Genomic DNA, 57,671 nt, shown 5'->3' on the forward strand with positions numbered 1-57,671 from the left:
TTCTGAAACGATCCGAAACATTCCGTGGAAATCGTGAAACTCGCCGTCACAGATCGCATTTCTCGCGGCCTACCGGATAGAGGCCGCTTGGATCAAGAACCAAAGGACAAACTGGACCTGAACCGCCTCAGAGCACGACTCGGAGAAAAACCGCGTACGAAGGCGGGGCAGATCCGGCAAGCATGGCCGGATATCAAGGCGCTGTTCGACGCTGGGCACAGCCTCAAGGACATCTGGATCTGGCTGAACGAGATCGGAGTCGAGATTGGGTACGCCCGGTTGTCGCATTACACGGGACAGTTGAGGAGACGTGACCAGGCCGCCACCCTTGGTGACAATGTCACGGCGAGCCAGGAAGCCGGGCATGTCAGGGACAGCCATTTGCCGGCTTCTTACGAGGTTTCGTCCGGTAGAATTCCGACAGAGAGCGACCGGCCGCCATCTCCAACCGATCCGCTCGCGAACATTCGCGAACGAGAGAGCCGGCATCCCGGGTTTCAATACAATCCCGACCCTGACATTAAAAAGCTGATCTGACTGGAAGGAGCGCTATGGCGAAAGCCACCACCGCAAATGGAGCAAACGGAGTCGAGCCCTTCGGCGCGATTCATCTCACACTGCAGGGCAAGGGCGGCGTTGGAAAGAGCCTCGTGGCCTCGATTCTCGCGCAGTACCTGAGAGACAAGGGCAGCGAAGTCCGCTGCATCGATACCGATCCGGTGAATCGGACGTTCGCGCAGTACGGAGCGCTGGCCGCGGACCGGTTGAACCTGCGCGATGAGCACAACCGGATCGAGCAACGGGCGTTCGATTCCCTGATGGAGCGTTTCCTCACCGAGGAGACGGCTACCTTCGTGGTGGACAATGGGGCCTCGACGTTCCTGCCGCTGTGGCATTACCTGCTGGAGAACAGCGCACTTGACTACCTGCGCCAGAGCGGGCGCCGAGTCTATGTACACACCGTGATCACCGGTGGCCAGGCGCTGCTCGATACCCTCAACGGTTTTCACGAACTTGCGCAGACGACTGAGGAGCGAAACCTCGTTGTCTGGGTCAACGAGTACTTTGGACGCGTGGAGGCCGAAGGCAAGAAGTTCTCTGAGATGGCAGCGTATCGTGACAACGCCGAAAAGGTTTGTGGCGCTGTCGTCATTTCCAAGCGGAATCAGGACACCTTCGGCCGAGACGTCGAGGAGATGATCGCCGGCAAGTTGACGTTCCAGGAGGCGATCAGCACCGCGAAACTCCCGATCATGGCGAAGCAGCGCCTGAAGATCGTTCAACGGGATCTCTTTGAGCAGCTCGATCGGGTGCCGTTCTGACATGACGACTCCACCGGCATCGATTGATTTGAAGCGCCTGGCGGCAGAGGTGTCGGTGCAGCATGGAATCCGTATCGACCCGGACGACCCGATGATGGCTGTGGTCACCCTGAATCGACTGGTCTTTGAGCAGGCGGTTGCCCAGGTATTGGACAGTATGCAGATGGCGGTTCGGGATTTCGAGGCGGCGGCTGAGAAGGTCGAGGTGCGCGCTGGCGGTGTTTTGGCCCAAGAGATCCGGTACTACGTCACCACCCTCCGAAAAGAGGGCTTAAGCGAGGTCGGGCAATCACAGCGGAATTCGGACGGTTTGCCATCGCTTGGCGATGCTGGACCGACCTCGCCCTGGTCATCCTGGAAATGGTTCGTTGCCGGATTGTCCGTCGCCTTTCTACTCGTTAGCCTGGGTATCTGGGTGGGTGGGCAACTGGCTCGGTCGGCGCAGATCAGGTGATAATGGCAGTATGCGAGCGTTCCTGTTGTGGTTCGCAGTGCTGGGCCCGAAGGCAAGATTGGCCTTCATCGCAGTCTGTGCCGTGCTGCTTTACGCGGCGACCCGCTAGCCGCGCTACGGTCGACCTTCGGGACGATACAGCATCGGTGATGACAGCTGGACCTGCCAGCGCATCTCTATTTCCTAGCCTTGATCTGATCCGCTAGTGTCCGGATGGCCAACGACCGAGACGGAGGCGAGAACCTACGCCCGTACGAACAACAAAACCCACCACGAGGGTGATGATCCGATGGTCCTCTGTTCAAGCACACAACTCAGTCATCCCATTTCTTCTTGGCGTCGCAATCCGGCTAACGGGAGGGTACGCGTCTATTGGTGATTCACCTACTGCGTTATGAGTCCTGCTGCTCCGGTCTTCGCTTCAACGTATCGCGTTGACAAGAGCTTCAGGAGATTCCTGCCGTTCTCGCATTCTTGGAGTTCGGCAAGGGAGATGCACACGATAACGCGTGGTGGTGTCTTGAACGCGTGCATGTGAATCTGGGTCTTGACTTTCCCTCTAGGAGCACCACTGGAAGAGATCAAAATGCCGACTTCGGCACTGTGCAGTTCGAGCACTGAATTGAGTTTTCCCACCCAGTTGGCGTTGATGCCGGTCTTGACTAACTTGCATTCGCAAAGAAAGTGCGGGCCCCACTGGCGAATGGCCGGAGAGGCTTGAATACTCAGCCCTACCTGCACAAGGAGATCGATCTCGTTCGTCGTGGTCGCTACGTTCCCCGAAACCGTGAATGCGGGCACGTACTTGAAGACTCTGCGCACGAGCCCTTCGAAAGCGCGGCCTTTGATTCTACTTTGTTTTCCCTGCCACTCCGCTGCTGTCACCCCTGTTGGTCGTTGACGCGTCTCAATTCTGTTTATCCTGACGAGCCATTTCGTCACGGTGTTTGGTGGCAATGGCGGGCACAGGTACTGATAGAGCATGTCCTCGTTCACATTATTATTTAGTGCGAAATCAAGCCACTGTTCCAAAGTGAATGGGGGTGAGCTGCTCCCGCCAGCGACTGGTAACATCATTACTTTGCTCGCTGGAATGCCACTTCAATATTCGATGGAACCCGGAGATCGATGGCATTCCCATACTCATCAGTGACGATTGGCGGGAAATCAAGCAGGCTGGTACGCCAGGTGTTCGCGAACTCCATCAGGAGGTGGTCAGTGTTAACGCGGAAGCAGGGCTGGTACTCTCCTTTTGTAACCGCCGAAGTAAGGACCTTTAGTGCTTCGGTTTGCGAGACACCGTGGTGTTGCGCGATGAGCGGTACGCGCACGACACCGTCAATGGGGGTCATAGCTAGCTCTTTTCGTAACCCATCAACGTCTGGGCCGGCGGTCATATTTCCGTATTGCGTGAGTTTTTTGAGGACGGCATCGACCACACTCGTCGACGGTCCGGCCTCTCGCCAGATGAACAACAATTCTGGGGCCCCCTGGAAGAGTGCGACCCTCGTGAGGATCTGCAGGCTCTTCCATCCCAGGAGGATGTCTGATGCGCCGGAGCGACGCAGGAGGCCCCTGATTTGTGTTTCGGTGACGGGGATATCGCCTTCTGACGTCAGGAACTCTGCAAGGGCGGTGGTGAGTTTGTTTTCCTCGCCGGCATCAAATCCGAATCGTCCACCTTTCTTTGGGCGCACGTTCCGCTTGATGTCTCTTACTTCGTCGGGCTCTGCTTCGAGTAGAGCATCGATTGCTGGCTTGGCATTGAACGGCCGGCCTGTGATCGTGAGTTTCTTCTTGAGGAACGTTGCGGCCTCAGCTGCGATTTCAGCGTAGGGTGTTCGTTCCTCGTGCTGCATTCCTTCGGTGTAGGTGAAGCCGGGGAATCCTATTGTGAGGAGTCGTTCATCGGTCCGGAACGTGATGATGACAGGGTGCCGTCGGCGATGCGTTTCCAGCCTTTTTTCCGTAGGCGAGACGCTGACCCAGCCGGACATTTCCACTTGGTGCACGAGTTTGAGGTACACCCTCTTCAAGAGTTCGTCGGTCACGCATGCTTGGGGGGCCAACTCGTGCAGGTCCGGCTCTACTTCGCGGATGCTATTCAGGAGTTGCGGAAACGCTTCCTTGATTCGTGCGCTGATGGTGTCGTATGTGAATTGGGCGTCGAGCGAGTAGACGAAGAGGTGTTTGTAAGGCGTGACTGTTTCGATGCGGTGTGCGAACAGTGAGAGTGTGGGGTCGGTTGATCGCTCGTTGAGTAGGGTGAAGAGCGCTTCTTTGCTCAGCCGTTGCGCCGGAATTTCCACGCCGCCTCGCGAGTTCATCGCGAACGCGAGGTCCCGCAGTTGGGTGGAAGAGAACGACTTTAGAACTTCCGTGATGACGTTCATCGTTCTCTTTTGCTCGCGCTCCGGTACATCGTGCGTACGAATCCGAATGTCAGTCTAGCAGATCGTACGCATCTAAGCATGTGCCTGAGTGTGCTTCCCGTGGTCTGTTTCTTGAACCAATGAATCTACCGTTGCTCCGTGACTCTGAGGGCCATCCTCACTAATACGCAGAGGTCGAGAATCGCATTTTGGCTTAGGGCTGGTCGGAGTTCCTTTGAGGGGGTGGGTCAATTTGAAGCCTATGGAAGCCAGTTGAGCCCGGAGGCGTCGGACGGCAGCAGAACGATCTAGAGCGCACGATTTCGGACTGAAATGGCCTGTGCGCCCCGCGCCATTGCGCTTAGGGGCAACGTGAGTATTCACCACCCTTCTCAATGAGAGCGATGGAGGCGCCCGAGCAGTGCCGGGGCAAGACGGCGTGCGACTTGCCAGTCAACTGCGAATCAGGGGTGACAGCGGCGCCATGCACAATTATGCGACCACAAGTCCAAGTGAATTGCTTCCGAGCAGTCGACGTATCGCTCAAAGTGGCGATGCTTGCCAGAACTGCTGTTTCTTGTCATGCAGAAAGCATCGAATGGCGCCATCGGATGATGCCTCGCGTTCCGTCCGAAGTCATGGCGCATTGTAGGCCGTCAAGCGAGAATGACATTATGGGAGAAATCGTAGGGACTACGAAGACGCGTGCCGAAATCGTCTTCGAGGGATACCTTTCCGAACGCGGGTTGACGTTTGAGCACGAGGCTGTACCCGGCAGGAGAAAGCCGGATTACCTCATCCACGGCCCCTCGGGCGACTGCATCGTCGAGGTGAAGCAGATCGAAGACCCAGACCCGCATCCTTCCGGCGGGTTTAGCGCTGCCCGTTCGGTCCGCGCCAAGATCAGAAGTGCTCGCCGCCAGTTCGGCGAATACAAGCATTTTGCCTGCAGCTTGGCCATCTACAGTGAATCCATCTTCGGTCCTAACGATCCCGTCATCATACTCTCTGGGGCGTTCGGCCCCGGCTATCAGCAGGCCGGGCGCGACTACAGCAAGATCGACCCGAACCCATCGTTTTACCGATTCTGCACGAAATCGGAGTTGCCACCGGACAAGAGCTTTCTGGCCAACGCTATGCTCTCGCCAGTGGCCAATACGACTTTCAGCGCGCTCATCATGCTCACGTACTATCAGTTGAGCGAGTTGCACCTGGAGGTATGGAGAAGGCTGTATGCGATGCAAGAGGCGGGGAGGCCGGTTGACACGCATGGGCAATTTCGGTTGTTGAATGAACTGGCGCCGATCCTACAGGGGTCAGTCCGGTTTCCGAGTACAGTGCGGGCTATCGTCGTCGAAAACCGGCACGCGCGCATTCCTTTTCCGAAAGATCTCTTTCGCGGACCGTTTGACCAACGGTGGGGCTGGTCTCATGGCTGGTGCGGCCCCACGTGGCTAGGAGCAACGCTGGAAGCGCTTTACGAAGACGGAGTGCCTTTCCACATGCTTTAGGGCATCCGCTCACGCTGCGATGGTGGGCCTACAGACCCTTCCCCTCGGCGGCACCGCAAACGCCGGTTCCGGCCACAGTCTGAGTTGCCGACGATTCGCTCGGGGCTAAACCGAATTGAACTCGACACCGTCAGCTCTTCATGCGCGAAATCAGCACCCAGAAACCCAGGAGAACACAGAGGCCAACTCGAGGTATTCTTCCTCCATTAACGACCCGAAAGTGTGTCGCGAATCGCCCGACCTAGGTCGTCCTTAAACTTCACGTCTGCTCCCATGGTATTGGAGTATAGGATTGTACGAACGTGCCTTACATCAAACGCAAGGTCGTCTGTGGATTGTGCGATAACTATCCACTTCTTCTTCCACGCATCCGCCAATCCCGCCTCATAGTAGACGTTGGGGTTCTTTCCCGTGAAGTCGACGACAACGAGGTCTGCCGTCGCGATGTCTGCCCGAATGTCGTCGATGATTGGTCTCGCGATGGTGCGCTGGTCCCCGCGAACACACTGAAGCCCCGCATTCTCAATGGTTTCCTGGATTGTACGATACACGTATTCGAGCTCCGAAGCAAACGGCATCACGACAAAACAGAGGGGTTTCGTTATGTCCAGTTGAACGCGCTCAAACCGCGCACTGCTATTGTGGGTCCTCAACCCAAACTGTCCAGATAGGTACGAGTCATCTACCGTAGATAGGACTTGGATGTTACCGTCAAACAGACGCAATTGGCTTCCAATGGCTTCGAACCGAAGTCTATAGTTCCGATTGGGTTGAAGAGAGACGGTGCCACCTGCCCAGTCGATTAATTCCCAGTCTCCAGGCTTCATTTTGGCAATGAAGTATTTCTTGCGGTACCCGCCAATGCCCGCGGCGTAGCCCTCTGCGCTGCCAGGGCCGAGCCGAACTAGGAGGGAAGCGTGATACCGAATGCCTTGCTCCGTTTCTTTTCCGCTGAGCAACGTGACCTCTGATTCGATCGCACCATCCTTGGCCCAATCCTCAAAGACCATGAGCTGTGAATTTTGACCTTCTCGCATCGCCGGCGATTCGTAGCCACCGTCACCCAACACAGACCATTCATCGAACCTGCTGACGAAGCTTTTCGGCTTGTTGGCCATCGACAGGAGTATACCGCGCGATCATTCAGGTCGGTTCATCAATTCGCGGAGGAGTGACGCGCTACTCGGAAGGTAGGCAAGCGTCGCGATCGACAGCATGAGGCGCCGTTGACGAGTGATGCGACGGGCCGACACCCGTCGTCACCTACGCGACATGTGAGATTGGTGCTCCGGAAGCCGGCACCGCCTGAACTCCAGGAACAGTCATCATAACGTTCGCCCATCCATCACCCTGAGTGCCTTTGCGAGGGTCCGCTCGACATATTGAGTCTGACGCTTATCATCGCCTTTGTGGGAAAGATCCCGGCTCCTTAATGTTGAAGTTATCCGTCCGGTGTCCAACCCATGGGCGAGCGCGTAGATCGCAAACGCGAGGTCTTCCCGAGTGGCGTCCCCTCCATACCGCGGGTTTGACCGGAAGTCCTCGATGCTCTTGATCTGGCGTTGGATTTCCTTAGGCGCCATGGCTGCGCGTTCGTGTTCGCGTTCCCGCGAGCGTAAGTCGATCTCGTGCTGGACGTAGATGGCCTCGAGAAAGCGGCTTCCCTGCGGGTACGGACCACCCGATGCCTCAACGAGCTGTACATACGGGAACAGCCCGGCCTCGTTGAGATACTTGGGCTTCCGGTTCGTCAGTCCCGCCAGTCGCCCAAAATGCCGCCAGTCGGCAGCGCCCCTGTCGCCGCCGAACTCCTCGGCCAGCCTGCGCGCGACTAACGTACTGACTTCCCGAGGCAAGGGCCTGGGATGCTTCAACCAGGCCTGGAAGTTCCCCGGCGAAGTCTCCACGACGACCGCCGGGGAGAACCCCGTCAACTTCATCCGTTTGAGGGATTCCGCCGTGAGATCATCCACCAGGCTCAAGTCGTGTTCACCCTTGGGCCGCACATAGATGTTGCGGCCGTCGGCGTTCTGCAGCCGGAGCCAGGGAATCGAGCGCAGCAGAGTGTCCCGGTCCCAAGTCCGGGGAATCATCACTGCCTGGCCTTCCTCCTGCGCAGAGGGCTTGAAGAGCCCGACTTCGAAGACCTGAGCCCCCATCGCAGCAATCTGGCGTTGAACAGCCTGCGAAGTTCTGTCCATGGATTCGCCTCCACACGGTCAGGCCAGGTCGGCCCCTATCCTGCACGTCATGCACTCGCGCAATCGTGACATCGAGCAGGTCGCGGCAACACTACTCCCAGAGTGAAAACAAATGGAAACCTTCTGAAACAAAAGGGCTTCCGCCCGCAGTAGGCCCTATCCATCTGAAACCTCCTGGCAACATTCAGCGGAATTTGTGAAATTCCTTGTCCCGAGGCGATGCTCCCGCGGCTTACTGTATGGATGCCCTTCCTTCTGAGGTCCCTCACCCGCCCTTCCAGAGCGATCTCGATTCTGATGCTCGTCGCGAGTAGCGCGGCAGCTCAAGAAGCCCAAGACCTGCTACGCAAGGCCGATGCATTCGCCAATCAGGGGAACTGGTTCAAGGCCGCTCCGCTTTTCGCCGAATCGGAAGCCGCATTCCGCCGGGTCGGCGACACCAGAAATGCTCTCTACGCGAAGTTCGGCCGCCTCCACCGCGATGTCGAATCCGGAGCCTATCGGGCGGTTCATGACGAAGTCTCCAACGACCTCGCCAACCCTGTGGTTAGCCTAGACCCGTTACTCAAGATCCGGGCGCTGGCGCTCTTGGGCAACATCGATCTGAACATTGACACCAGAGCCGGCATCGAGGACTGGCACGAGGTTCTCGACATCGCCACTTCAATCTCCGATGCGAAGTGGCAAAACCGCGCTCGCGGGGAACTCGGCTTGCTTGCCGGCGTGAATGGCGACCTCGGCGCCGCAGCGCTGGCGCTGCAGCAATGCATTGCGAAGGCCGAGTCGCTGGGCGATGTGGCAGGACAGCTCCATTTTTCCATCTGGCTTGCGAACGGGATGGCTCTGAGCGGGCGAGCTGACGGGGCCATGCGCATTCTCGACCGCGCCACTGCCCTGGCGGAAAAGTCCTGGCACGACATTCCACTGGATCTGTATACCGCCAGGGTTCGCGCGCTGACCTCATTACCTGATGACCAGCTTCCAAAAGGGCGGGAAGCGGCTCGAGCCATCCTGAGAACGGCTCTCGACAAAGCACGATCTAGTGGCATTGTTGTCGCCGAAGGAACTTTACTGATCCAGGCCGGACAACTTGAGCTGGATGCCGGCAATACCGCTGAGGCGGAGGCGTCGCTGAGTCGAGCTTTGGAGATCTCTCAGAAGGCCAACCTGCCGCGTGAGGAGGCAGACGCTCTCATGAAGCTGTCAGTGCTCCATCGCAGAATGAAGCAGCCAACGAAGGCTCTGGTCTCCATCGATCGTGCCATAAGGGTCCTGCAACGAGTTGAAGAAGCATACGACTTGCCCCGATTTGTCGCAGAGAAGGCTGCCGTTGAAATTGACCTCGGCAACGTTCAACAAGCGGACGCCCTGTACGACCGTGCCTCCAGCCTGATTGAAGGCCTGCTGGTCAATGCTCCGAGTTCACTGGTCAAGAGCTCCATGATCGGGTCCCTGAGTGAGATCTATGTGGCTCACTTCCGCCTGGCCTGGAACCGCCTCCACGATGCGGCGAAGGCGTTTCAGATCATCGAGAACGTGCGGGGCCGCTCGCTGTACGACTCGATTCGGTACGCGCGTCTCACGAAGCCGACAGACCGCAAGTCGCCCGAAGAACTCCCCATCGTTCACCTTCAGAGATCGCTCCTCCATCAGGAGCTAACCGCACAGCAGACGCGCCGGGTCTTGGCGCAGTTGGACACTGCCTACGACCGCCTGATGCCGCTGGAGTATGGACGCGCTCGGAAGGAGATGACGATTCTGCGCCGGGCACCCGTCTCGGTCGCCGCATTGAGCCGAATCCTAGGTCCAAACGAGACCCTTGTCGAGTACGTCTTCGACAAGCAGGCTTGCTATGCCCTGCAGATCACACAGAGCGGATTGAAGATCCACACATTGCCCGGCCGCACTGAGATTGGCAAGGCCGCAAAAGCGCTGATGATGGCCATCCGTGGCCAGTCTGACCACAAAGTGAGCGCGGCGGCGCTCTACCAGATGATCTTGAAGCCGCTGGCCCTTCAGGGGGCATCCTCCGTTGTGGTCATTCCAGATGGATCCCTGCACCTGGTTCCGATGGGCGCGCTCGTGGACGAGCAGGGCGCCTATGTTGAATCGCGCATGACCGTTTCGGCAGCTCCGTCAGCAACCATTTATTACATGCTCCGAACGACTGGAGCGCAATCGCTGGCCACGAGACCCTTCCTGGGTGTCGCGTTCAGCCCCTCTGCGACCGGCCAATCTACCTCCGCGAGACGAGAGTTGGCGGACCTACGGGCCGGAAGCTTACGGCCACTTCAATTTGGACGTGAGGAGATCGGTGAGGCCGCCAAAGCGATGGGGGCGGGTAGCGTGACGCTGGATGGCGCTGCCGCCTCCGAATCGGCCTTGAAGTCTCAGCCACTGGGTGAATTCAAAGTTCTTCACCTGGCGGCTCACGGGGTAAGTAGCGAATCGGAGCCTGACCGGGCGGCGCTGGTCCTCTCGCCGGGGAGTGAATCGGAGGATGGTCTGTGGCAAGCTCGAGAGATCCGCAAGACCCGGCTGAAGGCCGACGTCGTGGTGCTTTCCGCCTGCGAAACCGGGAGCGGGCGCCTCCAGGGTCAGGAAGGTGTGATGAACCTGGCCCGGGCTTTTCTGACGGCCGGGGCACGAAGCACGGTTGCCAGCCTCTGGTCCGTCGATGATCGTTCGACGGCCACCTTGATGGAGTACTTCTATACACATCTGGCCGGAGGCGCAACGGTGGCGGCGGCCCTGAGACAGGCGAAACTCGACTTCATAGATAACTACGGAGAAAAGGCAAAGCCATACCTATGGGCTGGCTTTGAAGTAATCGGAGATGGCACGAGAAAACTCAAACGGTAGACCGACCGGGCTTACCTTCAACCAGCGGGCACAGATCTTCGATCGCACGGCGGCGAGGGTCACAAAGGAGTATTTCGATCCCAACTTCAACGGGACAAAATGGCCGGACCTGGCGCGCGAGAGCAGGCAGCAGATCCTCGCTCTTGAGGATGCAGACGCATTCGAGCACGCCATGCACGATTTGGTCCGGCGTCTCGGCACCAGCCATACGGGTTTCTTCCATGAATCGGTGAAGCGGGTACCTGCCCGTCTGGCGATCGGTGCCACGTTTCACCGCACAGAGACGGCCGCCGGCACCCTTTGGATCGCGCAGGATGTCCACGAGGGCGGCCCAGCGCATGCCGCAGGGCTGAAGCCTGGCGATGTGGTACGCACCATTGATGGCGTCGCTCCTCCATCAAACGAGCCGCCCATGTTCGCGATGGGTCGTGACGTGGACCTTGCCCTCGATCGAGGTTCGGAACATTTGGCTCTCCGGATCTCGATCCCCACACCGCGCTCCAAGAAGCAGCCCACAGCGACTTTGAAGGCGGTGACGTGGTCCATTGTCGAAGGTAATGTCGGATACCTGAAGGTCCCGATCCTTCCGGGTGCTCTCGGCCTCGACGTTGCCCGCGAGATTGATGTTGCTATGCGTGAACTTGCGTCCTGCGACAAGTTCGTCCTTGACCTGCGCGGGCACGTTGGCGGCGGGTTGGGTGTACTTCGCTTGATGAGCCACCTCACGCCGGATCGGATTCCCATCGGCTACACCGTTACCCGTAAGCGGGCAGAGCGAGGCTACGACAAAGCATCGCTTCCGGTACTCGATCGGCTGCCAACGGATCTGCCGAACCCCCTGGCGATTGCCAGAATGGCGTTCAAGTACGCCGGCCGCGACACGTCGGTCGCGCTGGTGTCAGAAGGGCTTGGGCCGAAGAGGTGGCATGGGCGTGCTGCAATCCTGGTGAACGAACACACAATCAGTGCCGGCGAGATGGTCGCCGCCTTCGCCTCGGAGAACCGCCTCGCGGCGATCGTGGGCGTAGAGACCGCCGGCAGGCTTATTCCCGGGTCCAGCTCCAAGGTCGGTGCCGGATACATGCTGGTCATGCCTAAAGCGGAGTATCGCACCTGGGGTGGGCTGCGGTTCGAAGGGCGTGGGGTTCAGCCGAGCGTGCGATTCGTTTGGCCTGCTGGTCCGGATTTGACGGATCTCTCAGGCCAGCTATCCGGGGCCCTGAGTGCATTGCGCGGCCGATAGAAAGAGATGATGCCCGCCTACACCTCTCGGTGCACCCATCTCGCCGCAAGATAATGGCAATGCGTCACCTGGCATGTCACCTCTCCATTTCCGGATGACGGCTACTCCGCGAACTTGCCAGCTGATCCCCCGATACTCCAAGTGTGGACCGCTGCACGCATAACGTGGTGCTTCGTTGATTGAGGAACCATCGGCAGTCACGCGATGGCTGGCCGGCACTTTCCAGAGAACGCGGCATCCTATGCCTAGATATGTTAATCGCGGTTACAATTATGTAGCAGCCGTTCGTCTACTCCAGACAAGGTGCTGACAGGATAACTATCCCAAGTCGTCCGTCAACAGCCGGCATTCTGGATCAATTGCCAATACGGCCAGTACTATAGATGCCGCCGCAGAATTCAGTCTCGGTTCCGGACGAGTTGGAACGCTTCGCTAGTGTGTTCAAGGACGAAGCTGACCTGCGGCAGTGCCTACGGAAGCTTCTCACGAAAATGGGGCGCGAGGAGGTGCGAATCACCCACGGCACCTTGGAGAAGGGCAAAGACATAGTTTTCTATGCTCGCGGCGGCATGAATGAGCGTGCTCCCTACGCGTGCGTTGTTAAAAAGGACCGCATTACTGGATCCGTCTCTGCGAGAACATCGGCGAAGGCGGTCCTGCAGCAGGCCGAGCAGGCATTCGACGAGCCGTACACGAATCCAAGCAATGGACAGCGCGAACAGATCAAAGGCGTGTACATCATCAGCCCGTACGACACGCCCGTTTCCGCCTCCGAGTCTGTGGGTGATCGTTTGGCGCGCCAAGGTCGCACGATCGAGTTCGTCTGCGGAACACGGCTTATGGAATTGTTCGCCGAACACTGGAAAGATTTCTTGTTGTTCGATTCGGGCGTACTAGCGTCCTATTTGAGTGCCATGCGTGCCGGCCTGTCGAAAGACACGGCGCTCATCGATGTGATCCTTGGTCGCAACCTACCGGCGGAGCTGCCGGGGAGCTTTCAACAGATGTACGTGCCGCAGAGCTTTTCGGCGGAGGTGCGGTGCTGCTCTCTAGATGACACATTGCGTCAGGATCTGTCGCTTCCCTCCGGTTTGATTCGGTTGGCTGATATTCGTGCCATCGAGCAGCGCGTTCGAAAGCTGCTGCGTGTGGTGGACTACCTTGAAGCCTGCCCCGGAATCGCGTTGCGAACTGAAACCGGTGGCAGTACCAAAGTGGCACTTGCAAGCTATATCGATGCGCTGCATCACGACTGGAGCACCGCATGCAAAGCAGCTGCGGCTGCCGCTTTGAAGGACTTCGAGACGCTAACCGCCGAGGACAGAAAGAGAAGCGCCAGTGCAGAAAACCGCCGCCGTGAACCGCCACGCGCTGCCCCGAAGCTGCCAACCGAGCGTACGATAGCTACCACGGTTGAGCTCAGCCTCGCCGCAAAGTCATGGCTGTCTCGGGCAGAAGAAGTTAAAGCGCTCATCGTTCAAGCTCTCGAGGAAGATTGCCTTCGCATCCGAACCGACTGGCGCGCGAAATCGGATCTCGAATGGCTGTTCAGTTCGGAATTTAGGGCGCATTGCCGACTACTCGATCTCGAGGACACCGTGCCGGACTCCGTCCGACGCGATCAAACAGCAGTTAAACACAGGCTTAGTTTTGGCGCTGATTTCCTGGACGGCGCTCCTCGCCTAGTGCTGTTGACTGGACCCGCCGGATTTGGCAAAACCTCGTTTTGCCGCTGGCAATCACTGGCCTGCGCCGAGTCAATGCTTGACGGAACCGGTCGAGTTCTTCCCGTCTATGTCCCCCTCTCGCGTTTCGCATACGGCGCACCCGCCAATGCAGACGAAGCATTCTTCCAAGCACCGGAACTTCGGCAGTTACTCCACTCTTCTAAGCACGACACTACAATACGTCTGTACCTTGACGGATTGGACGAGATGCCAGACCACGGTCGGCAACAGCAAATTGTTAATTTCGCGCGTACCGCCGTTGACCGCCTTCCCAATCTGCAGGTGATCTTCACGGCGCGTGACCACGTCGTGGGACCATGGTTGAACGATGTTGTGCGCCTAAGCGTAAACGAGCTAGACAGCTCCCAGCAGCGCTCGCTCGTGTGCAAATGGCTCGAGTCGGGCGAGGCGACGGACCGGTTTTTCGAACAGCTGTCCCACTACCCCACGTTGCAGCCGCTCATGGGAATCCCCCTGCTCGCAATGCTGATCGGCGCTGTTTACAAACGTCAGCAGTGTCTGCCGGAAACACGCACGCGCCTTTACACCCTGTTCGTGGAACTGAGGTGCGGCGGATGGGACGCGATCAAGGGCGTCCACCGGGGCGGGAAGTTCGGGCAGCATGATAAACGCACTGTTCTAGTTCGACTGGCGGGAATGAACCACCTAGCCCGCCGCCGCGATGCAGCCTTCGACCAGTTCCGCGGCGCGATCCGCTGCAGCCTTGCCGGTCTCGAAGAGTTTTGGGACGAACTGCTAGATGAACTGATCCAGGATGGGCTTGTCGTCAGCACCGGCGGTGGAATACGGTTCAGCCATTTATCGTTTCAGGAGTTTCTCGCGTCCGAGCATCTCAACGAGCCCACAGGCGAGCGCCTGAAAGTGCCACTCAAGGAGTTTCTTCAGGGCGATGACTGGTGGCGCGAAGTTATCGCATTCTACATCACGCGATTCGGTACGCCGAGCGACACGGAAGGGTGGCTGGTGCGTCGCGCGCGAGAAGTCTCAAAAACATCGAACGCCCTGTGGGTGCATAGGGGTGCTTTGGATGAACGCATCGGTTGGCTTCGGTCGTGTCTGCGGGAAGCGTTTCCCACGTTCCGCTCGCAATATCCGGAGGACGGCATCATCGAACAGATCGCCCTCCATCGCTCCAAAACTGGTACACACATCTCTCGCTCACGGCGCAGATTGTCTGGTTTGAATTTAAACGAAGATGGTTGAAGTACTTGAGTGTTCGACCTTACCATAGACAGAGCCCACTAGGTTTGTGGCCCAAAGCTGCGTTGTGCACGCACCTCGTTCAGCGCCGGAACATCTAGTTGGTAGGGTGGAGACGAATGGACGGCAATCATTCCGCCCGGATCTCCACAGGGTAATAGTTCCAATCCCAAGGCACCTGCCGCACGTACATTTCGTACTTCCCCGGAGCGAGCCTCGCCAGATCCAGCCGGACAGTGAAAGCTGTAGTGCCATTACGAATCGCAGCATCCGACGAAGCCAACACGACGGGCACTCTATCCCGGCGCAACTGGAACTCGTACGCACCCGCCTTGCTCCCAACCGGAAGCTGAATCGTCAACTCAACTGTCTTACGCGCGATGACAATTGGCTTACGTTCGCTGGCCTCGCCGGACCGCAGCATTGACGGAATATCTACCGTCTGCCTGACAAGCGCGAGTTCGGCATTCTGGGGGCGCTGGGAGAACAACCAACCCTGACGTGTGGCAAACAGGACAACCAGCCCGAGGATGGCGATGCTGGCCACTGCCGCAATCCACTGCACCCGTGTTCGCCGCGCCATCGCCCGGCGACGGAATTCCGAATTCTCAGCAAGGAATTCCCGATAGCACTCGGAGCAATGGGTGACATGGTGCCAGTGCGGATCATCCTCAACGGTGAGTTCCAACGGCCGCACGGCGAGCTCCTTTAGGACGGAATCGCCAGGACAGCCCTTCCGTTCGGGGTTGGGATAGTCTCTGACGATTGAATCCTGAAGCTGCTTCTTGAGTCGGTCGAACTTGGCTTCGGGCGACTGGTCAGGAGGCATCAGTCCAAAACATTATGGCACTGATTGCGCGTGGCTTACACGTCCTCTGGAACGCTCCTAATGCCACGTAATGCCCGCCGCGTACGCAGCCTTCCGCATCCCGCGATAGAACTGCTTGGTGATCGTATTGCGCTTCTGACCAAACATGGTCGCCAGCTCACTGCCTGAGGCATTTCTGAGCATGAGTGGGAGCAGTTCTTTCACCCGGTGAAGTTCGAGCACATCGAGTTGCTCCACGATCTTGTCCAGAGTGTCCCGGGCGGTCAGATCGGCCACCAGATCGTACTGATCCTCAAGGGCCTCAAGAGTTTCCGTGAAGAGTTCGACGTCCAACCGGCGCCGATTGCGCCGCCCTCCTGCCCGCAGATCCACCGCATACAGCCGGGCCCGATTCAGTACCTTCACACTGGGCCGGTCCCCGATGTTTTCGCCGTGAGTCCGAGAGAGCGAGTGGACTGCATACTCGGTGATCTCCGATGCCCGGTACCGGTCTGACAAAAGACGGTCGGCGATCTTCAGCAGGCGGTCCGTGACCGGCACAACGCCAGCCTCGATCCAGCCCCTGTGAACTATGTTGCCGCGCGAATCGGTGTCAGCGATACAGATGGGAACTACTCTGGGCTGCGTCCGTTCGTCGTAGTCGAATGGAATCGTAATTACCGCCATCACTAGCTCCCTGCGGTTCGGAGTCTCTGTATTGGTGTCACAGCCGCGACGAGTGGCGGCCTACAGAGTAGAGGGAAAACATCCCTTAATGCAGAAAAGTACCACACAAATCGAAACACAATCAAGTCAATTACGAGGTGTTACCGGGCTTGGACAAGACGAGCAACACAATCGTCTGGAGGCCAAGCTGAGGCGAGAACTCGGCGAAACCGTGCTCGCGCTTCTGGCGGGCGGCGAGACGGAAGATATCGTGCTGAACCCCGACTCGACGCTGTGGGCGAAGCGCATTGGCTCGGGTTTTCAATGTGTTGGCGAGATGCCCCCGGCTCAGGCGGCCAGTGCGCTCAACACGATAGCCGCGTGGAAGGGCACAGTCATGAACCACGAGCGTCCCATCCTCGAGACCGAATTGCCGCTCGACGGAAGCCGCTTTGAAGGAATTATTTCTCCAGTCGTCCGACGGCCAGTTTTCGCAATTCGCCTCCGTCCAAAGAGAATATTCTCGCTGGATGAGTACGAACGATCCGGGATCCTCACGCGCAAGGAGGACGCCCTCAACCGGCTGCGGAAGCGCGACACCTTCGTCGACGATGTCCGCGGGCTCAGCCATGCCGCGATCATCCGCGCTGCCGTTGCAGGGAAAAGAAACATCCTGACGGTGGGCGCAACGGGATCAGGAAAGACCACTTTCGTCAACGCAATCCTGGACGTGATGGCCCAGGTGGCGCCGGATGACAGGGTGATTTCCATCGAGGATACGACTGAACTCCAATGCTCAGTCAGGAACCACGTCGATCTGCTGGCCGTCGGCAACGTTTCGATGCTGGATTGCCTTCGGGCCTGTATGCGGCTGAAGCCGACTCGCATCGTCGTCGGGGAAGTCCGCGGCGCCGAGGCCCACACCATGCTGAAGGCCTGGAATACCGGCCACCCAGGCGGTGCCGCGACTGTGCACGCGAACGATGCCCTGGGTGGTCTCATTCGCCTCGAGAGCCTCGTCGCGGAGGCAACAAGCGCTCCGCAGCAGACTTTAATCGCTGAAGCAGTAGATCTCGTGATTTTCGTTGACCATGAGCCCGAGCTCCTCGCTGGGCGCAAGGTCAGGGAAGTGGCTCTCGTGACCGGCTATCGAGATGGCCGGTACGAGATTGAGTACGTGTAAACACCCAAGGAGGTCATTTCAATGAACAACCGGAACATCGTCTGGCTAAACGGCCCATCCGCCGGCGGGTTGAAGGCGCGTGTGGCGGCCGTCTTCGCCCTGGCCTGCGCATTTGCCATTCGGGCGAACGCGGCAGCAGCGGGCACCTTGCCCTGGGAACGTCCTATGACCGCCATCGCGACATCGCTAACCGGACCCGTGGCGTACGCCATCGGCCTGATCGGCATCGCGATCGCCGGCGGAGCAATGCTGTGGGGCGGTGAACTGACTGAATTCGGAAGGCGCGCTTGCATGATCGGACTGGTGGTCTCCGTGCTCGTCTTTGCAGCGCCCATGTTGTCGAGCGCATTCGGGGTGACCGCCGCGGTGATCTAGAAAATGAGCGCAGCCGACACACCACGGGAAACGGCAATTCACCAGTCCGCCAACCGCCCGAATCTCCTTCTCGGCGGGGACCGCGAACTCGCCCTGGTGATGGTAATGATCTCTGGCGGGCTGGCGTTCAGTCTGGCCTCGTGGTGGGGCATTGGGCTCGCGGTTGCGTTGTGGGTTGGCTCGATGGCGGCCTTGCAGCGAATGGGCAAGGCCGACCCTCTTCTCCGTCCCGTCTACCTGCGCCATATTCGCTACGCCGCCTATTACCCGGCAAAGAGCGGCCTTCATGCCCAGAACGCCGAAACGCCCAGGAACTGGAGGTAATGAGCCAATGCAGATCACGGAACATCGGTCGCGAGCTCGTGGCCTTGCCGATCTGCTGCTGCCTTTCGCTCTGATTGAGGATGGGATACTCCTGCAGCAGGATGGTTCGCTATTGGCCGGCTGGTCCTATCGCGGGCCCGACATGCATTCCGCCACACATGCGGAAATGCACGCTCTCACCACCAGGCTGAACTCGATTCTCCGCCTCGGAAGCGGCTGGATGCTGAACGCGGACCTCATCCGGTCCCGCGCGCCAGGCTATCCGGAGCAAGGCGCTTTCCCTCATACGGTGACGAGGGTGATCGACGACGAGCGGCGCCAGCAGTTCATGGATGAAGGGGCCCATTACGAGAGCGACTACTTCCTTACGTTGACCTACCTGCCGCCCATCGAGGCGGAGGAGAAGATCAAGGGGTGGATGTTCGAAGGACAGGACGGCCGCGGATCCAGCGTCGCGCATCAGATCCTCGAGCGCTTCAAATCACGGGTCGAGATGTTCGAGAACGTGTTCTCGGCGCTGTTCCGCGTAGAACGGTTGTGTCGCCAGGAGTTCACAGATGACCATGGCTTCCCACAGTTGCAGGACACCCTCCTGCGCTACCTCCGCCGATGCGTCGCCGGTGACGATCACCCGTTCGCCCTGCCTGACCTGCCGGTCTACCTCAATGAACTCCTGGCTACGCAGGACTTCCGCGCGGGCATCGAACCACGAATCGGGAACAAGCACATCCGCGTAATTGCTCTGGATGGCTTTCCGAAGTCGAGTTTCCCGGGTGTCCTGGGGGAGATCGACTCGCTGCCCATGGAGTATCGATGGAGCACCAGGGCAATCCTGCTCGATGCCGAAGAGGCCCGCGGCCTCCTCGAGAAGACCCGCAAGAAATGGCGTTCCCGAATCCGCGGATTCAAAGACCAGGTCTTCAAGACTCAGAACGGCTCCATCAACCTGTATGCGCAGGCGATGGCCGAGGATGCCGAGCAGGCGATGGGCGTAGCCGCATCCGGCGACGTTCAGTTCGCCCAGTACACCAGCAACATCATCTGCCTCGACGAGGACCTGGACCGCCTGCATGAGAACACTCGCCTGGTGATGAAGCGGATCCAGAATCTTGGGTTCGCCTGCCGCCTGGAGACCATCAACGCGGTCGAGGCATGGCGGGGGAGCCTGCCTGGCGACGGCTACCGGAATGTCCGCCGCGTACTCCTCCATACCCTGAACCTTGCCGATCTTCTCCCAATCACGTCGGTTTGGGCGGGATTGCGAGAGAACCCATCGCGGCTAATGCCCAAGCAGAGTCCGCCCCTGCTGTTCGCCGCGACCACTGGCGCCACTCCGTTTCGAATGAACCTTCACGTATCCGACCTTGGCCACACCCTGATGTGCGGACCCTCCGGCGCAGGCAAGTCGACCGCGCTCGGACTGATTGCAGCACAATGGTTCCGCTATCCCCACGCTCAGGTCTTCGCGTTCGATAAGGGGTATTCGCTCTTCGTGCTGACCAAAGCCGCGGGCGGGGAATTCTACGATCTGGCGGGCGAGAAGACCGAACTCGCGTTCTGCCCCCTCCGCGAGATTGACTCCGATGCGGACTTGACCTGGGCGGTCACCTGGCTGGATGACCTTTGCAGCCTGAACGGGTTGACCGTGACACCGAAGCATCGAAACGCGCTGACACAGGCACTGCTGCAGTTGCGCCTATCACCCTCGCGAACCCTGACAGAGCTCAGCGCGAACGTGCAGGATCTCGATGTTCGGGAGGCGCTCCAGTTCTACACTCTCTCTGGTCCACTCGGGCAGTTACTTGATGCCGACGAAGACGTGCTCAGTGCGGGCCGCTTTCTCACCTTCGAGACGGAGAATCTCCTTCAGTTGGACGACAAGGCCGTTGTCCCCGTGCTCCTGTACCTGTTTCGGCGTATTGAGAAACGACTTGATGGGTCTCCAACCCTGGTGTCGCTCGATGAGGCTTGGGCCTACCTCCGAAACGACGTCTTCCGCGAGCGCCTGCGCGACTGGCTCAAGACTTTGCGCCGCATGAATGGGATCGTCCTGCTCTCCACTCAGAATCTGAGTGACATCTGCAGCTCGGACATCAGCGACGTGATCCTCGAGATGTGTCCGACCAAGATCCTGCTGCCGAACGGCGAGGCCAACAATCCCGCATCAAAGGAATTCTACGATCGCCTTGGGTTGAACGCTCGCGAGTTGGACATCCTTCAATCGAGCATTCCCAAGCAGCACTACTACGTGATCTCCCCCTTGGGCCGACGGCTCATCTCGCTGGGCATCCACAATGTCGCGCTCTCTTTCGTAGGCGTTAATGGCCGCGAGGAGCGGCAACTGGTCGAAGACCTGATAGATGAGTTCCCCGATACGTGGCAGAGTGAGTGGCTCCGTGCTCGGGCCGCCGCCTTGAAGGATGAGCGGCTCGAAGGTTGGGCCAACTATTACGAAAGGCTTCGGAAAGAGACGGAAGGGGGCTACCTGTGCGCAAGAGCGTGATCGCATTGCTTGTTGTATTCGCGTTGACGATCCAGGCACCACCGATCGCCCAGGCCGGCGCATTCGCCATGGAGTACACCCAACTGCTGAACCATGCCCAGCTCGTCATGCAGTATCTCCGCCAGGCAGAGCAGTTGGCGGAATCGATCAAACAAACGGTGGACATGCTGACGAACAGCAAGCTCTTGCCGGGGCAGATCTTCGGGACCATTTCGAATGACATCAATGCGCTCGCGTCAATCGTGCAGGGCGGCCAGGCACTGTCCTACTCCCTGGCGAACCTCGATTCTCTTTTCAAGGAACGGTTCCCGGGCTATGGACCCGTCGGGACAAGTTACTTCACGAAATACAAGAGCTGGTCTCAGACCTCCCTGGATACAACGCTGGGAGCATTGCGCGCGGCCGGCTTGCAGGGGCGACAACTGCAGAACGAGCAATCCGTGCTCTCTTCGCTGCGCTCCATGGCGCAATCGACAACTGGGCGGATGGAAGCACTCCAGGTATTGGGGCAGATCTCCGAACAGCAGGTGCAGCAGTTCATGAAGCTGCGCCAATTGATGTTGGCGGACATGTCCAGCAAACAGAGCTATCAGGCCGCAGTGATTCAGAAGCAGGCTGTCAGCGAGGCCGCGACCGAGAAGTTCTTCAACTGGACGCCAGAGGTATCCGACGGCAAGAAGTTCCAATCCGGTTGGAAGTGAAGTGTATGAGGCTCTCATTGATTTGCTTGGCCTTTGTCGCACTGCTCGGCTGCGCGGGTCTGAAGGAACCGCCCAGCCCCATCGCCCAGAAGGCAGAAGCATGCGGAGCCGGCGATCTGTCGCACAAGTCATTCGTCTCGATGCAGGACTGGTTTGCAAGACATCGGGACTGCGCAGTGGCGGTAGACGGCATGTGCAGGCCGGCTCGGGAATCGGCGACCGTTCAGTGGGCGGATTCGACTGAAGGGCGAGTGTGTTCGGCTGCGAGAGGCGTTGCTCAGTGGGTGAGGAAACCGGCTAACGACCACCAGACGTTTCAGTCGGGCTGGAAGTAGTCGGCCAGCCCAACTGGGGCCTTAGTAACGGCCGTTGCCCATGTGCATTTTCCGACTTGAGGACAGGTGTGTGCCAGTGCAGACAGATCAAAACACCCGAAAGATCATCCACTTCGCAGCGGCCTTGACGATGCTGCTCATCTTCCTGACCCCCTTGGCCGAGGCGCAGGCAAAGGCACCCAGCGCCATCCTGAACCAGTACCGCGCCCAGCGGACCACCTGGTTCACCGCCGTCTGGCCATTTGCCAACACACTCTTCGGATTGCTCGCAACCATCGAGTTCGCCTGGAGTGCCGCGGTCATGCTGCTCGAGAAGTCAGACATGCAGTCATGGACGGCCGCGCTGATTCGTAAGTTGATGTGGCTCGGCGCGTTCTACGCCCTGTTGATCTACGGCCGCTACTGGATTCCGGCCATCACAGACAGCTTCGAGCTGATCGGCCAGGCTGCCTCTGGTACAGGCCCGATGGCACCCAGCGACGTCTTCACCCGTGGCATTGATATCGCCGGTGCCCTGATGGCGACCTCCAGTTCCGCTGCATTCTTCACCAACCTCGGCACCTCCCTCGCGATGATCTTCACTGGCCTCATCACGGCTCTTTCCTTCATAGCGATCACCGTGCAGTTCGTCGTCGCCATGGTGGAGAGCTACATCATCGTCGCCGCTGGTTTCATCTTCGTCGGCTTCGGGGGCTCTCGCTGGACCGCGCCCTATGTGGAACGTTACATCGGCCTTGGCGTCTCGACTGGGGTCAAGATCATGCTGCTCTACCTGTTGATCGGCACTGGAATGAACCTCTCGGCCGATTGGATGACAGACGCGCAGAGCATAGCGTCAGACGCGAGTCCGGCGATGTCCGCCCTCGAGATCATGGGCGCCTCCATCATCTTCATGATGCTGTGCTGGCAGATCCCCAAGCTCTTCGCCGCGGTGCTGGGCGGTTCGCCGGCTCTCTCCGGAGGCGACTTGGTAACGAGCGGAGCGTTCGTCGCTGGTGGCACCGTCGCCGTCGCATCGATGGGACTGAGCGCGCTCGGGGCAGCGGCTGGAGCAACTGGTCTTTTCTCAGGGTCAGGTGCAGCAACCGCCAGTGGATCCGCCGCCTCGGCCAAGGGGTCCGCCATGCCGGCAATGTTGGCGTCTGCCGGTTCCAAGGGCGACGCCGGAGGAACTGTGCCACCTCCAAGCGAACCGGGGCCCGGACCGGCAAACCGGTCATCGCAGCCTTCGGCACCAATGTTCGATGCAGCCAGGAACCTGACGGACATCCCCCGAAGGATCTCCTCTCAAGTTCCGCCGGATGCGGGCCCGCACGCTGCCCCGCCAAAGCTGGATATCGACCATCACGAGTAAAGGAGGGTCTTCATAGTGACCAACGCCGTAAGGCTCGAAGAACCCGTTTCGCTGCCACATGCAGAGGAGACGGCGAAACCACGCGGACCATCGACGGTTGCCACCTACAACCCGTATCTCGCCGCCCGCCGCGAATGGGACGAGAGGTACGGAGATCTGGTCACACGGGCACGCAATTGGAGGCTCATGGCCCTGATCTCTGCGCTGAGCACCATCGTGGCGGTCGGCGGAGTGATTCGCCTATCCACCAGGACCCATATCGTTCCATTTGTCGTTGCGATGGACTCTCTCGGCCGAACGGTGGCCGCCGGTCCAGCGGAGGAGGCGACAGCAGCAGACGATCGGCTCAAGCGGGCAACGATCTTCACTTGGGTGGAGGATCTCCGCACTGTGACGACGGATGGAATCGCGCAGAGGAAGGCGATCGACCGTGTCTACGCGCACATCGCGAGCGGAGCTCAATCCCAAGCCTTCATCAGTGAGTTCTACCGCGCCGCTCCCCCACAGAAGCGCGCGTCAACGGAAACAGTCAGCGTGGAGGTGCGATCGGTCCTGCCAACCAGCGAGCGGACGTTCGAAGTCGAATGGAACGAAACCACTCGCGACCTCTATGGGGCCGTGAAAGCCCAGGATCACTGGAAGGCGGCCTTCACCATCGCGGTCAATCCACCGCAGGATGAGCGAATGGCCCGTATCAACCCGCTCGGCATCTATGTCACGAATGCGAGTTGGGGCAAGATTCTGTAAGCCCGAAAGGAAGGAGTTCAATGCGAGCGCTTATCATCTCAGCCTTCGCCATCGGAACTGCGGTGGTTGTTGTGGGTCAGCAGAATAGTGGTCCTCCGGTTCAAGCCAAGCGGCTACCGCCGGGGAAAACAACAACGAGCGGATCGCCCGGCAACCAGACCTACCTTGATCGCTACGACTTCGGGGCCCAACTCTTCGCGCTGCAGAGCCATGAGGCCACCAACCAAGGGGCAGGCCCAATGAGCCCGTCACCGGCTCCCGTCGATTCCATCGTCCCACCTGGATTCAAACCGAAGACAGACGTTCCGCTAACACGGACGGCGCAGGATGCGGTGCAGATCAGCGAGAAGTGGCTGACGGAGCACAATGAGCCGACCGTCGGACGCGACGGACGCGTCTTGTATTCATACGGGGCCGGCCTCCCAACCGTGGTCTGCGCGCCGTTGCGGGTGTGCATGATTGAGCTGCAGGCCGGCGAGAAACTTGTGGGCGAGCCACACATCGGCGATTCGGTCCGCTGGAACCTATCCCCGGCCACCTACGGCAGCGGAGCTTCAATAACTTCGGTGATTGTCCTAAAACCGCAATCGCCGGGGCTCGACACGAATCTACTCATCACAACGGACCGTCGCGCATACTATCTGCGCCTCCTATCCAAGTCGGATGACTACGTCGCGCGGGTGGCCTTCGCCTACCCGGATGACGGCGAGAACGAGAAGAGATGGCAGCAGCATTTGGCTGAACAGAAGAATCAAGTGACCGCGGCAACACGGATCGCCGAACTCCCGCCCAATGCCGTCGACTCGATGTACTTCAACTACCAACTCAAGGGTGGAGACGAGACTATCCGTCCCATTCGGGTCTTCGACGACGGCAAGAAGACCTACATCCAGATCAGCCAGGCCGTGAAGAACCGGGAAGCGCCGGTGCTCGTGGTCATTGGCCCGGACCGAAAGGCGGAGATGGTCAACTACCGGGTCAAGGATGACATGTACATCGTCGATCGGCTATTTGAACGAGCGCAGTTGATTCTCGGCAGCGGTAAGAAGGCTCGAAAGGTGGAGATCCATCGTGAACGAAAGGGCTGACCCGCTCGCTGGGACGACCAAGCCCGTTGCGACTCGATTCGGTGACTCGCCCACCGGGCTCGATCTGAATCCGCGGCCACCCCGTCCCGTTCGTGTCAGTAAACGAGCGGCCGGCATGCTCATGGCCATTGCCGCCGTCATCCTCGGGCTGTTCGCTTACGGCGGATACAAACGCCAACAGCGGCAGGTCGTTGCGTTGGCCCAAGGCAATACACCCACAAACGTCTCGCCGGCGACCGCCGCAGGCCTGGATATCGCGAAGGACATACCCTCGGGAAATCTACCGAACGCGTCATCGCTGCATGCGGCTTCTTCTGAGTCGGGGACTCTTGTGCCGCCCGGAGAACTCCAACCGGGCTCGGCACCTTTGCGACCCGGCGGCGTTCCGGCCAATGGCGGACAGGTCTTCGTTCGCCAGGCGCCGATACCAGCGCAACCGGTCCCGGCACAACCTCCTCCGCCACGCGAGCCATCTCCCGAGGAGCGTCGTCTCATCGCCGCCTACGAACGGGAGCAGCAGGCAATTGCCGCCCCAACCACCTTGAGAGAAGGATTCGGATCGCCGGGGTTTGGTAGTCAATCTCAATCCGGCCACGGGACGCGCAACGGCGGCGACGATGCCGCCCAACTCGCCTCGATGCTTCAGACCCTAGGGCCGCAGAACGGCGGCTCCCAACTCACTTCAGAGATCCTGCGCGGCCTGGCCACCACGGGAGCGAACGCGCGAACGGAGGGCGCCAACGACGTCGACCCGAACATGCAGGATCGCAAGGAGTCTTTCCTGGCTGGAGCCCGGACCAGTCAGACCGATGACTACCTGAAGTCCACTCGAACCGCCCCGCTGTCCCGTTACGAAATTAAAGCTGGATGGGAGATCCCTGCAGTACTGGAGCAAGCGCTCAACTCGGATCTGCCCGGAGAGCTCAAGGCGTTGGTGTCCTCGAACGTCTATGACACAGCAACCGGCCGATTCCTCCTGATCCCACAAGGCGCTCGCCTGGTCGGCGCATACAATGCCAGGATCGGCTACGGGCAGGACGGGGTTCAGGTGATCTGGGACCGGGTCATCTACCCAGACGGGTCCTCGCTGGACTTGTCCGGTATGGTCGGACAAGACGCGCACGGCTATTCGGGCTTTCGCGACAAGGTGGACCGCCACTACAGGCGCCTGATCGGCTTCGCAGTCCTCACGAGCTTATTCGCTGCCGCCTCCGAGATCGCCCAAAACCGGAATCGATCGCTACTGACGTACCCAAGTCCATCGCAGGTTGCCGGAAGCTCCGCCGGCCAGCAAGCCGCGGATCTAGGTGCCCAGATCACCAGGCGGAACCTGAATGTCCAGCCGACCATCAAGATCCCCATCGGTTACCGCTTCAATGTGCGCGTCAACCGTGACATCTTGTTCGACGCAACGTATGAGGCCGTGCCTCCAAAGTGACGTCCTGCGCCGATACTTACCTCCTTCCTACACCAGCCTTTCGCGTACCGCCATCTTTGACCCATTGACACCACACGGATCGACTTGGTGGCTGTGCTAACTAGAAGCGAATTGATTGCAGAAGCCATTCCGGGAGTAACGGCCAGCGCTGGCGTTGGACCGTGCTGAGACGCCCCAAGGAGCCAAGCAAGCCGCGGGAATCCTCAGATCACAGCGCAGCATTGACTAGCCTTGGCCGCATTGCCGGGTAGGGTCCGGTTGTTGCCGGCCACCATCGCTGAGCCAACGAGATTACGGTGAGCCAGCACGCGAATACGAGGGCGATATGGGAGCCCATCATCACGGACGATTGTGAGGGAAAGTGAGAAGGCAGAATCACAGTCGGAATCGAAGCCAAGAACATCGCTGGCCGTTGCAGGGCCAGTACGTGAGGTGATGGAGTGAATGGCCAAGTGAAGCAGTTGTCCGAGGGCCAGGAACGTATAGAATGGCATCGATGCTCGCTGATCCGGTGCTTGCACTCATTCTCTACGCGGTTTCCCTTGGCGCACCAGATGCCACAGATGCGGATCGTGCACAAATCATGGCCGTATCACCTGCCGAAGGAGTTCAACTGCACGAAGGACAAAAGGTTCAATTTGAGTTAACAATCCACTACTCGTTACAGTCGGTTGACAGCGCCGTCCTGCAGGTCTACGCAGAACGATATGCCGAAGGCGGTCACTATTGCGACGAGGCGCTACTTCACCAGACCGAAGGCGGCACAGTGGTCCACATCAAACGGGGCGAAGGTGACGTTACCGTCCGGTTCCCTTGGATTGAAGGAACAGGGCCCGACGCGAAGGTGCCGCGCGGTGCTGCATCCCTCGCCTTCGGGATGAATCTTTGGACCGAAAGGCACGGACGCCCGGTGAAGCCTATGCTTCGTGCCTTTGCCCAATCGTTCTGCCGCCCCATCAGCGCATCGGGACAAGCCACACAACGCGGACAAGCCTGGGAATGGATGGAATACGTGTATCCCGCCGACGGATTCGCGATGCGATTCCACGCGGCGCCGTCACCGCACCCAGACCCACAGAATCCGAACATAACTGTGTATACCAGTTCTTTCCCGAATGGTGGGTGGAGTGTTCGCGTAGTCAAGTTTCCGCATGGGTGCGATGACGCCTTTCAACGGATCGTAAACGCAGCCAGGCAATCGCCTGACGGGCCGGAGTCGTCTCAGTCCCGCTTTCGAATAGATCCCGCCACGATGACGGAGAGTAGATCCAATGGCAAGGCCGTGTTCGAATATCAATTGAACGCTCGCTGCAACCCCCAGTCTGGAGCGGCTTGTGCTGATGACCGAGGCTCCGAGAGATTCATGTGCGCCGACAGTCGCCTGTACGCTTTCAGTGCATCCTGGACGGGTAACGAGTCCAGCCCCCCGGACCTGAATCGCGCGCTCAGTTCGTTCCGACTTCTCTCGAAATGAGAGCGATTAGTCTGGCCATAGATGGATCTATTTCCACGGCACGCGAGGCGTCCGATATCTGCCGCGAGACCGGCTTCGCGTACATTGCGGTGCGCCGCCTACGCGGCAATGGCGTACAAACTAGAGACGTCAGAAGTCTGCCTTGGCGAAGGGGATCAAGAAGAGGGGACAGCCTCAGGGCCGGCAAGAAATACTGGCTTCGCCGGAAGCGCATACCCGCCTTGACCCTGCGAGACGACACAAGTTCCCGATCCGAACGCCGCGCGGGTTGCTCGCCTTCTTAACCCTTCTCTACCGCGCCTATCCTATCCTTCCAGGTCTCCCATTTCACCTTCAACTGCACGACTATAGACGCCAGATTCCTGGCAACATTGTCGCGGCTGGTCATGGGCAGAGGGAAAGTGACGGCCCATACTCCCCACCGATCCTCCGTCGCGGCGCAGACTTGTTCGAAGACTTGGGCTTCTGAAACCTCCCAGACCAATCCAGCCCGACTGTTGTCCGGCGCGATCACAAAAGCATCCCCGTAACCCGCGGGTTCGGCTTCAAAATCGGTGATCATCCCAAAGGTGAAGCCGTCCACGACGACGTCATGGAGGACCTCAAATCCGTGATAGACGGGCGCATCGCTTGGTCTGGCGAGGAGCCCAGGGAGCCCGGGGGACGCGCTGGGTGCAGCGTGATCAATCGCCATTGGGTGCCCGACCGACGGCGCTCTTTGCGCGTCATGCTCTTCCGGCATGCCCCAATGATAGTGGATCCGGGGTTTGCGCGACCCTCTAGCGTGGATGCTTGAAGCCGGCTACTCGTGTTAGCGGGGTTTTTGTGATGTGCGAATCCTCGCAATCGACGTTTCCCCAGCCGCAGGCGGCGCGGTTCCTCCCCGAGATTTTCCACATTTCCACAGGAAGGCCGCCACCTACTACTGGATCTGTACAGGAGCATATAGGATTATGTGCCCCCAGAATGCCGATCCAGCGCCCCTAGAAGACCGAGAAACGACCGGATCGCCGCCCCCAGAATGCCGTGGAAAACTCCACATTTCCACAGCCCACTGATTGATTGTCGGGGCAAGCGCCCCTAGAATGCCGAGCCCTACATTGGCTTTACCACTGGATGCGTCTTGGTCCCAGCGCCCCTAGAATGCCGACTCGTGGATCCCCTGGCGTTTGTCGTCGCCTACCGACGCAATGGCAACGAGACTCGCAATTGCTTCAAAGCCTCCGGGTCCTAAGACCTGAGGGTGGACTCCCGGTGGGCGGTTTGATTGATCGATGGTCGTCCAGCTAGGGACATGCAATTATTTCGCGCCAAATCTGGACTTCGTCGTATATGTGGTCCCACTCAACCCTTCTCGTGGCGTACAGATTGGAGGCAAATGTGAAGAGCAGCGAGATCGACCAAGTCACTGAGCTATCCCAATTTGATAGCATCCGAAGCGCAGCGGTTGTTCGTGAGTTGCCTCACTCCACCACTTCGCCAGGTGCTGCTGAAGCAACTGCATCAGCTGGCACTGCGGGTGCTACCCCTTCAGGACTTGCACCGCTGAGTCTCGAGCGTCCAGTGGATGTGAAGGCGGCTGCCAGCTTTCTCGGAGTAAGCCCGTCCCTCGTTTACGCTTATGTTGAGCGGAAGCAGATTCCCCATTTCCGAATGATGGGGCGCACTGTCCGGTTCAGGCTGTCTGAACTGGCGCAGTGGCGCCAACAGTTCCACGTGAATGGAGGGACAAATGGCTAAACACGGGCGTCCACCGATGATCGGCGGCGCAGTCTACAAGAGAAAGAACTCGATGACTTGGCAGGTTCGCTACAAGGACCAGAAAGGAGAATGGATACGCGAGTCGGCGGGCACTGCCGACCGCCAGGAGGCGGAGCGGTTCCTTCGAGACCGCCTTGATGCGCGAGACGAAGGGCGTCTCTCTGTTCTGCTTAGAAGCAAGGAGTTCACCTTCAACGCGTGGGCGGACTGGTTTCTCGAGCGACGATCGAAGCCACCATTTCGCAGCCCCGGTAATCACCAACAGAACCTGAATGCGCTGAAGTTCCTGCGACCCGCATTTGGCCATATGGCCTTAGCCGATATCACCGCAGAGGCTGTCGAGGACTATCTCGCGGTTCGTCTGCAGTCGGGACGACGAGTTCGCACAAAGTTCGGTCTGGAGTTGCGTGGAACGATCAAGCCGGCAACCGCGCATCAGGAGCTCCGTATCCTGTCGCACATACTGAATGTCGCCGTGAAGCAGAAGGTGCTGGGCACCAATCCGTGTCTGTCAGTCGAGTTTCCGGCCTCAGTCCGGAAAACGACCAGGAAGCCGCATTACATGTCGGCGAGCGAGCAGGCTAGGATCGAACTCGCTGCTCCGAGCTACCTTCGAAACGTCGTGATCATCATCGCTGAGCTGGGATTGCGATACAGGAAGGAGCTTCTTCCGATGAAAAAGAACCAGGTCGATCTCGAGAACGCGCTGGTTCATATCTCGGATTCGAAGACGGCGACTGGGATTGGTGACATGCCCCTTTCCCAAACGGCTCGAGAGGCGTTCCGGCGTCAGATCGAAGAGACGCCGGGGAGCGAGTATCTCTTCCCCAGCCCTAAACAGAATGCGTCCAAGCCCTACATGACGAATCTCCGAAAGGTCTGGGCCGCGACCCTGAAGAAGGCTGATGTTCCATACTTCGCCCCGTACGAACTGCGGCACACATTCGCAACCAGGCTCAGTGCGGGTGGTGTGGCCGATCACATGGTGACCCAGATGCTCCGGCAGAGCGACGCTGACGTCTTCAAGCTCTACAGTCAAGCCAAGTTGGGGATGATGCGGGAAGCGCTAGCGAAGATCGATCGGCAAGCCAATGAGCGGGGGATTTCGAGCACACACGATGCGATCTGAACGAGTTTCTGCACACTTTCGTGCACACTCTCTGCCGGCAGATGTTTTGAGGAGATGAAGATGGACTGATTCTGAAGGAGTTAGTTGGTCGGGCCGCCGAGATTTGAACTCGGGACCTCTTGCACCCCAAGCAAGCGCGCTAGCCAGGCTGCGCCACGGCCCGACACCGTGAAACGAACATCCTCATTGTCGCACACCCATGTCCCTCGCACCACCGCAATGCTTTCGGGACGCCTTCGGGTCCTCGGGAGCGGCCTGCCCGGTTGTCTATTCATCCTGCCCCGGGGCAGGCACCCCATACCTACTCAATTTCCGCTGATCGAGAGACCGGGTCTGCTTTGTGCCGGGCGCAAGGAGTCATGACCGAGATGTGCCAGCCGCCGCCCAAAATCGAGCATTCGCCGAGGCTAAACGAGAGATCGAATCGAGACGTAGTTTAACTGGATATTAAGCTCAAGGCTAAATCGTTGAGAATCATAAAGGATGTAGCGTGAGTTAGTTGACTTGCCTGGCTGCTCAATGTAGTTTTGCATTGAGGTCTCTTTGCGGTCTGATATCGCTCGCTTTATTCCCCTGGCTTCATGCCTTTTTGTGCTGGGTTCTTCATTTTCCGTCGCACAGGTTAGAGACACGCCTCACCGGCCGGATCTGCTTCAGCGCGCAGCCGGGGTGGGGCTACTCGCGCAGTCCATGGTCTTCCAGTATCAGGCAGGCGCGCATGCAGCGGCCGGACCTGACCTGGCTGTCAATGTCGCTCGCGGGAATAGTTTTGTGCGGGGCCAGATCAATGCGACTTACTTGATTCGAGTGATTAATACAGGTAGCACTTCCACCGCGGGCGCCATTACTGTGACAGAGGCTCTGCCGAACGGCATCTCCCTCATTTCGATGTCCGGCACCGGTTGGTCGTGCCAGGGCCATATTTGCACGAGAAATGATGCCTTTTCGGCCGGACAGATGCTCCCGACCATTCTGGTGCTGGCATCAGTAGCCCCGAGTGCTCCGGAAACCGTCGTCAACTCCATTACCGTATCCGGTGGTGGGGACTCCGACCCGACAAACAACACCAGCATTGATACCTCTCCGGTGGGCTACGGCGGTTATCTGGTCAGGTGGGGGGACTCGGGTGCGATTGGAGGCTATATTCCTTACCAGGCGACGGACGTCGTTGCCGCGGCGACCGGGGATCAACACGCCGTGGCGCTCAGGAGCGATGGCACGTTGTTGTTGTGGGCGGCCTACGGGAGGGAGAGTTCCGTGGTCGGCAGTGCGTTGACTGGGGTGATCGCCGTCGCGGCCGGCAAGGATGCCACCTGTGCGCTGAAAAGCGACGGTAGCGTGGCGGCTTGGGGCCGCCTGGCGCAATTTCCTCCGCCCCCTTCGAATCTGCGCGATGTCGTATCAATTGCGGCCGCGTCCGGGCATTGCCTGGCGCTTAAGGGCGACGGCACGGTCGTGGCGTGGGGCACCTCCCCCGACGGCGAATTGAGCGTACCTCCCAATCTCACCGGGGTTGTGAGTATCTCCACCACGACTGGCCAAGCCATAGCGCTGAAGTGGGACGGGAGTGTCGTGACCTGGGGAAATTCCGCGCCGGCTGTTCCCAGCGGCTTATCCAAACTGGTCAGGGTGCGATCGGTTGGCGGGGGCACGATGGCCGGGGTCCGGGCAGATGGTACCGTTGCTGCCTGGAATACCTCAGGGGGCGGACTCGCCTCGGTTCCTGCGAATCTGAATCATGTAGTGGACCTGGCTGGGGACGGATATGTCCTTGCAGTCAAAGACGATGGTTCTGTGGTTGGCTGGGGTAACAACGACAAAGGGCAAACAGGATACGCTCCTCAACTGGCGCATGTGAGCTCAATCGCAGGAGCGTCCAGCCACGCGGTAGCGGTCATTTCCACGCCTCTCATCAGCATCACGATTCAGCCGTTAACCACTGGTGTTCGGGGTCCCATCAGCGTAACCACGCCCAAACCAGCCATCGTGTTCGATGGGATTTCCTATTCTGAGCCTTACACGCTGACCGTCATACCCGGCAGCCAGCATCAGATCTCGACTACCGCGACACAGGTCTTCGCGCCTTATGTCCGCTATCTTTTCAGCAGCTGGAATATTGGTGGGCCCCTCGCCCAGACGGTCTATCCGAGCGCGGACACCACTTACTCCGCTACTTTCCGGACTCAATTCCAACTGAACACCGCGGCTGGAACTGGAGGATCGATCTCGCCCGGTTCGTCGTTCCTGGATGCCGGGTCGGAGGTGCTGATCCGGGCAGTTCCGCAAGCCGGGTACCAATTCAGCGATTTCACGGTGTCTCAGGTGTCCGAAGGTAACAATCCGCTACGGCTCACCCTGGACTCGGCGAAAGACGTCACTGCCAATTTTGCGCAACCTGCCAGCGCATTGCTGCGCGTCACCCTGCAGGCGCTGCGTCCCGCGATCCAAGGGCAGCAGAATGCCGTCTATCTGGCCCGCATCGTCAACTCCGGCACTGGTCCGGCCAGCGGAATTGTGCTTCAGGCCGCGGGCACGGGCCTCACCGTACTCAAAGCATGGGGCACCGGTTGGACCTGCAACGCCAACTCGTGCACGCGATCGGACACCCTCCTCCAGGGACAGGCGTATCCGGCCGTTGTGCTGATCGCGGCAGTGGATTCTGGTACAGGTTTTGTGGCACCGATGGTCACAGTTACTGCTTCCGGCCCCAGCCAGGTCAAGGGAGCGACTGCGTCGTCGAAGGTGTTTGGCTCCGCGAATGGCATCGTGGCCTGGGGCGACAATACATACAGTCAGGGCAGCTTCCCTGCCGGATTGACGAACCTTGTCGATGTCTCGGCCGGAGCGCGCCACAGCCTGGCGCTAAGGGGCGACGGAACGGCTGTAGCCTGGGGCGACAATTCAAAACTGCAGACGAAGGTGCCCTCAGGCCTCCTGAACGTCGTTTCGATCGCCTCCGGTGCCTATCACAATCTGGCGCTCAACAACTCCGGCGGTGTAGTTGCCTGGGGGGAGAATTTCAGCGGCCAGGCCACAATCCCCTCGTCACTATCACAGGTTGTGGCCATTGCGGCCGGCGCCAACCACAGCCTGGCGCTCACGAGCAGCGGAACCGTGGTTGCGTGGGGCGCCAACGGCAGTGGTCAGTCGACCGTGCCCGCGGGGGTCACCAATGCCATCGCCATCGCCGCGGGCGGCGACCATTCCCTGGCGGTGCTGGGCGACGGCAGCGTGGTGGCGTGGGGCAGCAATACGGCTGGCGAAAGCAACGTGCCGGCGAACCTCACGCGTGTCGTGTCGGTGGCGGCCGGGACCCACTTCAGCATGGCGGTACAGGACGACGGAACTGTGGCCGTGTGGGGCAATAATCCCGCCTCGATTCTCTCCGGGATCCCTCCGGGGCTGTCGGACATCCGTGCCGTGGCAGCCGGCGATGGGCATGGGATCGCCCTGTCCTGGAGCGGCACGCCGCAGGCCTGGGGCGCCAACGGCAGCGGGCAGGCGACCGTGCCTTCCAACTTGATTGAAGTGTCGGCTGTGGCGGGCGGACTGTCCCACAGCCTGGCCATCAGTTCAGTTCCTGCTCCGATCTCGGTGCAGATTTCAATGGGGGTAGCCGGAATCGTCTTTGTGGTGGATGGAGTGTCCTACTCTTCGGGGCAGGCCTTCACTTGGACGGCTGGCAGCCCGCACTCTCTATCCATTGCTTCACCCCAGAACAGCTCCGTGCCCGGCGTCCGGTATGTCTTCAACGGCTGGTCGGATATTGCCGCACCTGCTTCCCGGACAATTCAGTTCTCTGCCAACTACAAGATTGACGCCACGTTGTTCCCGCAATTCCTGCTGACTACCTCCGCTTCGACAGGAGGTGCGATCACTCCATCCACGGGGTATGTGGATGCGGATTCCTACTTAAGCATCCACGCGGCGGCGAATTCAGGGTATGCGTTTTCCGGCTTCAGTGGAGACCTCCACGGGTTGGCTTTTCCCCGGCAAATTCAAATCAGAGGGCCCATGGCCATCGACGCCAACTTTGTTCCGGTCCAACCCCGGGCTTCGCTGAACATTGACCTGCGCCATACCAGTGCATTCCTGCGTGGACAAACCAATGCGGTCTATCTCCTGCGGGTTGGTAACGAGCCGCAAGGTGGACCAACATCCGCGCCGGTGCAGGTGACGCTGACTGCCCCGGCCGGCCTTCAGATCACATCGCTTCGCGGACCTGGCTGGAGTTGCGGGAACAACTCCTGCTCCAGGAGCGATACCCTGGCCGGCGGCCAGTACTATCCCACGATCCTCGTGCTGGCCTCGATCGATCAGAACGCGCCAGCCTCGTTGGCGCTACAGGCGTCAGCGAGCGGGGGCGGTGATCCGATTACCCACACCGCTCTAGATTCCACCGCGGTGAATGCCACGGCAGTTCCGGTCTTGTGGTCGACACTTAGCCTGGTCGAAACCGCCCCAATGCCAGCGAGTCTGAACGACGTCGTAGCAGTGTCCGTGGGCGGAGACCATCTCGTAGCCGTTCGTAAGAATGGGACCGTAGCTGCATGGGGTGGGAACGCCGAGCACCAATGTGAGGTGCCACAGGGACTCACGGACGTCATCGCGGTCGCGGCGGGTAATCTGTTTACGATCGCGCTGAAGTCGGATGGGACGGTCGTGGGATGGGGTTACCCTTCCAACATCGTGGGCATTCCGTCCGGACCCACTGATATTGTTGCGATTGACGCAGGCCAGGATTTTGAAGTCGCCCTGAGGGCGGACGGCACCGTGCAGTACTGGGGCAGGCTGACCGGGGTGAACCCTATCCTGGCAGCGCTGGCCAAGAACGTAGTCGAGTTAGGAGTGGATACCTGGGCCAGCGTTCTGACGGCCGACGGGTCGGTGCTGCAACTCGGCTTCGGAAATGCCAATCTTCCGCCAGCGAACCTTCCGAAGGCCGTCGCACTGGAATCATTTGCCGCCCTTGCCGCCGACGGCACACTCACGCTGTGGGGCGTAAACTTGGCGCCCCCTGCGAGTTGGACCGGCCTGGCCAGAATAGCCCTTGCGGGCTGGTGCAGGCTGGGGCAGAAGAAGGACGGGACAATTCTGACCTGGGGCTGCGAGGACGCCGCCTTCACGGCCCAACCGCAGGATTTGACGAACGTGACGGCGATCGCCACCGGCGGCGCCGGCGCCGTTGTCCTGACGACCTCACTCCCCACCGTGACCTACCAGTTGAAGTCCGCCATCGGTGGCGTAACGGTGGATGGCGTCGCCTATCCCTCCGGACAGACGTTCAACTGGTCCTATGGCAGCAGCCACGTCATCGCGGTCGATTCGCCCACCGCTGCTGTCAACGGGCAGCGCTCCGTGTTCAATATGTGGACCGACGGCGGGGCCGTCTCCCACACTGTCATCGCCTCCTCCCTGCGGCCGCGTGTGATTGAGGCCTTTTTCGCCGACCAGTACTACCTCACTACGACCGCCACGGTGGGCGGCACCATCACGCCACCCAGCGGCTGGTACAACAAATCGTACCTTCAGGTGGTGGCGAAGGCGGATCCCGGTTACATTTTCAAGGACTTCAGCGGGATCCTGGCCGGCAGCAATCCCACGACGAGTTTTTATCTGTTCCAGCCGTCCAGTATTACCGCTTACTTCGAGCCGAATGGAAAAGCGCCGGTGCTCTCGGTGACCAGTACGCATGTCGGCGATTTCACGCAAGGCCAGAAAGATGCTTACTATCTGGTGGTCGTCCGCAATGCCTCGGGTGCTGGGCCAACCAACGGCACCGTGATCGTCACGAATACGCTGCCGGCCGGGCTGACCGCCGTTTCCACGGAAGGCAACGGCTGGTCCTGCGCCACTGCCACGAGTTGCTCCCGCGGCGACGCCCTGGCCGCCGGCGCCAGCTATCAGCCGATCATGGTGAAGGCCGTCGTCTCTTCGAATGCATCGTCTCCACAGGTGAACCAAGTCAGTGTCAGAGGGGGCGGCTCGGCCAGTGCCAGTAACTCCGACTCCACGAACATTCTGACGCTCGTCAATTTGGTGAGTAACCCTCCGGGGCTGAACGTTGTCGCGGACGGATTCACCTACCCGACGCCCAAGGCCCTGGGTTGGGCCGCGGGTTCGAGTCACACAATCAGCATCTCCTCGCCGCAGGGAACCGGAGGCACTCGACGGCTTTTCACAGGGTGGAGTGATAGCGGTGCCCAGTCGCACACCGTGACAGCCGGGACCAGTCCTGTCACTTACACGGCGAACTTCAAGACCCAATACGCCTTGATCACCAATGTCCTGCCAGTTGGTGCTGGGAGCGTGACCACGGTGCCCTCCGCGGCTGACGGCTGGTTTGATGAAGCACAGATCCTGCAGGTGACTGCCAGTCCGGCGTATGCCTATTCCTTTACATCCTTCAGTAATGGCCTCAGTGGCGCAGCCAATCCGCAAGCGCTGACGATGTCCGCCCCGAAGACGGTCACCGCCAGCTTTGCCGCGATTGATCCGCATCCCAGCGTGATCAGTGTCAGTCCCTCGTCGGGTTCCGGCTCGCCCGCGACGTTGACGGCCGGGTATTCCGCCGGACTGGGCTACCAGAACCTGGCCTGGGTGCAATTGCTGGTGGCCGCCGCTCCCGACGGTGGAGGGCAGCCATTCTGCTTCATCCATTACGACGTCCAGGGAGACTCGTTCTGGGTGTATGGCGATGGCGGTTTCTTCGTTGGTCCGGTGAAACGGGGGACGCCGAGCGCACTTCTGCAAAACTCCTTCTGCGGTTTCAATACAAAGACATCGACGGTGACAGGGAATGGGACCGCGCTTACGTTGAAAGCCGATATTCTCTTCAAAGCGGCGGGGGCGCGAAACATCTACCTCCGCGCCTACACGATCGGCGAGCTCGACACGGGCTGGCAGCTGAAAGGCACATGGACGACCTCGGCCGCGGTTTTGGGCGCAATGAGCGCCGTGCCGAACTCCGGATCGAGCGCCCTGCAGACCTTCGCGGTGACCTATGCCGACCCTGCCGGCTTTGAAGGCGCACCGCTGGGCTGGATGCAGTTCCTCATTGCGAAAGCCACCGATGGCGGAGGGCAGCCGTTCTGCTTTGTCCACTACGACCGGGCCGGCAACGGGCTGTGGATGTACTCCGGAGATGTGGGCTTCTTCCTTGGTCCCGTCGCCCCAGGGGTAGCCTCGAACGCTCTCGACAGCAGCGCGTGTTCGATCAACACCGGCACCGCTTCCGCCAACAGCCAATCAGGCGTCCTGACACTGAGCGTCCCCGTTACCCTGAAGGCGCCGATGGCGGGCGCCAAGGATCTCTATCAACGCATGCTCGATCCGCTGAATCGCGACTCCGGGTGGGTCAAGACCGGCGCCTGGACCATTCCGTAGAAGCTCACATTACTGCTACCGCAGATGGTTGCCCGTGGAATCGACCACGGCAACCATCTGCTGAGCAAGGCATTACATTCGGGTGAATCTTCCGATGGGAGAATATCTGCCGGATAAGCAGGCCTAAGTTGACTCGACCAGGGCTCCGTTGTAAGTTTATGCAGGGGCTTCTTGCGTATCACTTATAGCTGTATCCTCCACTGCGGTTTCGCATTATTTATTCTGAATTCCTCTGGGTGTATCGCCCAATCTTCCGTTGTGCAGGCCAGCGCCACGGATTCCGGCGCAACTGACGTCATCCAAGGTACGAAGGATGCCGGCCCCCAGCAGGCTGCCGTGCCGGCCAACGCCGGTTCTCCGGCCGCGCTGAAGATCAGCATTTCCCGGATGAGCACCTTCCTGCGCGGCCAGACGAACGCTGCCTACTTGATCCGGGTTGGGAATGACGCATTGGCCGGTCCGACCGTGGGACAAGTGCAGGTGACAGTGCCCGCTCCGGTTGGACTTCAGATTTCGAAACTGAGAGGCCCAGGTTGGTCATGCAATGCCACATCCTGTGTCCGGACCGACGTTCTTGCCGCTGGAAAGAACTATCCGGCCATTACTGTGCTTGCCTCGGTCGACATCAATGCGCCGGACCCACTGATTTTGCAGGTATCAGTGGCCGGGGGGAGCGATCCCGTTGTGAAGTCGGCTAGCGATGTCGCGACAGTTCGAGACACGGCCGTGCCCGTCGTCTTCACGCCGAGCATCAACTATCCATATGTACCGATGCCAGGCAATCTCTCCGATGTTGTTTCTGTGTCGGCCACCGGTGAGATATTGGCCTTGCGAAAAGATGGCACGGTGGCGGCCTGGGGCTGCCCCGACGACTACCAGTGTGCCGTCCCGGCTGGTCTCAACAACCTCATCGCGGTGGCTGCCGGCTCGTCCTTCGGAGTAGGGCTGAGATCGGATGGGACAGTTGTGGCGTGGGGACCCGGCCCGGGGGGAACAGGCGTACCTGCCGGCTTAACTGATGTCGTCAAGATCGCAGCGAACGACCATGTCGGTTTGGCCCTCAGGGCGGATGGAACTGTCAGCGCCTGGGGGGACACGCAATACATCTTCACGACGACAGTGAAGAATGCCACGGATATTGTGGACGTGTCGGCCGGCTCGAACGTGATTGCCCTGAGGTCCAATGGCGTGCCGGTTGCGTTCAATAACTTTTACTCTCCCATGCCCGCAGGAATCACAGATGCAGTCTCAGTAGTTGCCGGTGCTTCCATGACCGCCGTGATTCATGCAGACAATAGCATCACCATGTGGGCTGACTACGGCCTGCCTGACCTGACCGGCTGGAGCAACGTCGACAGCATGGGGCTTGGCGCCGGGTACTGCGGCGTCGCACTGAAGAAGGACGGGTCTCTGGCCATGTACGGCTGCGAACCGGACCACGGCCACGCGGTTCCTACTGACCTTCAGAATGTGACGGCGGTGGCCGGCGGTGGGATCACCGTTGTATTGCTGACCTCTACTCCCCCAGTGGTTGCCGTGCAGGTCTACTCCGGCGGGATGCCATTTTATGTGGATGGGGTCCTTTACCAGGCGGCCCAGAATTTCAGTTGGGTTTACGGCAGCAGCCACAGTGTGCTGGCCCTTGATTTCATCGGCGGTGGAACAGGAACCCGCTACCGTTTCGACAGCTGGAGTGATGGGTACGGCCCAGCCCATACAATATCGGCCAACTCCATTCGGTCGGCCAGCCTGAACGTGTTTTACAGGCCTCAGTACTTCCTGACCACCATCGCTACCCAGGGGGGCTCGATCTCCCCCGCCAGCGGCTGGTATGACCGCGGTCAGGTCATGATTTCCGCCGGCGCTATCGGCAACAACACCTTTACGACCTTTGCCGGCGCCTATTACGGCAGTCAGCCCGTCTTCAGCCTTTACCTGCAGAATCCGGCCACAGTCTACGCCATCTTCAGCGGCTTACCGCTTCCACTCAGTAAGCTGTCGGTGACACCTGCATCCGGCTCAGGCCCTGGCGTATCCCTGAGTTCCACCTACACAGCCGCTGCCGGGTTTAACGATTTGGCCTGGTATGAACTGCTGGTCGCCGCCGCACCCGACGGCGGAGGCCAGCCTTACTGCTTCGTCCACTACGATGTGCAAGGCAATGGGTTCTGGGTGTATGGCGATGGCGGCTTCTTTGTTGGCCCCGTCCAGCCGGGCACGGCCAGCGGCGACCTCCAGAATTCCCTGTGCGGACTAAATACAAAGACTTCTAGCGTCTCCAGCTCCGGCGCTACAGTCACCCTGAACGCGAACCTCGTCTTCAAGGCCGCCGCAGCGTATAACGTGTATGTCCGGTCATATACGCTCAGCGAGACGGACAGTCAGTGGAACCTGAAGGGGACCTGGAATCCGACGGTGGCGCCCATGGCTGGCATGAGCCAGGTGCTCAACTCCAGTGCAGGCAGCCAGCGAACCTACACCATGACCTACCCGGACCCGGCCGGCTTTGGGGGCACGAACAAGGGCTGGTCGCAATTCCTCATCGCCGCGGCCACGGATGGTGGCGGCCAGCCCTTCTGTTTCCTGCACTATGATCGTGCCGGCAATGGGCTTTGGATGTACTCGAGCGATGTAGGCTTCTTCCTTGGGCCGGTTGCACCCGGGGCCGGATCCAACCTGCTGAGCAGCAGCGCGTGCTCCATCGATACCGGCACTGCCCAGGTCACGAATCTCGCCAGCGGCTTTACGCTCAAGGCAACCCTCAACACCAAGCCGCCCATGTCCGGCAACAAACTGGTGTTTCAGCGTACCCTCGATCCCCTGGGCCGCGATTCGGGCTGGGTTCAGACTGGTACCGCGGTTATTCCTTAGTTAAGGGGAGTGTGTTGCCGGCTACGCGCTGCCGATGAACATACCCGCCAGGAACACCAGCACTCCGCCCAGAACAACTTGCAGCGTGGCGGAAACAATGGGCGTGTCCATGTAGCGGTGCCGCACCCAACTGATCACGGCCAGTTCGACCGCCACCACGGCTACGGCCGAGGTCATCGCGAGATGGAAGTTCGGAATCAGGAAGGGCAGCGTGTGCCCGATGCCGCCGGCCGTGGTCATCAGACCGCAGACGACGCCGCGGATCCAGGGGTGCCCACGGCCTGTCAGGGAACCGTCGTCCGACAGTGCCTCCGCAAAGCCCATCGAGATGCCTGCGCCCACGGAAGCGGCCAAGCCGACCAGGAACGCGTTCCAGCTGCTATGCGTGGAGTAGGCGGCCGCAAATAGGGGCGCCAGTGTCGAAACGGAACCGTCCATCAGCCCGGCCAGGCCCGGTTGCACGATTTGCAGTACAAACAGACGGCGCTGCGCGGCATCTTCCTTCTCTCGCTCACCGTGAGAGAGGTGTTCTTCCTCCAGTGATTCGGCCTGGGCGGAGTGCTTGCGCTCCTCCTCGGCCAGATCGCCCAGCAGCTTGCGGATCGAGGCGTCGGAGACCTGCTGCGCCGCCTTCTCGTAGAAGCGCCGCGTCTCCAGTTCCATGATCTCCGCCTGCTTGCGCACTACATGGATGCCCAGAGGGCGCACTAGCCACACCGGCCGGCGCTGAACAAATCCATTCACGTCCGTGCGCCGGATCAACGGGATGTGTTCTCCGAACTTGTGCTGATAGAGCTCAATCAGACGCGCGCGATGGTTCGATTCCTCGCCACGGATGCCGTCGAACATGGCCGCCGTGGCCGGGTAAGTCTCACGCAGGCCGTCGGAGAAGTCCGCATAGATGCGCCCGTCTTCTTCTTCCAGCGCAATGGCCAGGGCGAGGATCTCGCGCTCGTGCAGGTCTTTGAAATTGCGGGCCATGTCAGAGGGTATCCTGCACCAGGCGCTGCTCGACGCGCTCGACCTTATCCTGCATCGTCTGGGCTTTGTCGGTGCGGGTGCCGATGCGGATGTTGGTGGAGATGCGCGGCACCCCCAACTCGTGCAGTGCCTCGTGACAACGCTTGATGGCCGACATCACGTCGTCCCACTCCCCTTCCACGTTGGTCCCATAGGCGTGGAGCATCGTCCTGAGGCCGGATTCCCGCAGGATTCTCTCGCAGACGGTCACTTCCCGGGACACGGAGGTCCCGACACCGAGGGGGATCACACAAATATCGGCAATGGCATGCATGGCGGTAGACTCGCTACCGCCATTGTATCGGGGTGGGTGTGCCGGCTACTTGCCGGCGGCGATCTTTGCCACGGCCACGCGAGCCTGGGCCCGTTTCAGGGCGTTCAGGGCGCGGGCGACATCCATGTCGGCTGTCGGATGCAACAACCGCTCGTTGGCGCGCTGCAGAGCGGTTTCGGCGCGCTTCGCGTCGATCTCGCTAGCATTCTCGGCCTGTGCGGCCAACACCCGGACGTGGTCCGGCAGCACTTCGACATAGCCGCCGCAAATGGAGATGTACTTCTTCTGCCCGTTCTCCAGTTCGAAGGAGAGCGGACCGCAGCCCAACTCGGACAGCAGCGGAGCATGCTCCGGGAGAATGCCCAGTTCGCCGTCGAGACCGGGCACGGTCACGCCTTTCACCTGCTCTTTCAACAGCAGGCGCTCCGGCGTCGCAACTTCCAGCGTCAACAGTCCGGACATGGCCTAGTTCGCCTTCTTGATCTGTTCGGAACGCTCCAACACTTCCTCGATCGTGCCCTGCATGTAGAAAGCCTGCTCGGGGACGTCGTCGTGCTTGCCGTCGACGATCTCCTTGAAGCCCTTGATCGAGTCGGCCAGCTTCACATACTTGCCCTTGAAGCCCGTGAACTGCTCGGCCACATGGAACGGCTGGGAGAAGAAGCGCTGGATCTTGCGAGCGCGCGAAACGCTGAGCTTGTCTTCTTCCGACAGTTCGTCCATGCCCAGAATCGCGATGATGTCCTGCAAGTCCTTATAGCGCTGCAGAACGCCCTTGACGCGCTGCGCGGTGGAGTAGTGCTCGTCGCCGACAACCAGCGGATCGAGAATGCGCGAGGTGGAGGTGAGCGGATCGACGGCGGGATAGATACCCAGCGCGGCGATGTCGCGCGAAAGCTGCGTGGTTGCGTCGAGGTGGGCGAAGGTCGTCGCCGGAGCCGGATCGGTATAGTCGTCGGCGGGCACATAGATGGCCTGCACCGACGTGATCGAACCCTTCTTCGTCGAAGTGATGCGTTCCTGCAGTTCGCCCATTTCCGTGGCCAGGTTAGGCTGATAGCCCACGGCCGAAGGCATGCGGCCCAGCAGCGCGGAGACTTCCGAGCCGGCCTGGGTGAAACGGAAAATGTTGTCGATGAAGAGCAGCACGTCCTGGCCCTCTTCGTCGCGGAAGTACTCGGCCACGGTCAGCCCGGTGAGGCCGACGCGCAGACGGGCCCCTGGGGGCTCAGTCATCTGGCCGTAGATCAACGCCACCTTTGATTTCGTCCAATCGGTGGGATCCAGTACGCCCGACTCCTGCATTTCCAACCAGAGATCGTTGCCCTCGCGAGTACGCTCGCCCACTCCGGCGAACACCGACACGCCGCCGTGTTTCATGGCGATGTTGTTGATCAGCTCCATGATGACGACAGTCTTGCCGACACCGGCGCCGCCGAACAGGCCGATCTTGCCGCCGCGCAGGTAAGGTTCGAGAAGATCGATGACCTTGATGCCCGTTTCGAACATCTGCAGGCCGGTCGACTGCTCGTCGAACATGGGCGCTTCGCGGTGGATGGGGAACCGCTTCTCGGTATTCACCGGACCCTGCTGGTCCACCGGTTCGCCGAGAACGTTCAGAACGCGGCCCAGGGTCTGCTTGCCCACCGGAACGGTGATGGGCGCACCCGTCGAGATCGCCTTCATGCCTCGCACCAAGCCGTCAGTGGGCTGTAGGGCGACGCAACGCACACGGCCTTCGCCGATGTGCTGCATCACTTCCACCATGATATTGATGGGCTCAGGCACGACGAACCCTTCACTGGTGATCTTCACCGCCGTGTAAATGACGGGGATCTGCCCTTCAGGGAACTGCAGGTCGACGGCTGGTCCGGATACCTGAATTACTTTTCCGAGAACTTCCTGTTGCGCTGCTGTGGACATGATGGAATTCCTATTCGAGGGCGCTGGCCCCGCTGACAACTTCGATAATCTCGCGCGTAATGCTGGCCTGCCGCACCCGGTTCATATACAGGGTCAGCTTGTTGATAACGTCATTGGCGTTGGTGGACGCCGCATCCATGGCCGTCATGCGGGCCGCATGTTCCGCCGCCGCCGATTCCAGGAACGCTTCCAGAATCTGCAGCAGGATGTAGTTCGGCAGCAGCCGTCCCAGCATTTCGGCCGGAGGCTGTTCGAAGATGTAGTCCCGCTGGGGCGCGTCGTCCGCCTGCACCGCCATCGGCAGCAGCTTCTTCAGCGTGACCTTTTGCGTGAGCACGCTCTTGAACTCGTTGTAGAGCAGATAGACCGCGTCCACTTCCTCGTTCTTGAAGCGGTCGGTGATCTTGTCGGCCAACGCCTTGGCGTCGGCCAGCGTCGGGGCTTGCGAGATGCCCGTTATTTCGCCGCTCACTTTGACGGGCCGCCTGATGAAGAAGTCTCGTGCCTTGCGGCCGTAAAGCTCCATCTGTACTTCCTGGCCCGCATGTTCGGTCAGGAATTGCTGTGCCGCTTTGATCAGGTTGGAGTTGAAACCGCCGGCCAGGCCGCGGTCCGAAGTGATCAGGATGAACTGGATGCGCTTCTCTTCGCGAACGGCCAGCAGTGGATTCTCACCCACCCGCTCGTCGCCCGCGGCGGCAGCCGCCACGTTGCGTAGAATCTCGCCGGCCATGCGGGAATACGGCCGCGCATTGATCACGCGCTCCTGCGCGCGGCGCAGGCGGGCCGTGGCCACCATCTTCATGGCCTTGGTGATCTGCTGGGTGTTCTTAACCGAGCGGATCCGGCGGCGTATGTCGATCAAACTGGGCATGAAAACCTCGCTGGATCGGGCCTACTTGCCGGCCTTGCGTTCGGCCAGGAAGCGCTGCTTGAATTCCTTGAGCACCGCGTTCAGCCGCGCCTTGATGCCATCATCCAGGGCAGCCTTCTCGCGGATGTCTGTCAGCAGATCGGCGTGGCCATTCTCGACGAAGCGGTACAGACCGGCTTCGAACGGCAGGCACCACTCGACTTCCATGTCATCCAGCCAGCCGTTGGTGCCGGCATAGATGATCAGGATCTGCTTCTCGACAGGCAGGGGCTGATACTGGCCCTGCTTCAGGATCTCGGTCAGGCGGCGGCCGCGGTTCAACTGGGCCTGCGATGCCTTGTCGAGATCGGAACCGAACTGGGCGAATGCGGCCAAAGCGCGATACTGCGCCAAATCCAGGCGGAGCGAGCCCGCCACCTGCTTCATGGCCTTGGTCTGGGCATTGCCGCCGACGCGGCTCACGGAGATACCGACGTCCACGGCCGGACGCAGGTTCGAGTTGAACATGTCCGACTGCAAGAAGATCTGGCCGTCCGTGATCGAAATCACGTTGGTCGGAATGTATGCCGAAACGTCACCCGCCTGCGTCTCGATGAACGGCAGGGCGGTGAGGGATCCGCCGCCGAGCTTGTCGCTCAGCTTCGCGGCGCGCTCCAGCAACCGGGAGTGCAGATAGAACACGTCGCCGGGGAACGCTTCGCGGCCTGGCGGACGGCGCAGCAGCAGCGAGATCTCGCGGTAAGCGGCGGCGTGCTTGGAAAGATCGTCGTAGACGCACAGGGCGTGGCCCGCGTTGTCGCGGAAGTACTCGCCCATCGCGCAGCCGGAATAAGGAGCAATGTACTGCAGCGCGGCCGATTCCGACGCAGTGGCGGCGACCACGATGGTGTAATCCATGGCGCCGTAGTCCTGCAGCGTCTTGACCACCTGGGCCACCGTCGACCGCTTCTGGCCAATGGCGACATAGATACAGATGACGCCCTTGCCCTTCTGGTTGATGATGGTGTCCAGCGCAATGGCCGTCTTGCCGGTCTGGCGGTCGCCGATGATCAACTCGCGCTGGCCGCGGCCCACGGGGATCATGGCGTCGATCGCCTTCAGGCCGGTCTGCAGCGGCTCCTTCACGGGCTTGCGGTCAATCACGCCCGGGGCAATCCGCTCAATCGCAAAGAAATGCTTCGTGTCAATGGGGCCCTTGTCGTCGATGGGCTGGCCCAGCGCATTGACGACGCGGCCGACCATCGCCTCGCCGACCGGAACCGACATGATGCGGCCCGTACGGCGGACTTCATCGCCCTCGCGAATCGCGTACGCCTCGCCCAGAAGCACCGCGCCGACTTCGTCTTCGTCGAGGTTCAGGGCGATACCCGATACGCCGTGCGGGAACTCAATGAGTTCGCCGGCCATCACCTTGTCCAGGCCATGGACGCGGGCAATTCCGTCTCCGACCGTCACTACATAACCGGTCTCGGAGACCTGAACAGCTTTGTCGTAATTTTCAATCTCTTCGCGAAGTACGCGAGCGATTTCATCGGCACGAATCTGAGCCATACTTTCAGTTCCTTGTCAGGCCTCACTCGTGAGGCGGCGGCGAAGGCTGTCGAGCTGCCCCCTCACCGATCCGTCATACATCGTCGAACCCACGCGAACGGCCAGGCCGCCCACCAGTGTGTCGTCTAACTCATAAGCGCAACGCATCTGCTTGCCCGTCACCTGGGCCAGCGCCGCTTCCAGCGCCACTTTCTGCTCCGGAGTCAACGGCACCGCCGTCGATACCCGGGCCCGCACCAGACCCATGGCTTCGTCCAGCAGCGCCTGATAGCGCTCGCGGATCTCAGCCAGCAGGTTCAGCCGGCGGTGGCGTGTCACCACAAACAGGAAATTGCGGACAAATCCGTGCAGGCCCAGCAGTTCGGCTATCCGGCCAAGCACTTTCTGTTTCTGGGCATGTGGCACCGCGGGGGAAAGTAGAACGGTGTGCAGGTCGTGCGAACTTTTCAGGACAACGTCAAACTGCTCAAGCTGGGTGAGCGCTTCCTCTGACGTCGCCCCACTGCCGGGTTGCGAGATGGACTCAAGCAGCGCTTTGGCGTATTGATTTGCGATCGCGAGCGTTGACATCGTGCTCTTCCCTATCCTCGCAGCTCACGCGAATCGCCGAGATGCTGCGTAAAGCGGTCCACCAGAACGCCTTGAGTCCCCGCCGTCATGCGTGCGCGAATCTTTTGGCCAGCCAGGTCCAGCGCCAGTTTGGCGGCTGTGGCTTTGAGCTGCTGGGTGGCGAACTTTGCGGAGGAGGCGATTTCCTGTTCGGCGGTCTGCTCGACTTTCGCCAGCAACTGCTCCGTCTCCTTCTCGAGCCGGGCCGCTTCCGCTGCCAGTTCCGCGGCTGCCTTCTGGCGGATCGCGTTCACTTCTACCTGCAGTCCCGAGATGCGCTTATCCATCTCATCGGCCTGTACCTTCGCGGCTTCCGCACGGCGCGAAGCCTGGCTCATCCTGTCCAAAATCTGGTGCTGTTGACCCTTCAAGGCGGGCCCGCCGAACTTGATCGCCAGGAAACCCAGGCCAGCGGCCAGAATCGCGAAGTTTACCCACTTGGCGGGCAGCGTCGGATCGGAAGCCTCGTGGCCGGCCGCTTCATGGCCTTCCTTGGCAGGTTCAGCGTGTTCCTGGGCCCAGGCCGTAGCGCCGGCCAGCATCAGGAGGAGGGCTATCCGCTTCATGGGCCTACTGTACCTTTCCCGCAAGAACCAGGCCGGCAATCTCTTCCGCCAGACGGTCCGACTCGGCGGTCAGGCTCGCCGTGGCTTTCTCGACTTCGAGGGCCAGTTCCGCCTTCACCACGGCAACGCGCTCGCCCGCCTTGACGCGGGCCGCTTCGACAGCCTTAACCTGTTGATCTGCAAGGCGTTTCCGCCCGGCTTCCTGCTCTTTGTAGATCTCGGCCCGGGCATCGGCCAGGGAGTTCTCGTACGTGGCTAACTTCTCGTTCACCAGGGCTAGGGTGGCTTCACTGGCTTCTACGGCGCCTTCGGTCTTCTTCCGGCGTTCCTCGAGAACCTTTTCCATCGGCTGGAACAGGACCTTCTTCAGGAACCAATGTAGAAGAATGACGAGAACGAACGTAGGCAGGGCTCGGACGATGATCCCTTTAAGGGTTTCGAAAATCTGTTCCATGCTATCGGCGCCTTACCGGAGGATGTCTCGGTAATTCCGGGGGTGTGGAGGCGGGGGAGTGACTCTTAACCCCAAGCTTGTAGGCTAACACAACAATTTTGAACGGGTCAAACCCGCAAGCGATTGAAATTGAACCAGTGACATGCCAATTCGTAGGATTTGCGGATACGTTCCTCTGAACTGAATCCGAATCAGCAGGTCATGAATAGTAATGATATCTAAAGATAGCTTTTGACGTCAGTGTTGTTCCGCAGGCTGGACAAAAAAATACCCCACGCCGGGGTGCGGCGTGGGGTGTATTAGGGTTCGATGCCCTGAACTAGAAGTTCAGTCGCAGGGAGAGCTGGATCTGGCGGCTTGCGCCCAAGCCAACGTCTCTGGTAACGGTCGAGTTGGCGATACCAAACGTGCCGCCTGCCGCCGCGGCTGTAAACGGCTGGCCCGGCTGCAGTTGGTTGACGCCGGTACCCAGCGCGTTGTTCAAGCGGGCCGACGGATTGGAGAAGTTGGTTTTGTTGAAGAGGTTATACAGTTCGCCGCGGAACTCCATGTTCATCCGCTCGGTGAGGCGGAAGCGCTTCTGGAGGGTCATATCGAACTGGGTCAGGCTGGGCCCATGCAAAGCCCACCGGCCCAGATTACCGAACGAACCCGGCGTTGGGAAGGCGAATGCGGCCGGGTTCAGGAAATAGCGGCCGTCACTGCCGTGCAGGAACGGATCCACACCGGCCACAACATCTGGCCGCCGGTTGTTGCGGAAGGCGCCGCCGTACGGGTTGTTCACGACGGGCGTGGTCAACACCGTAGTTCCGGAAACCACCGGGTTCGAGACAATCTGGCCGGTGGAATTCACTTGGTACGCGATGTCGTTGCGGGCGATGGTGAGGTCGATGGGGAGGCCGGTGCGGGCATTCAGCACCCCGCCGATCTGCCAGCCGCCTGCGAGCAGGTTCACCAGCTTGTTGGAGTTGGCAAGGTACTTCCTGCCCGTGCCGATGGGCAACTCGTACAAAGCCGTGGCATTCACACTGTGGCGGATGTCGAAGGCGTTGTTGCCGCGATCGGCGCCGAAATTGAAGGGGTTCTGCGCGGTCTGGGCTTCGTTGGATCCGCCCGTGTTGCCCAGCGAGTGGCCGTAGGTCCACTGGCCGCCGATGGTCAGGCCCTGGTTGAACCGCCGCTGGACGGAAGTCTGAAGGGAATCGTAGTGGTCGGTACCGCCGCTGGTCTTGTAATCCATCTGTCCAAACCGTGAGCCGAGCTGGAGTTGCGGATTGCCGACACCTGTCGTTGGGTTCATCGTGACCCCGACGATGCCGTTGGTCCACGACCGCAGGAAGAGGTTGCGGCCCTGGCTGCCCACATAGGCCACGGTCAGCACCGTGTTGCCCGGCAGTTGCTGCTGGATAGACGCGGTGTAGCTGAGGACCTTCTCCGGCAGGGTGTAATCCACGGAATAGGCTCTGGGGGTGAATCCGGACAGATTGCTGGGGTTCGTGTTTGCGATGATCTGCTGGCTGTTGACCGGGAAAGCGGAGCCCGTGGGCGCGTTCACCGTAATACGGTCGCTATCAATGGGTTGGACTTGATCTTCCGTCTGGCCGGGGCCGAAGAAGTAGCCGGCGCCCAGGCGGAGCACCGTCTTGTTGTTGAACCGCGAAGGCGACCAGCTCAGGCCCAGCCGGGGACCCCAGTTGTTCTTCGAGCTCTTGTACCACGGCGTACCGGCCGGAGCGATATCCCCTCGCTCCACCTGGAAGAGGGTGTACAAGTTCTGGTCCTCATGCATTACTGAATAGTATTCGTAGCGCAACCCATAGTTAATGGTCAGGTTGGGCCGCAGGCGCCATTCATCCTGCGCATAGAAGACGTAGTAAGCCTGTTTGAGGAAGCGATTGGTGGCGATGCCGTTGTGGAGCGGATTGGGCGCGCTGACGTCACCGAGAATCTGAATGGTGCTGGGCCGGTTGGCCAGCAGGTCAGTCAAATTCGAGAAGGTGTAGGTGGTGCCGCCCAGGCGATCGGTGTAAAGGCGGATCGGCCGGACCTCCGCTCCGAACTTGAAGGTATGGTTGCCTTTCAAGTAAGAGAGGTTGTCGATGAACGACATTGTGTAGTTTGTGTAGGGCTGTGCGCGACCGTTCTGCGAGCTGTTGGACCGGATGAGTCCGCCCAGGCGGGCAGCTCCGGCCGAAGCGCCCTGGCCGCCGATCCCGGGAATCGCAACCGCGCCGGTGAAATCGATCGAGATCGGCGAAAAGTCGATGCCGTTCACTGTCGGGGCGATGCCGTTCAGGCGGGTCTTCGAGCCGTTGTAGCCAACCTTGGTCTCATTGATCAAATTGGACGAGAGCACCTGCTGCAGGCTGATCATGCCGTTTTGGGGGACGGCGGTGGTACGCTGCTGGCTGCCTGTAACATCCATTGGGCTCGAGAGATAGCCCTGGTCGCGAACATAGCGGGCAGAGAGGGAGTATTTGGGGCTGAGGGCGTAGTCGAAACGAATGCTGCCCGAGTATTCATCCAGGCTGGTGGAGGCGTTGAGTTGGGCGAGGTCCAAATCAGGATTGGCGGTGGATTGGGTACCGATGGGGAATGCATTCACGACCGGGGCGATGGTGGGGACGGCCCTCTGGCGGGCGGCCGCGCTGGGTACCGAACCCAGCAGGTTGATGCCGGCGCGCTGGCGCAGCGTTTCCAGGCTAGCAAAGTAGAACGCCTTATCCTTCTTGATCGGTCCGCCGACTGAACCGCCGAACTGATTCAGGCGGAGCGGTGATTTGGTGGTATCAAAGAAGTTGCGGGCGTCGAAGGAGTTGTTGCGGACGTATTCGAAGAGCGAGCCGTGAAGTTGGTTGGAGCCGGACTTGGTGACGACCGAAATCTGGCCGCCGGTGCCGGTACCGAATTCCGCGGGATAGTTGCTGGACTCCACGCGGAACTCCTGAACGGTCTCGAGGCTTGCCTGCAGCCTGAAGCCGGTAGAGGACTCACCGTTCAGGTTGCCGGGCGAGGCATCAATAATAGAGGATGCTTCCACGCCATCAAACCGGACGGCATTCTGTTGATTGGCGCGGCCACTGAACCGGATGTTGTCGTAACTGCCGCCGCCTGCGGTCTGGGCACCGGGCACCATCAGATAAAGTTGTGAGAGCTGGCGGCCGTTCAACGGCATATTGGCCACTTCGCGCTCGTTGATATTGGCGCCTACGCGGGCCGAACTGGTATCGATGACAACCAGGTCGCCGCTGGCAACTGTTACAGACTGTTGCATTTCCGCGGGAGCAAGGATGATGGCGATGGTGCGCTCCTGGCCGGCTGTGAGAGTGACCTGGCGGTACTGGGCGGAAGCCATGCCGCTGGACGAGGCGTCGATAGTGTAGACCGAAGGGGTGAGATTGGAGGCGACGAAGGAGCCATTGTCGGTGACGGTCACTTCGCGCACTGCGGCCGTTTTCTCGTTTTTAATCTTAATGATAGCGCCAGGAATGACGGCGCCGGACGCGTCGGTCACCGTGCCGGTGATGCGAGCAGCGTCGCCTTGAGCGAACAACAGACTGGCAGACAGTGCCAGAGTGAAAAGAAACCTCATGTTGAATAGCGTCACAGGCTTCGGTTACGATTCCGTAAATCTTGCGTGAACGTTGCGCAACCCGGCCAAGAATAATTCGATGGGCTTACAAAACAGAGAATGCCTGGCGAAACCACGAGGAAGTGGTGGCGGCTCTGCAAACAGTAGGTATCTGGCAAGATACCGCTAAATCTAGGGGTTGGCTTCCTGGCAAGCACCTTGTTTTGAAGATTATGTGCTTCCAGTTGACAGCGATTCATGAGGGTGTGTATCCTGGGAAGGTTTGAGGAGTTAGCTCTTCCTCTCTCAGCTACCCTTCCTGTGCCTGGCTAGTCCGGGCGAAACGGCGGGAAGCCGGCTGAGAGGCCGCCCCGAGGTTCCTTTAGACATAGCGCTAAACGGAGCATGGGCGTGTCCGAAGTGACCCTCTTGATTGGCGGGCACAGTGCCCGCTGCAACGGTTGATTTTTTCGAGGTTTTCGCCGGTTGACCTCTTCCGCGAGCAGGATCTGCGCGCGGATATTTGTTGTGTTCGCCGGTTGAGACTACGCTTCACATAGCTGCCCAAAGAGGATAGTTCGTGCCCACTTTCAATCAGCTTGTCCGTAAGGGACGCAGGCCCACCCGATATAAGACTGCCAGCCCCGCGCTGCAATCTTGCCCGCAGCGCCGCGGCGTTTGCACCCGTGTTTACACGACGACCCCCAAGAAGCCGAACTCGGCGCTCCGAAAGGTAGCTCGTGTGCGCCTGACCAATGGAATTGAAGTTACGACCTATATTCCCGGTGTTGGCCACAACCTGCAGGAGCACTCGATTGTGCTGATCCGCGGCGGTCGTGTGAAGGATCTGCCTGGTGTTCGCTATCACGTAGTTCGCGGCACGCTGGACACGGCTGGTGTGACCGGCCGCATGCAGAGCCGTTCGAAGTACGGCGCGAAGCGTCCCAAGGCGGGTGCCGCCAAAACCGCACCTAAGAAGAAGTAGTAGTAAGGATCTGAAGAGGAACGTATGCCCCGCAGAAGACGCGCTGAGATCCGCGAAATTCAGCCCGACGGCGTTTACAACTCGACGCTGGCCGAGAAGTTCATCAACTCGATGATGTGGGAAGGCAAGAAGACCACGTCCCAACGGATCTTCTATACCGCCATGGAAACGATCAAGGACCGGTCGAACGACGACCCCTTGAAGTTGTTCAAGAAGGCGGTAGAGAACTGCAAGCCTTTGCTGGAAGTCAAGACCCGGCGCGTCGGTGGTGCAAACTACCAGGTCCCGATCGAGGTTCCGAATAATCGCCGCACTTCGCTGGCGATTCGCTGGATCCTGACCGGTGCCCGCGCAAGGACCGACAAGAGCATGGCCGAAAAGTTGGCCAACGAACTCATGGATGCCGCCAGCCTTCGCGGCGCCGCGATCAAGAAGAAGGACGATGTCCACCGCATGGCGGAAGCCAACAAGGCCTTCGCTCACTACCGCTGGTAACTAAAAGGAGAATCGTAAGCTCAGCCGCCGCCGGAGCGACGACTAAATATGCCTCGCACCATCGCACTCGAGAAGATGAGAAATATCGGCATCATGGCCCACATTGATGCCGGTAAGACCACCACAACCGAGCGCATCCTCTATTACACCGGCCGCACCTATAAGATCGGTGAAGTCCATGAAGGTACCGCCACCATGGACTGGATGGTGCAAGAGCAGGAACGTGGCATCACCATCACCTCCGCCGCGACGACCTGCTCCTGGAACGATTACCAGATCAACATTATCGACACGCCAGGCCACGTGGATTTCACGGCCGAAGTGGAGCGTTCGCTCCGAGTGCTCGATGGTGCAGTTGCGGTTTTCGACGCGGTGGCTGGTGTCCAGCCTCAGTCGGAAACAGTCTGGCGGCAGGCCGATAAGTACGCTGTTCCGCGCGTTTGCTTCATCAACAAGATGGACCGCGTGGGCGCTGACTTCTTCCATGCCGTTGCCACGATTGAAGATCGCCTGCATGCCCGTGCGGTGCCGATTCAGCTGCCGGTAGGCGCCGAAGACCAGTTCAAAGGGATTATCGACCTGGTCACGATGAAAGCGCGCATCTGGCGGGACGAAACCCTGGGCGCCGCGTTCGACGATGTTGAGATTCCTGCCGACCTGCTGGAGCAGGCCAAGGAATACCGCGAAAAGATGGTGGAGGCGGCTGCTGAAGCCGACGACACCCTCATGGAGAAGTACCTGAACGGTGAAGCGCTGACGACCGCGGAGATCACCTCCGGGTTGCGCAAGGCGACCATCGCGCAGACGATCTTCCCTGTGATCTGCGGCACGGCTTTCAAGAATAAGGGTGTCCAGAACATGCTGGACTCCGTGGTCGACCTGCTGCCCTCGCCTCTCGACATCCCCCCGATCAAGGGCTACGATGTCGACGACCGGAGCATCGAGTTGGTCCGCCATGCGGATGACAGCGAGCCTTTCTCGGCGCTGATCTTCAAGATCATGACCGATTCGTTCGTCGGACAGCTGGCCTTCATCCGGGTTTACTCGGGCAAGCTGAACACCGGTGACACGATTCTGAATGTCAGCAAGGGCCGGCGCGAGCGCATTGGCCGTCTGGTGAAAATGCACGCGAACAAGCGTGAGGAGATCACCGAGATCTACGCTGGCGACATTGCCGCCTGCGTGGGCCTGAAGTCGGTCATCACGAGCGACACGATCTGCAGCGAAGAGCATCCGATTTCGCTGGAAGCGATTGAGTTTGCCGCCCCGGTGATCCAGTTGGCCATCGAGCCCAAGACGAAGGCCGACCAGGAAAAGCTGGGCATGGCGATTGCCAAGCTGGTGCAGGAGGATCCGACGCTGAAGGTGAACACGGACCCCGAGACCGGCCAGACGATTCTGTCCGGGATGGGCGAACTGCACCTCGAGATCATCGTCGACCGGCTGCAGCGCGAGTTTAATGTCGGGGCCAATGTCGGCAAGCCGCAGGTTGCCTATCGCGAAACGATTCGCAAGAAGAGCGACGGCGAAGGCCGGTTTGTGCGCCAGACGGGTGGGCGTGGCCAGTACGGTCACATCAAGCTGCACCTGGAGCCGACTCCGGACAAAGAGTACGAGTTCGTCAATGGCATTGTTGGCGGCACGGTTCCGAAGGAGTATATCGGACCTGCTGAAAAGGGCATCGTCGAGGCTTTGGAAGGCGGCATTCTGGCCGGCTTCCCCATGGCCAACGTCAAAGTGACGGTGTACGACGGCAGCTACCACGATGTCGACTCGTCGGAAATGGCTTTCAAGATCGCCGGTTCGATGGCGTTGAAAGATGCCGCTCAGAAGGCGAAGCCGGTTCTGCTGGAGCCGGTGATGAGCGTGGAAGTGGTCGTTCCGGACGAATACATGGGTTCGGTGAATGGTGACCTGATCAGCCGCCGCGGGCGTCTGGAAGGCATGGAGCTGAAGGGCAACACGCAGATTATCAAGGCGATGGTGCCGCTGTCCGAAATGTTCGGCTATGCGACGGAAATCCGTTCGCGGACGCAGGGCAGGGGCAGCTTCACGATGCACTTCGGACGTTATGAAGAGGCTCCTCAGTCAGTTACCGAGGAAGTAATCAACAAGATGAAGGGGCAGAGCCCCAGCTAGTTTTGAGCGCGCAGGAGACAGAAGGTCATGGCGAAAGAGAAATTTGATCGCAGCAAACCGCACGTGAATGTCGGCACGATTGGCCACATCGACCACGGCAAGACCACGCTCACGGCAGCAATCACGAAGACGCTGGCCAAGCATAACCCGAAGGTGCAGTTCCGCAGCTTCGATTCGATCGACAACGCGCCTGAAGAAAAGGCACGAGGTATCACGATCGCGGCGGCGCACGTGGAGTATGAGACGGCGAAACGTCACTACGCGCACGTGGACTGCCCGGGTCACGCGGACTACATCAAGAACATGATCACCGGTGCGGCGCAGATGGATGGCGCGATCCTGGTGGTGGCGGCTCCTGACGGGCCGATGCCCCAGACTCGTGAGCATGTCCTGCTGGCCCGCCAGGTAGGCGTACCGTACATTGTGGTTGCCCTGAACAAGGTCGACATGATGGACGACGCGGAACTGCTGGAACTGGTGGAGATGGAGCTGCGTGAGCTGCTTTCGAGCTACGGGTTCCCCGGCGACGACCTGCCGATCTGCCGTGTCAGCGCGCTGGGCGCGTTGAATGGCGAGCCGGAGTGGGAAAAGTCGGTGGACGACCTGATGGAAGCGGTCGACAGCTACATTCCGATTCCGCCGCGCGACGTGGACAAGCCGTTCCTGATGCCGATCGAAGACATTTTCTCGATCCAGGGCCGCGGGACGGTGGTGACGGGCCGAATTGAAAAGGGCCAGGTCAAGGTGGGCGAGGAAGTCGAGATTGTGGGCTTCCGCGACACGCGCAAGACGGTGGTAACGGGCGTGGAAATGTTCAAGAAGCTGCTGGACAGCGGCATGGCGGGCGACAATGTCGGCCTGTTGCTGCGCGGCATCGACAAAGACGACGTGGAGCGTGGTCAGGTGCTGGCGAAGCCGGGCTCGATCAAGCCGCACGCGAAGTTCCGCGGTGAAGTGTACGTACTGTCGAAGGAAGAAGGCGGCCGTCATACTCCGTTCTTCAAGGGTTATCGTCCGCAGTTCTACTTCCGCACGACGGATGTGACGGGCGTGATGGAATTGCCGGAAGGCACGGAGATGGTGATGCCTGGCGACAACGTCACGGTGGGTGTGGAACTGATCACCCCGGTGGCGATGGACAAGGGATTGCGCTTCGCGATTCGTGAAGGCGGCCGCACGGTCGGCGCCGGCACGGTATCGGAAGTGGTTCTCGACTAGCTAGCCCGAAAGGCGGCGGGCCGGAAGACGCGCCCGCCGCCAGGGAAATAAAGAAGATGCTCACGAAACGTATTCGAATTCGGTTGAAGGCCTACGATCATCGCCTGCTCGATCAGAGCACGACCGAGATCGTGGAAACGGCCAAGCGGGCTGGTGCCCGCGTGGCGGGGCCCATTCCACTGCCCACAGTGCGGAACAGTTACACCGTGAACCGTTCGCCGCACGTGGATAAAAAGTCCCGTGAACAGTTCGAGATCCGGACGCACAAGCGTTTGCTGGACATCCTCGAACCGACGCAGGACACCGTGGACGCGCTGAGCAAGCTGGATCTGCCGGCTGGCGTGGACGTGGAAATCAAGGCCTACCACAAAGGGGCGAAGTAAGCCGAACACGCTTACCCAGCCCGAGTGAGGACGCGAGATTAGACCGCTGGACCGGGCCGAAGCTGCAAGCAACGGTCGCTGGAGGCGGGTGCAGGGAACTGAGGGAATATGAGCCCAGGAATTATCGGCAAAAAGATTGGGATGACACAGGTCTTCCGGCCCGACGGGCAGGTGGTGCCCGTGACTTTGCTCAAAGCGGGACCCTGTGTGGTGGTTCAGCGCAAGACGCCGGCCACCGACGGATATGACGCCGTTCAGTTGGGTCTGGTCGAATTCGCGAAGAAGCCGAACAAGCCGATGGCCGGCCATCTGAAGAAGGCCAGCGCCGACGGCGTTAAGTACACTCGCGAATTTAAGCTCCGGCCCGGTTCGGGCGACCCGAAGCTGGGCGACCGCGTCTTGGTGGATCAGTTTAAGCCCAAGGACAAGGTGGACGTAACCGGCGTGAGCAAGGGCCGTGGATTCGCAGGCGTCATGAAGCGCCACGGATTCGGCGGCGGCGACAACACGCACGGGTCGATGTTCCACCGCGCACCGGGTTCCATCGGCGCAT

Annotated in this window: 44 protein-coding genes and 1 tRNA gene (1 of these 45 cut by a window edge); 27 read left to right on the forward strand and 18 right to left on the reverse strand. The window is 59.9% G+C overall.

The genetic code is table 11. The annotated features are described in order from the left end of the window. Window positions 1-33 precede the first annotated feature (33 nt). Genes ACR9Y2_RS09270 through ACR9Y2_RS09280 form a run of 3 tightly spaced genes read left to right on the forward strand, consistent with a single transcriptional unit; the run spans window position 34 to window position 1,776 of the window. Window positions 34-537 (forward strand): hypothetical protein, encoded by a 504-nt coding sequence (locus tag ACR9Y2_RS09270; protein WP_435040856.1) that lies wholly within the window; start codon window positions 34-36, stop codon window positions 535-537. Window positions 538-551: 14 nt separating this feature from the next. Then, window positions 552-1,322: a conjugal transfer protein TraL gene (locus ACR9Y2_RS09275; protein ID WP_435040857.1), complete on the forward strand. Its 771-nt coding sequence runs from the start codon at window positions 552-554 to the stop codon at window positions 1,320-1,322. Between the two features lies 1 nt (window position 1,323). Beyond that, window positions 1,324-1,776, forward strand: a complete 453-nt coding sequence (locus ACR9Y2_RS09280; protein ID WP_435040858.1) for a hypothetical protein — start codon at window positions 1,324-1,326, stop codon at window positions 1,774-1,776. A gap of 384 nt (window positions 1,777-2,160) precedes the next feature. Here the strand turns inward: ACR9Y2_RS09280 and ACR9Y2_RS09285 are convergent, their stop codons facing one another. Next, window positions 2,161-2,772, reverse strand: coding sequence for a hypothetical protein (locus ACR9Y2_RS09285; protein WP_435040859.1), 612 nt, complete (start codon window positions 2,770-2,772; stop codon window positions 2,161-2,163). 80 nt (window positions 2,773-2,852) lie between these two features. Continuing rightward, window positions 2,853-4,169, reverse strand: a complete 1,317-nt coding sequence (locus ACR9Y2_RS09290; protein WP_435040860.1) for a hypothetical protein — start codon at window positions 4,167-4,169, stop codon at window positions 2,853-2,855. Between the two features lie 533 nt (window positions 4,170-4,702). Here ACR9Y2_RS09290 and ACR9Y2_RS09295 point away from each other — a divergent pair. After that, window positions 4,703-5,659, forward strand: coding sequence for a hypothetical protein (locus ACR9Y2_RS09295; protein WP_435040861.1), 957 nt, complete (start codon window positions 4,703-4,705; stop codon window positions 5,657-5,659). A gap of 206 nt (window positions 5,660-5,865) precedes the next feature. Here the strand turns inward: ACR9Y2_RS09295 and ACR9Y2_RS09300 are convergent, their stop codons facing one another. Both ACR9Y2_RS09300 and ACR9Y2_RS09305 read right to left on the reverse strand, forming a co-directional pair. Beyond that, window positions 5,866-6,777, reverse strand: coding sequence for a hypothetical protein (locus tag ACR9Y2_RS09300; protein WP_435040862.1), 912 nt, complete (start codon window positions 6,775-6,777; stop codon window positions 5,866-5,868). Window positions 6,778-6,984: 207 nt separating this feature from the next. Beyond that, window positions 6,985-7,860 (reverse strand): RepB family DNA primase, encoded by an 876-nt coding sequence (locus ACR9Y2_RS09305; RefSeq protein WP_435040864.1) that lies wholly within the window; start codon window positions 7,858-7,860, stop codon window positions 6,985-6,987. A gap of 297 nt (window positions 7,861-8,157) precedes the next feature. Here ACR9Y2_RS09305 and ACR9Y2_RS09310 point away from each other — a divergent pair, with 297 nt between their 5' ends. The 3 genes from ACR9Y2_RS09310 (at window position 8,158) to ACR9Y2_RS09320 (ending at window position 14,916) form a co-directional block, all read left to right on the forward strand. Continuing rightward, window positions 8,158-10,722 (forward strand): CHAT domain-containing protein, encoded by a 2,565-nt coding sequence (locus tag ACR9Y2_RS09310; RefSeq protein ID WP_435040865.1) that lies wholly within the window; start codon window positions 8,158-8,160, stop codon window positions 10,720-10,722. Continuing rightward, a complete protein-coding gene (locus tag ACR9Y2_RS09315; protein ID WP_435040866.1) occupies window positions 10,697-11,965 on the forward strand; it encodes a S41 family peptidase in 1,269 nt (422 codons plus the stop codon). Before ACR9Y2_RS09310 ends, ACR9Y2_RS09315 begins: the two co-directional genes overlap by 26 nt. A 437-nt stretch (window positions 11,966-12,402) precedes the next feature. Next, window positions 12,403-14,916 carry an NACHT domain-containing protein gene (locus tag ACR9Y2_RS09320; RefSeq protein WP_435040867.1) on the forward strand — a complete coding sequence of 838 codons (2,514 nt, stop codon included), beginning with the start codon at window positions 12,403-12,405 and terminating at the stop codon, window positions 14,914-14,916. A 127-nt stretch (window positions 14,917-15,043) separates the two neighbouring features. Here the strand turns inward: ACR9Y2_RS09320 and ACR9Y2_RS09325 are convergent, their stop codons facing one another. Together ACR9Y2_RS09325 and ACR9Y2_RS09330 are read right to left on the reverse strand one after the other, a co-directional pair. Then, the gene (locus ACR9Y2_RS09325; RefSeq protein WP_435040868.1) at window positions 15,044-15,742 is read right to left on the reverse strand and encodes a hypothetical protein; all 699 of its coding nucleotides are present in this window, start codon (window positions 15,740-15,742) and stop codon (window positions 15,044-15,046) included. Window positions 15,743-15,799: 57 nt separating this feature from the next. Further along, window positions 15,800-16,408, reverse strand: coding sequence for a hypothetical protein (locus tag ACR9Y2_RS09330; protein ID WP_435040869.1), 609 nt, complete (start codon window positions 16,406-16,408; stop codon window positions 15,800-15,802). 88 nt (window positions 16,409-16,496) lie between these two features. Between ACR9Y2_RS09330 and trbB the strand changes: the two genes are divergently transcribed. The 10 genes from trbB to ACR9Y2_RS09380 all read left to right on the forward strand — a co-directional run bounded on the left by trbB (window position 16,497) and on the right by ACR9Y2_RS09380 (window position 27,909). Beyond that, window positions 16,497-17,570 carry a P-type conjugative transfer ATPase TrbB gene (gene trbB, locus ACR9Y2_RS09335; protein WP_435040870.1) on the forward strand — a complete coding sequence of 358 codons (1,074 nt, stop codon included), beginning with the start codon at window positions 16,497-16,499 and terminating at the stop codon, window positions 17,568-17,570. A 21-nt stretch (window positions 17,571-17,591) separates the two neighbouring features. Then, window positions 17,592-17,945 carry a TrbC/VirB2 family protein gene (locus ACR9Y2_RS09340; protein WP_435040871.1) on the forward strand — a complete coding sequence of 118 codons (354 nt, stop codon included), beginning with the start codon at window positions 17,592-17,594 and terminating at the stop codon, window positions 17,943-17,945. A 3-nt stretch (window positions 17,946-17,948) separates the two neighbouring features. Next, the gene (gene trbD, locus ACR9Y2_RS09345) at window positions 17,949-18,269 is read left to right on the forward strand and encodes a conjugal transfer protein TrbD (RefSeq protein WP_435040872.1); all 321 of its coding nucleotides are present in this window, start codon (window positions 17,949-17,951) and stop codon (window positions 18,267-18,269) included. A gap of 7 nt (window positions 18,270-18,276) precedes the next feature. Continuing rightward, window positions 18,277-20,772, forward strand: a complete 2,496-nt coding sequence (locus ACR9Y2_RS09350; RefSeq protein ID WP_435040873.1) for a conjugal transfer protein TrbE — start codon at window positions 18,277-18,279, stop codon at window positions 20,770-20,772. Further along, entirely contained in the window at window positions 20,757-21,473 is a 717-nt protein-coding gene (trbJ, locus tag ACR9Y2_RS09355) for a P-type conjugative transfer protein TrbJ (RefSeq protein WP_435040874.1), read from the forward strand. The genes ACR9Y2_RS09350 and trbJ overlap by 16 nt, the downstream gene beginning before the upstream one ends. 411 nt (window positions 21,474-21,884) lie before the next feature. Further along, window positions 21,885-23,162, forward strand: coding sequence for a P-type conjugative transfer protein TrbL (gene trbL, locus ACR9Y2_RS09360; protein ID WP_435040875.1), 1,278 nt, complete (start codon window positions 21,885-21,887; stop codon window positions 23,160-23,162). A gap of 15 nt (window positions 23,163-23,177) precedes the next feature. Next, complete coding sequence (gene trbF, locus ACR9Y2_RS09365) at window positions 23,178-23,909, forward strand: conjugal transfer protein TrbF (protein WP_435040876.1); 732 nt, start codon at window positions 23,178-23,180, stop codon at window positions 23,907-23,909. Window positions 23,910-23,929: 20 nt separating this feature from the next. Then, window positions 23,930-24,997, forward strand: a complete 1,068-nt coding sequence (gene trbG / locus ACR9Y2_RS09370) for a P-type conjugative transfer protein TrbG (protein WP_435040877.1) — start codon at window positions 23,930-23,932, stop codon at window positions 24,995-24,997. Then, a complete protein-coding gene (locus ACR9Y2_RS09375; protein ID WP_435040879.1) occupies window positions 24,981-26,435 on the forward strand; it encodes a TrbI/VirB10 family protein in 1,455 nt (484 codons plus the stop codon). Before trbG ends, ACR9Y2_RS09375 begins: the two co-directional genes overlap by 17 nt. Window positions 26,436-26,922: 487 nt before the next feature. Further along, on the forward strand, window positions 26,923-27,909 hold the full coding sequence (locus ACR9Y2_RS09380) for a hypothetical protein (protein ID WP_435040880.1): 987 nt from the start codon (window positions 26,923-26,925) through the stop codon (window positions 27,907-27,909). Between the two features lie 280 nt (window positions 27,910-28,189). Here ACR9Y2_RS09380 and ACR9Y2_RS09385 read toward each other — a convergent pair whose 3' ends face one another. Continuing rightward, window positions 28,190-28,492, reverse strand: a complete 303-nt coding sequence (locus tag ACR9Y2_RS09385; protein ID WP_435040881.1) for a hypothetical protein — start codon at window positions 28,490-28,492, stop codon at window positions 28,190-28,192. A gap of 749 nt (window positions 28,493-29,241) precedes the next feature. Between ACR9Y2_RS09385 and ACR9Y2_RS09390 the strand changes: the two genes are divergently transcribed. Together ACR9Y2_RS09390 and ACR9Y2_RS09395 are read left to right on the forward strand one after the other, a co-directional pair. Continuing rightward, complete coding sequence (locus ACR9Y2_RS09390; RefSeq protein ID WP_435040882.1) at window positions 29,242-29,649, forward strand: helix-turn-helix domain-containing protein; 408 nt, start codon at window positions 29,242-29,244, stop codon at window positions 29,647-29,649. Continuing rightward, a complete protein-coding gene (locus ACR9Y2_RS09395; RefSeq protein ID WP_435040884.1) occupies window positions 29,642-30,799 on the forward strand; it encodes a tyrosine-type recombinase/integrase in 1,158 nt (385 codons plus the stop codon). Before ACR9Y2_RS09390 ends, ACR9Y2_RS09395 begins: the two co-directional genes overlap by 8 nt. Window positions 30,800-30,884: 85 nt before the next feature. On the opposite strand, the gene ACR9Y2_RS09400 is transcribed toward ACR9Y2_RS09395, so the two are convergent. Further along, window positions 30,885-30,962, reverse strand: a tRNA-Pro gene (locus tag ACR9Y2_RS09400). A gap of 527 nt (window positions 30,963-31,489) precedes the next feature. On the opposite strand from ACR9Y2_RS09400, the gene ACR9Y2_RS09405 reads away from it, so the two are divergent. Together ACR9Y2_RS09405 and ACR9Y2_RS09410 are read left to right on the forward strand one after the other, a co-directional pair. Then, window positions 31,490-38,185: an InlB B-repeat-containing protein gene (locus ACR9Y2_RS09405; protein WP_435040885.1), complete on the forward strand. Its 6,696-nt coding sequence runs from the start codon at window positions 31,490-31,492 to the stop codon at window positions 38,183-38,185. Window positions 38,186-38,443: 258 nt separating this feature from the next. Then, window positions 38,444-41,056, forward strand: a complete 2,613-nt coding sequence (locus ACR9Y2_RS09410) for a hypothetical protein (RefSeq protein ID WP_435040886.1) — start codon at window positions 38,444-38,446, stop codon at window positions 41,054-41,056. Window positions 41,057-41,077: 21 nt separating this feature from the next. Here ACR9Y2_RS09410 and mbfA read toward each other — a convergent pair whose 3' ends face one another. The 10 genes from mbfA to ACR9Y2_RS09460 form a co-directional block, all read right to left on the reverse strand. After that, the gene (mbfA, locus tag ACR9Y2_RS09415) at window positions 41,078-42,037 is read right to left on the reverse strand and encodes an iron exporter MbfA (protein ID WP_435040888.1); all 960 of its coding nucleotides are present in this window, start codon (window positions 42,035-42,037) and stop codon (window positions 41,078-41,080) included. A gap of 1 nt (window position 42,038) precedes the next feature. Then, the gene (locus ACR9Y2_RS09420; protein WP_435040890.1) at window positions 42,039-42,350 is read right to left on the reverse strand and encodes an MTH1187 family thiamine-binding protein; all 312 of its coding nucleotides are present in this window, start codon (window positions 42,348-42,350) and stop codon (window positions 42,039-42,041) included. Window positions 42,351-42,395: 45 nt separating this feature from the next. Next, window positions 42,396-42,812 (reverse strand): F0F1 ATP synthase subunit epsilon, encoded by a 417-nt coding sequence (locus tag ACR9Y2_RS09425; protein ID WP_435040892.1) that lies wholly within the window; start codon window positions 42,810-42,812, stop codon window positions 42,396-42,398. 3 nt (window positions 42,813-42,815) lie between these two features. Further along, a complete protein-coding gene (atpD, locus tag ACR9Y2_RS09430; RefSeq protein WP_435040894.1) occupies window positions 42,816-44,273 on the reverse strand; it encodes a F0F1 ATP synthase subunit beta in 1,458 nt (485 codons plus the stop codon). A gap of 10 nt (window positions 44,274-44,283) precedes the next feature. Next, a complete protein-coding gene (gene atpG, locus ACR9Y2_RS09435) occupies window positions 44,284-45,147 on the reverse strand; it encodes an ATP synthase F1 subunit gamma (protein WP_435040895.1) in 864 nt (287 codons plus the stop codon). 21 nt (window positions 45,148-45,168) lie between these two features. Then, on the reverse strand, window positions 45,169-46,698 hold the full coding sequence (gene atpA / locus ACR9Y2_RS09440; protein WP_435040897.1) for a F0F1 ATP synthase subunit alpha: 1,530 nt from the start codon (window positions 46,696-46,698) through the stop codon (window positions 45,169-45,171). A 15-nt stretch (window positions 46,699-46,713) separates the two neighbouring features. Continuing rightward, entirely contained in the window at window positions 46,714-47,268 is a 555-nt protein-coding gene (atpH, locus tag ACR9Y2_RS09445; protein ID WP_435040899.1) for an ATP synthase F1 subunit delta, read from the reverse strand. A gap of 11 nt (window positions 47,269-47,279) precedes the next feature. Then, window positions 47,280-47,873, reverse strand: coding sequence for a F0F1 ATP synthase subunit B family protein (locus tag ACR9Y2_RS09450; protein WP_435040900.1), 594 nt, complete (start codon window positions 47,871-47,873; stop codon window positions 47,280-47,282). Window positions 47,874-47,877: 4 nt separating this feature from the next. Further along, entirely contained in the window at window positions 47,878-48,327 is a 450-nt protein-coding gene (locus tag ACR9Y2_RS09455; protein WP_435040901.1) for an ATP synthase F0 subunit B, read from the reverse strand. A 319-nt stretch (window positions 48,328-48,646) separates the two neighbouring features. After that, window positions 48,647-51,919: a carboxypeptidase regulatory-like domain-containing protein gene (locus tag ACR9Y2_RS09460; protein ID WP_435040902.1), complete on the reverse strand. Its 3,273-nt coding sequence runs from the start codon at window positions 51,917-51,919 to the stop codon at window positions 48,647-48,649. Window positions 51,920-52,478: 559 nt separating this feature from the next. Between ACR9Y2_RS09460 and rpsL the strand changes: the two genes are divergently transcribed. The 6 genes from rpsL to rplC form a co-directional block, all read left to right on the forward strand. Continuing rightward, window positions 52,479-52,883 carry a 30S ribosomal protein S12 gene (gene rpsL / locus ACR9Y2_RS09465; RefSeq protein WP_194447944.1) on the forward strand — a complete coding sequence of 135 codons (405 nt, stop codon included), beginning with the start codon at window positions 52,479-52,481 and terminating at the stop codon, window positions 52,881-52,883. 24 nt (window positions 52,884-52,907) lie between these two features. Next, the gene (gene rpsG, locus ACR9Y2_RS09470; protein ID WP_194447945.1) at window positions 52,908-53,378 is read left to right on the forward strand and encodes a 30S ribosomal protein S7; all 471 of its coding nucleotides are present in this window, start codon (window positions 52,908-52,910) and stop codon (window positions 53,376-53,378) included. A 48-nt stretch (window positions 53,379-53,426) separates the two neighbouring features. After that, entirely contained in the window at window positions 53,427-55,517 is a 2,091-nt protein-coding gene (fusA, locus tag ACR9Y2_RS09475; protein WP_435040905.1) for an elongation factor G, read from the forward strand. A 27-nt stretch (window positions 55,518-55,544) separates the two neighbouring features. After that, window positions 55,545-56,735 carry an elongation factor Tu gene (gene tuf, locus ACR9Y2_RS09480; RefSeq protein ID WP_435040906.1) on the forward strand — a complete coding sequence of 397 codons (1,191 nt, stop codon included), beginning with the start codon at window positions 55,545-55,547 and terminating at the stop codon, window positions 56,733-56,735. Window positions 56,736-56,791: 56 nt separating this feature from the next. After that, window positions 56,792-57,118: a 30S ribosomal protein S10 gene (gene rpsJ / locus ACR9Y2_RS09485; RefSeq protein WP_194447948.1), complete on the forward strand. Its 327-nt coding sequence runs from the start codon at window positions 56,792-56,794 to the stop codon at window positions 57,116-57,118. Window positions 57,119-57,226: 108 nt separating this feature from the next. Next, window positions 57,227-57,671: the 5' portion of a 50S ribosomal protein L3 gene (rplC, locus tag ACR9Y2_RS09490; RefSeq protein ID WP_435040907.1), read on the forward strand. 182 nt of this gene lie beyond the right edge of the window; 445 of the gene's 627 nt are visible here — the first part of the coding sequence; the start codon lies at window positions 57,227-57,229; its stop codon lies beyond the right edge, outside the window.

Origin of the sequence: Paludibaculum fermentans (assembly GCF_051172195.1) — a bacterium.
In the GTDB taxonomy this organism is placed as follows: domain Bacteria; phylum Acidobacteriota; class Terriglobia; order Bryobacterales; family Bryobacteraceae; genus Paludibaculum; species Paludibaculum fermentans_A.

What these genes read in the sequence shown, in the direction of transcription:
- ACR9Y2_RS09275 (WP_435040857.1), top strand. Translation starts at nt 552, where the DNA reads ATGGCGAAAGCCACCACCGCAAATGGAGCAAACGGAGTCGAGCCCTTC.
- ACR9Y2_RS09280 (WP_435040858.1), top strand. Translation starts at nt 1,324, where the DNA reads ATGACGACTCCACCGGCATCGATTGATTTGAAGCGCCTGGCGGCAGAG.
- ACR9Y2_RS09290 (WP_435040860.1), bottom strand. Translation starts at nt 4,169, where the DNA reads ATGAACGTCATCACGGAAGTTCTAAAGTCGTTCTCTTCCACCCAACTG.
- ACR9Y2_RS09295 (WP_435040861.1), top strand. Translation starts at nt 4,703, where the DNA reads ATGCTTGCCAGAACTGCTGTTTCTTGTCATGCAGAAAGCATCGAATGG.
- ACR9Y2_RS09300 (WP_435040862.1), bottom strand. Translation starts at nt 6,777, where the DNA reads ATGGCCAACAAGCCGAAAAGCTTCGTCAGCAGGTTCGATGAATGGTCT.
- ACR9Y2_RS09305 (WP_435040864.1), bottom strand. Translation starts at nt 7,860, where the DNA reads ATGGACAGAACTTCGCAGGCTGTTCAACGCCAGATTGCTGCGATGGGG.
- ACR9Y2_RS09310 (WP_435040865.1), top strand. Translation starts at nt 8,158, where the DNA reads ATGCTCGTCGCGAGTAGCGCGGCAGCTCAAGAAGCCCAAGACCTGCTA.
- ACR9Y2_RS09315 (WP_435040866.1), top strand. Translation starts at nt 10,697, where the DNA reads ATGGCACGAGAAAACTCAAACGGTAGACCGACCGGGCTTACCTTCAAC.
- ACR9Y2_RS09325 (WP_435040868.1), bottom strand. Translation starts at nt 15,742, where the DNA reads ATGCCTCCTGACCAGTCGCCCGAAGCCAAGTTCGACCGACTCAAGAAG.
- ACR9Y2_RS09330 (WP_435040869.1), bottom strand. Translation starts at nt 16,408, where the DNA reads ATGGCGGTAATTACGATTCCATTCGACTACGACGAACGGACGCAGCCC.
- trbB (WP_435040870.1), top strand. Translation starts at nt 16,497, where the DNA reads ATGCAGAAAAGTACCACACAAATCGAAACACAATCAAGTCAATTACGA.
- ACR9Y2_RS09340 (WP_435040871.1), top strand. Translation starts at nt 17,592, where the DNA reads ATGAACAACCGGAACATCGTCTGGCTAAACGGCCCATCCGCCGGCGGG.
- trbD (WP_435040872.1), top strand. Translation starts at nt 17,949, where the DNA reads ATGAGCGCAGCCGACACACCACGGGAAACGGCAATTCACCAGTCCGCC.
- ACR9Y2_RS09350 (WP_435040873.1), top strand. Translation starts at nt 18,277, where the DNA reads ATGCAGATCACGGAACATCGGTCGCGAGCTCGTGGCCTTGCCGATCTG.
- trbG (WP_435040877.1), top strand. Translation starts at nt 23,930, where the DNA reads ATGCGAGCGCTTATCATCTCAGCCTTCGCCATCGGAACTGCGGTGGTT.
- ACR9Y2_RS09380 (WP_435040880.1), top strand. Translation starts at nt 26,923, where the DNA reads ATGGCATCGATGCTCGCTGATCCGGTGCTTGCACTCATTCTCTACGCG.
- ACR9Y2_RS09390 (WP_435040882.1), top strand. Translation starts at nt 29,242, where the DNA reads ATGTGGTCCCACTCAACCCTTCTCGTGGCGTACAGATTGGAGGCAAAT.
- ACR9Y2_RS09395 (WP_435040884.1), top strand. Translation starts at nt 29,642, where the DNA reads ATGGCTAAACACGGGCGTCCACCGATGATCGGCGGCGCAGTCTACAAG.
- ACR9Y2_RS09405 (WP_435040885.1), top strand. Translation starts at nt 31,490, where the DNA reads ATGGTCTTCCAGTATCAGGCAGGCGCGCATGCAGCGGCCGGACCTGAC.
- mbfA (WP_435040888.1), bottom strand. Translation starts at nt 42,037, where the DNA reads ATGGCCCGCAATTTCAAAGACCTGCACGAGCGCGAGATCCTCGCCCTG.
- ACR9Y2_RS09420 (WP_435040890.1), bottom strand. Translation starts at nt 42,350, where the DNA reads ATGCATGCCATTGCCGATATTTGTGTGATCCCCCTCGGTGTCGGGACC.
- ACR9Y2_RS09425 (WP_435040892.1), bottom strand. Translation starts at nt 42,812, where the DNA reads ATGTCCGGACTGTTGACGCTGGAAGTTGCGACGCCGGAGCGCCTGCTG.
- atpD (WP_435040894.1), bottom strand. Translation starts at nt 44,273, where the DNA reads ATGTCCACAGCAGCGCAACAGGAAGTTCTCGGAAAAGTAATTCAGGTA.
- atpG (WP_435040895.1), bottom strand. Translation starts at nt 45,147, where the DNA reads ATGCCCAGTTTGATCGACATACGCCGCCGGATCCGCTCGGTTAAGAAC.
- atpA (WP_435040897.1), bottom strand. Translation starts at nt 46,698, where the DNA reads ATGGCTCAGATTCGTGCCGATGAAATCGCTCGCGTACTTCGCGAAGAG.
- atpH (WP_435040899.1), bottom strand. Translation starts at nt 47,268, where the DNA reads ATGTCAACGCTCGCGATCGCAAATCAATACGCCAAAGCGCTGCTTGAG.
- ACR9Y2_RS09450 (WP_435040900.1), bottom strand. Translation starts at nt 47,873, where the DNA reads ATGAAGCGGATAGCCCTCCTCCTGATGCTGGCCGGCGCTACGGCCTGG.
- ACR9Y2_RS09455 (WP_435040901.1), bottom strand. Translation starts at nt 48,327, where the DNA reads ATGGAACAGATTTTCGAAACCCTTAAAGGGATCATCGTCCGAGCCCTG.
- ACR9Y2_RS09460 (WP_435040902.1), bottom strand. Translation starts at nt 51,919, where the DNA reads ATGAGGTTTCTTTTCACTCTGGCACTGTCTGCCAGTCTGTTGTTCGCT.
- rpsG (WP_194447945.1), top strand. Translation starts at nt 52,908, where the DNA reads ATGCCCCGCAGAAGACGCGCTGAGATCCGCGAAATTCAGCCCGACGGC.
- fusA (WP_435040905.1), top strand. Translation starts at nt 53,427, where the DNA reads ATGCCTCGCACCATCGCACTCGAGAAGATGAGAAATATCGGCATCATG.
- tuf (WP_435040906.1), top strand. Translation starts at nt 55,545, where the DNA reads ATGGCGAAAGAGAAATTTGATCGCAGCAAACCGCACGTGAATGTCGGC.
- rpsJ (WP_194447948.1), top strand. Translation starts at nt 56,792, where the DNA reads ATGCTCACGAAACGTATTCGAATTCGGTTGAAGGCCTACGATCATCGC.